This window comes from Shewanella sp. P1-14-1, assembly GCF_001401775.1.
Lineage (GTDB): Bacteria > Pseudomonadota > Gammaproteobacteria > Enterobacterales > Shewanellaceae > Shewanella > Shewanella japonica.
Window position 1 is genome coordinate 1 of record NZ_LKTL01000018.1, and the last position, 57,671, is coordinate 57,671.

General features: G+C 41.8%; 49 protein-coding genes (1 of these 49 running past the window's edge). 12 read left to right on the forward strand and 37 right to left on the reverse strand.

What is annotated here, in order from left to right; all coding sequences use genetic code 11:
• Positions 1 to 256: 256 nt before the first annotated feature.
• Together secA and AN944_RS13705 are read right to left on the reverse strand one after the other, a co-directional pair.
• Positions 257 to 2,977 carry a preprotein translocase subunit SecA gene (gene secA, locus AN944_RS13700; RefSeq protein ID WP_055025199.1) on the reverse strand — a complete coding sequence of 907 codons (2,721 nt, stop codon included), beginning with the start codon at positions 2,975 to 2,977 and terminating at the stop codon, positions 257 to 259.
• A gap of 58 nt (positions 2,978 to 3,035) precedes the next feature.
• Complete coding sequence (locus AN944_RS13705) at positions 3,036 to 3,935, reverse strand: M23 family metallopeptidase (RefSeq protein WP_055025200.1); 900 nt, start codon at positions 3,933 to 3,935, stop codon at positions 3,036 to 3,038.
• 27 nt (positions 3,936 to 3,962) lie between these two features.
• On the opposite strand from AN944_RS13705, the gene AN944_RS13710 reads away from it, so the two are divergent.
• A complete protein-coding gene (locus tag AN944_RS13710; protein ID WP_055025294.1) occupies positions 3,963 to 4,415 on the forward strand; it encodes a DUF721 domain-containing protein in 453 nt (150 codons plus the stop codon).
• A 4-nt stretch (positions 4,416 to 4,419) separates the two neighbouring features.
• On the opposite strand, the gene lpxC is transcribed toward AN944_RS13710, so the two are convergent.
• From lpxC to mraZ, 15 genes are all read right to left on the reverse strand, one after another.
• Entirely contained in the window at positions 4,420 to 5,340 is a 921-nt protein-coding gene (lpxC, locus tag AN944_RS13715) for a UDP-3-O-acyl-N-acetylglucosamine deacetylase (protein ID WP_055025201.1), read from the reverse strand.
• A gap of 206 nt (positions 5,341 to 5,546) precedes the next feature.
• Positions 5,547 to 6,728, reverse strand: coding sequence for a cell division protein FtsZ (gene ftsZ / locus AN944_RS13720; RefSeq protein ID WP_055025202.1), 1,182 nt, complete (start codon positions 6,726 to 6,728; stop codon positions 5,547 to 5,549).
• A gap of 26 nt (positions 6,729 to 6,754) precedes the next feature.
• Positions 6,755 to 7,990 carry a cell division protein FtsA gene (gene ftsA / locus AN944_RS13725; RefSeq protein ID WP_055025203.1) on the reverse strand — a complete coding sequence of 412 codons (1,236 nt, stop codon included), beginning with the start codon at positions 7,988 to 7,990 and terminating at the stop codon, positions 6,755 to 6,757.
• Positions 7,991 to 8,758, reverse strand: coding sequence for a cell division protein FtsQ/DivIB (locus AN944_RS13730; RefSeq protein WP_144430197.1), 768 nt, complete (start codon positions 8,756 to 8,758; stop codon positions 7,991 to 7,993).
• A 112-nt stretch (positions 8,759 to 8,870) separates the two neighbouring features.
• Positions 8,871 to 10,334 (reverse strand): UDP-N-acetylmuramate--L-alanine ligase, encoded by a 1,464-nt coding sequence (gene murC / locus AN944_RS13735; RefSeq protein WP_055025204.1) that lies wholly within the window; start codon positions 10,332 to 10,334, stop codon positions 8,871 to 8,873.
• Between the two features lies 1 nt (position 10,335).
• Positions 10,336 to 11,424: an undecaprenyldiphospho-muramoylpentapeptide beta-N-acetylglucosaminyltransferase gene (murG, locus tag AN944_RS13740; protein WP_055025296.1), complete on the reverse strand. Its 1,089-nt coding sequence runs from the start codon at positions 11,422 to 11,424 to the stop codon at positions 10,336 to 10,338.
• An 8-nt stretch (positions 11,425 to 11,432) separates the two neighbouring features.
• On the reverse strand, positions 11,433 to 12,647 hold the full coding sequence (ftsW, locus tag AN944_RS13745) for a cell division protein FtsW (RefSeq protein ID WP_055025205.1): 1,215 nt from the start codon (positions 12,645 to 12,647) through the stop codon (positions 11,433 to 11,435).
• Entirely contained in the window at positions 12,634 to 13,959 is a 1,326-nt protein-coding gene (gene murD / locus AN944_RS13750) for a UDP-N-acetylmuramoyl-L-alanine--D-glutamate ligase (protein WP_055025206.1), read from the reverse strand. The genes ftsW and murD overlap by 14 nt, the downstream gene beginning before the upstream one ends.
• Before the next feature lie 6 nt (positions 13,960 to 13,965).
• Positions 13,966 to 15,048, reverse strand: coding sequence for a phospho-N-acetylmuramoyl-pentapeptide-transferase (mraY, locus tag AN944_RS13755; RefSeq protein ID WP_055025207.1), 1,083 nt, complete (start codon positions 15,046 to 15,048; stop codon positions 13,966 to 13,968).
• Positions 15,049 to 16,425 (reverse strand): UDP-N-acetylmuramoyl-tripeptide--D-alanyl-D-alanine ligase, encoded by a 1,377-nt coding sequence (gene murF, locus AN944_RS13760; protein ID WP_055025208.1) that lies wholly within the window; start codon positions 16,423 to 16,425, stop codon positions 15,049 to 15,051. It abuts the gene before it with no gap.
• Positions 16,422 to 18,002: a UDP-N-acetylmuramoyl-L-alanyl-D-glutamate--2,6-diaminopimelate ligase gene (gene murE, locus AN944_RS13765; protein ID WP_055025209.1), complete on the reverse strand. Its 1,581-nt coding sequence runs from the start codon at positions 18,000 to 18,002 to the stop codon at positions 16,422 to 16,424. The genes murF and murE overlap by 4 nt, the downstream gene beginning before the upstream one ends.
• On the reverse strand, positions 17,999 to 19,735 hold the full coding sequence (locus AN944_RS13770) for a penicillin-binding protein 2 (protein WP_055025210.1): 1,737 nt from the start codon (positions 19,733 to 19,735) through the stop codon (positions 17,999 to 18,001). Before AN944_RS13770 ends, murE begins: the two co-directional genes overlap by 4 nt.
• A gap of 27 nt (positions 19,736 to 19,762) precedes the next feature.
• On the reverse strand, positions 19,763 to 20,077 hold the full coding sequence (ftsL, locus tag AN944_RS13775) for a cell division protein FtsL (RefSeq protein WP_055025211.1): 315 nt from the start codon (positions 20,075 to 20,077) through the stop codon (positions 19,763 to 19,765).
• Between the two features lie 34 nt (positions 20,078 to 20,111).
• On the reverse strand, positions 20,112 to 21,053 hold the full coding sequence (gene rsmH / locus AN944_RS13780) for a 16S rRNA (cytosine(1402)-N(4))-methyltransferase RsmH (protein ID WP_055025212.1): 942 nt from the start codon (positions 21,051 to 21,053) through the stop codon (positions 20,112 to 20,114).
• Positions 21,054 to 21,076: 23 nt separating this feature from the next.
• Complete coding sequence (gene mraZ, locus AN944_RS13785) at positions 21,077 to 21,535, reverse strand: division/cell wall cluster transcriptional repressor MraZ (protein ID WP_055025297.1); 459 nt, start codon at positions 21,533 to 21,535, stop codon at positions 21,077 to 21,079.
• Positions 21,536 to 22,118: 583 nt separating this feature from the next.
• Here mraZ and AN944_RS13790 point away from each other — a divergent pair.
• A complete protein-coding gene (locus AN944_RS13790) occupies positions 22,119 to 22,361 on the forward strand; it encodes a hypothetical protein (RefSeq protein ID WP_055025213.1) in 243 nt (80 codons plus the stop codon).
• A 9-nt stretch (positions 22,362 to 22,370) separates the two neighbouring features.
• On the opposite strand, the gene glpK is transcribed toward AN944_RS13790, so the two are convergent.
• The 7 genes from glpK to recQ form a co-directional block, all read right to left on the reverse strand.
• Complete coding sequence (glpK, locus tag AN944_RS13795; protein WP_055025214.1) at positions 22,371 to 23,849, reverse strand: glycerol kinase GlpK; 1,479 nt, start codon at positions 23,847 to 23,849, stop codon at positions 22,371 to 22,373.
• A gap of 219 nt (positions 23,850 to 24,068) precedes the next feature.
• Positions 24,069 to 25,427 (reverse strand): outer membrane protein transport protein, encoded by a 1,359-nt coding sequence (locus tag AN944_RS13800; protein WP_055025215.1) that lies wholly within the window; start codon positions 25,425 to 25,427, stop codon positions 24,069 to 24,071.
• Positions 25,428 to 25,997: 570 nt separating this feature from the next.
• Positions 25,998 to 26,603 carry a 3-isopropylmalate dehydratase small subunit gene (gene leuD, locus AN944_RS13805; RefSeq protein WP_055025216.1) on the reverse strand — a complete coding sequence of 202 codons (606 nt, stop codon included), beginning with the start codon at positions 26,601 to 26,603 and terminating at the stop codon, positions 25,998 to 26,000.
• Positions 26,604 to 26,630: 27 nt separating this feature from the next.
• Positions 26,631 to 28,049 (reverse strand): 3-isopropylmalate dehydratase large subunit, encoded by a 1,419-nt coding sequence (gene leuC, locus AN944_RS13810; protein ID WP_055025217.1) that lies wholly within the window; start codon positions 28,047 to 28,049, stop codon positions 26,631 to 26,633.
• Positions 28,049 to 29,143, reverse strand: coding sequence for a 3-isopropylmalate dehydrogenase (leuB, locus tag AN944_RS13815; RefSeq protein WP_055025218.1), 1,095 nt, complete (start codon positions 29,141 to 29,143; stop codon positions 28,049 to 28,051). The genes leuC and leuB overlap by 1 nt, the downstream gene beginning before the upstream one ends.
• On the reverse strand, positions 29,140 to 30,708 hold the full coding sequence (gene leuA / locus AN944_RS13820) for a 2-isopropylmalate synthase (protein ID WP_055025219.1): 1,569 nt from the start codon (positions 30,706 to 30,708) through the stop codon (positions 29,140 to 29,142). Before leuA ends, leuB begins: the two co-directional genes overlap by 4 nt.
• 900 nt (positions 30,709 to 31,608) lie before the next feature.
• Entirely contained in the window at positions 31,609 to 33,477 is a 1,869-nt protein-coding gene (recQ, locus tag AN944_RS13825; protein ID WP_082420022.1) for a DNA helicase RecQ, read from the reverse strand.
• A 190-nt stretch (positions 33,478 to 33,667) separates the two neighbouring features.
• Between recQ and AN944_RS13830 the strand changes: the two genes are divergently transcribed.
• Together AN944_RS13830 and rarD are read left to right on the forward strand one after the other, a co-directional pair.
• Positions 33,668 to 34,132: a thioesterase family protein gene (locus AN944_RS13830; RefSeq protein ID WP_055025220.1), complete on the forward strand. Its 465-nt coding sequence runs from the start codon at positions 33,668 to 33,670 to the stop codon at positions 34,130 to 34,132.
• 171 nt (positions 34,133 to 34,303) lie between these two features.
• Positions 34,304 to 35,200, forward strand: coding sequence for an EamA family transporter RarD (gene rarD, locus AN944_RS13835; protein ID WP_055025221.1), 897 nt, complete (start codon positions 34,304 to 34,306; stop codon positions 35,198 to 35,200).
• 12 nt (positions 35,201 to 35,212) lie between these two features.
• Here rarD and AN944_RS13840 read toward each other — a convergent pair whose 3' ends face one another.
• The 5 genes from AN944_RS13840 to radC form a co-directional block, all read right to left on the reverse strand.
• The gene (locus tag AN944_RS13840; protein WP_055025222.1) at positions 35,213 to 35,734 is read right to left on the reverse strand and encodes a PH domain-containing protein; all 522 of its coding nucleotides are present in this window, start codon (positions 35,732 to 35,734) and stop codon (positions 35,213 to 35,215) included.
• Between the two features lie 190 nt (positions 35,735 to 35,924).
• Positions 35,925 to 37,250: an amino-acid N-acetyltransferase gene (gene argA / locus AN944_RS13845; protein ID WP_055025223.1), complete on the reverse strand. Its 1,326-nt coding sequence runs from the start codon at positions 37,248 to 37,250 to the stop codon at positions 35,925 to 35,927.
• A gap of 454 nt (positions 37,251 to 37,704) precedes the next feature.
• Positions 37,705 to 37,878, reverse strand: coding sequence for a 50S ribosomal protein L33 (gene rpmG, locus AN944_RS13850; RefSeq protein WP_055025224.1), 174 nt, complete (start codon positions 37,876 to 37,878; stop codon positions 37,705 to 37,707).
• Between the two features lie 6 nt (positions 37,879 to 37,884).
• The gene (rpmB, locus tag AN944_RS13855; protein WP_055025225.1) at positions 37,885 to 38,121 is read right to left on the reverse strand and encodes a 50S ribosomal protein L28; all 237 of its coding nucleotides are present in this window, start codon (positions 38,119 to 38,121) and stop codon (positions 37,885 to 37,887) included.
• A 122-nt stretch (positions 38,122 to 38,243) separates the two neighbouring features.
• Positions 38,244 to 38,921 (reverse strand): DNA repair protein RadC, encoded by a 678-nt coding sequence (gene radC, locus AN944_RS13860; protein WP_055025226.1) that lies wholly within the window; start codon positions 38,919 to 38,921, stop codon positions 38,244 to 38,246.
• 174 nt (positions 38,922 to 39,095) lie between these two features.
• Here radC and coaBC point away from each other — a divergent pair, with 174 nt between their 5' ends.
• The 5 genes from coaBC (at position 39,096) to folE (ending at position 44,330) form a co-directional block, all read left to right on the forward strand.
• Positions 39,096 to 40,289 (forward strand): bifunctional phosphopantothenoylcysteine decarboxylase/phosphopantothenate--cysteine ligase CoaBC, encoded by a 1,194-nt coding sequence (gene coaBC / locus AN944_RS13865; protein WP_055025227.1) that lies wholly within the window; start codon positions 39,096 to 39,098, stop codon positions 40,287 to 40,289.
• A complete protein-coding gene (gene dut / locus AN944_RS13870; protein WP_055025228.1) occupies positions 40,286 to 40,744 on the forward strand; it encodes a dUTP diphosphatase in 459 nt (152 codons plus the stop codon). Before coaBC ends, dut begins: the two co-directional genes overlap by 4 nt.
• Positions 40,745 to 40,778: 34 nt before the next feature.
• Complete coding sequence (gene slmA, locus AN944_RS13875) at positions 40,779 to 41,372, forward strand: nucleoid occlusion factor SlmA (protein WP_055025229.1); 594 nt, start codon at positions 40,779 to 40,781, stop codon at positions 41,370 to 41,372.
• A 156-nt stretch (positions 41,373 to 41,528) separates the two neighbouring features.
• Complete coding sequence (locus tag AN944_RS13880; protein WP_055025230.1) at positions 41,529 to 43,493, forward strand: S9 family peptidase; 1,965 nt, start codon at positions 41,529 to 41,531, stop codon at positions 43,491 to 43,493.
• 183 nt (positions 43,494 to 43,676) lie between these two features.
• A complete protein-coding gene (folE, locus tag AN944_RS13885) occupies positions 43,677 to 44,330 on the forward strand; it encodes a GTP cyclohydrolase I FolE (RefSeq protein WP_055025231.1) in 654 nt (217 codons plus the stop codon).
• An 85-nt stretch (positions 44,331 to 44,415) separates the two neighbouring features.
• Here the strand turns inward: folE and pyrE are convergent, their stop codons facing one another.
• Together pyrE and rph are read right to left on the reverse strand one after the other, a co-directional pair.
• On the reverse strand, positions 44,416 to 45,057 hold the full coding sequence (gene pyrE / locus AN944_RS13890) for an orotate phosphoribosyltransferase (protein ID WP_055025232.1): 642 nt from the start codon (positions 45,055 to 45,057) through the stop codon (positions 44,416 to 44,418).
• A 106-nt stretch (positions 45,058 to 45,163) separates the two neighbouring features.
• Positions 45,164 to 45,877: a ribonuclease PH gene (gene rph, locus AN944_RS13895; RefSeq protein WP_055025233.1), complete on the reverse strand. Its 714-nt coding sequence runs from the start codon at positions 45,875 to 45,877 to the stop codon at positions 45,164 to 45,166.
• Between the two features lie 225 nt (positions 45,878 to 46,102).
• On the opposite strand from rph, the gene AN944_RS13900 reads away from it, so the two are divergent.
• Positions 46,103 to 47,131: a 2-dehydropantoate 2-reductase gene (locus AN944_RS13900; protein WP_055025234.1), complete on the forward strand. Its 1,029-nt coding sequence runs from the start codon at positions 46,103 to 46,105 to the stop codon at positions 47,129 to 47,131.
• An 82-nt stretch (positions 47,132 to 47,213) separates the two neighbouring features.
• Here the strand turns inward: AN944_RS13900 and lgt are convergent, their stop codons facing one another.
• Positions 47,214 to 47,996: a prolipoprotein diacylglyceryl transferase gene (gene lgt / locus AN944_RS13905; protein WP_055025235.1), complete on the reverse strand. Its 783-nt coding sequence runs from the start codon at positions 47,994 to 47,996 to the stop codon at positions 47,214 to 47,216.
• A 304-nt stretch (positions 47,997 to 48,300) separates the two neighbouring features.
• Between lgt and AN944_RS13910 the strand changes: the two genes are divergently transcribed.
• Positions 48,301 to 49,164 carry a YicC/YloC family endoribonuclease gene (locus AN944_RS13910; protein ID WP_055025236.1) on the forward strand — a complete coding sequence of 288 codons (864 nt, stop codon included), beginning with the start codon at positions 48,301 to 48,303 and terminating at the stop codon, positions 49,162 to 49,164.
• Positions 49,165 to 49,240: 76 nt separating this feature from the next.
• On the opposite strand, the gene AN944_RS13915 is transcribed toward AN944_RS13910, so the two are convergent.
• The 5 genes from AN944_RS13915 to AN944_RS13935 all read right to left on the reverse strand — a co-directional run bounded on the left by AN944_RS13915 (position 49,241) and on the right by AN944_RS13935 (position 56,901).
• Complete coding sequence (locus tag AN944_RS13915; RefSeq protein ID WP_055025237.1) at positions 49,241 to 51,571, reverse strand: DUF2357 domain-containing protein; 2,331 nt, start codon at positions 51,569 to 51,571, stop codon at positions 49,241 to 49,243.
• A gap of 26 nt (positions 51,572 to 51,597) precedes the next feature.
• Positions 51,598 to 53,907 (reverse strand): McrB family protein, encoded by a 2,310-nt coding sequence (locus tag AN944_RS21530; RefSeq protein ID WP_055025238.1) that lies wholly within the window; start codon positions 53,905 to 53,907, stop codon positions 51,598 to 51,600.
• Positions 53,894 to 55,156 (reverse strand): DNA cytosine methyltransferase, encoded by a 1,263-nt coding sequence (locus AN944_RS13925; protein ID WP_055025239.1) that lies wholly within the window; start codon positions 55,154 to 55,156, stop codon positions 53,894 to 53,896. The genes AN944_RS21530 and AN944_RS13925 overlap by 14 nt, the downstream gene beginning before the upstream one ends.
• 141 nt (positions 55,157 to 55,297) lie before the next feature.
• Positions 55,298 to 56,620, reverse strand: a complete 1,323-nt coding sequence (locus tag AN944_RS13930) for a type II toxin-antitoxin system HipA family toxin (RefSeq protein WP_055025240.1) — start codon at positions 56,618 to 56,620, stop codon at positions 55,298 to 55,300.
• The gene (locus tag AN944_RS13935; protein WP_055025241.1) at positions 56,620 to 56,901 is read right to left on the reverse strand and encodes a helix-turn-helix domain-containing protein; all 282 of its coding nucleotides are present in this window, start codon (positions 56,899 to 56,901) and stop codon (positions 56,620 to 56,622) included. The genes AN944_RS13930 and AN944_RS13935 overlap by 1 nt, the downstream gene beginning before the upstream one ends.
• A 236-nt stretch (positions 56,902 to 57,137) precedes the next feature.
• On the opposite strand from AN944_RS13935, the gene AN944_RS13940 reads away from it, so the two are divergent.
• Positions 57,138 to 57,671 carry the 5' portion of a chromophore lyase CpcT/CpeT gene (locus tag AN944_RS13940; RefSeq protein ID WP_055025242.1) on the forward strand. The gene runs 99 nt beyond the window's last position, so only the first 534 of its 633 coding nucleotides appear in the window; the start codon lies at positions 57,138 to 57,140; the stop codon falls past the right edge of the window.

Consider the following 57,671-nt stretch of genomic DNA (forward strand, 5'->3'; position numbering starts at 1 on the left):
GCGTGTACACCATGCTATTGCGTGGTTTGCCGTGTCAGTGGATGCGCATTATAGGGAGATTATGAAACCGTGCAAGGGCTTTTTGCAAAAAAATATGATTTTTTTGCATGTTTTTCATTAGCCACAAGCTACACACTATTTACCCCCATAGTTATCCACAAACACAACAAGAATGATGTTTTTTCAGCCTAAAATCAGGATATAAAAAAAGCAGCTATCAATAGCTGCTTTTTGGTTCTATATAAAGAAAGCGTTTTTAGCTTAATTTACCGTGACATTGTTTGTACTTCTTACCTGAACCACAAGGGCAAGGATCATTGCGACCAACTTTCTCACCATCACGGATTACCGTTCTTGGCATCGCCGCTTCTGCTTCACTGTTGTCAGTTAACGCTTCTGAAGCAGCGTGTTGATAATCACGTTGGATCTTAGCTTCTTCTTCACGGCGACGCTGTTCCATTTCATCAACATCAGACTGTGCTTGTACCTGAACTTTTGAAAGAACACTAATCACATCTTGTTTGAGTGACTCAAGCATTTGCTGGAACAATTCAAACGATTCACGTTTATATTCTTGCTTAGGGTTCTTTTGAGCATAACCACGTAAGTGGATACCTTGACGTAAATGATCCATTGCCGCTAAATGCTCTTTCCACAAACCATCAAGAGTTTGCAGCATTACCGCTTTTTCAAATTGACGTAGCACTTGTGAGCCAACCATCTCTTCTTTGGCTTTGTATGCATTACTCCAACTGTTGACGATACGCTCACGTAAAGTTTCTTCATGAAGATCATCTTCAGTATCTAACCAGTGTTGGATTGTCAGTTTTAAACCATATTCTTGTTCTAATCGTTGCTCTAAGCCTGGAACATCCCAAAGCTCTTCAACAGATTGTTGTGGAATATATTGATCAATCACACTGCTTACGACATCTTGTTCGATATTTGAAATCGTATCTTCGATACTTTCAGCATCCATTAACTCATTACGTTGTGAGTAAACGACTTGACGTTGGTCATTAGCAACATCGTCATACTCAAGTAATTGCTTACGAATATCGAAGTTACGTGCTTCTACTTTGCGTTGTGCATTTTCAATAGCACGTGATACCCAAGGATGTTCGATGGCTTCGCCTTCTTCCATACCTAGTTTTTTCATCATGCCCGTTACTTTATCTGATGCAAAGATACGCATTAAGCTATCTTCCATTGATAAGTAGAAGCGTGAAGAACCTGCATCACCTTGACGACCAGCACGACCACGTAATTGGTTATCAATACGACGAGATTCGTGACGTTCTGTACCTAAGATGTGTAAACCGCCAGCTGCGATTACTGCATCATGACGAACTTGCCATTCAGCTTTAATTTTAGCAATTTGATCATCTGTAGGGTTCTTTAATTCATCAACTTGAACCTTCCAGTTACCACCCAAGACGATATCGGTACCACGACCTGCCATATTAGTAGCAATAGTGACCGTGCCTGAACTACCCGCATCTGCAACAATCTGTGCTTCTTTTTCATGAAACTTCGCATTCAATACTGAGTGCGGGATCTTAGCTTGCTTTAATAGTGTTGCTAATAATTCAGATTGCTCAATTGATACTGTACCAACTAGCACTGGCTGACCACGCTCACGACAACCTTTAATGTCATCAATAATTGCGTTGTACTTTTCAGCAGCTGTTAAGTACACCAAGTCAGCCATATCATTACGAATCATTGGCTTGTTCGTCGGAACGACAACCGTATCTAGCCCGTAAATATGTTGGAATTCAAATGCTTCAGTATCAGCTGTACCTGTCATACCGGCTAACTTCTCGTATTGACGGAAGTAATTTTGGAATGTGATAGATGCTAATGTCTGGTTTTCATTCTGAATATTTACACCTTCTTTAGCTTCTACAGCTTGGTGTAAACCTTCAGACCAACGACGTCCTGGCATTGTACGACCAGTATGCTCATCAACAATAACAACTTCGCCGTCTTTAACAATGTAATCGACATCACGCTCGAACAAAGTGTGTGCACGAAGCGCTGCGTTAACATGATGCAGCAACGAGATGTTAGCTGCTGAATAAAGTGAATCACCTTCAGCCAATACACCCAGCTCGATAAGTAAAGTTTCTACTTTTTCTTGACCACGTTCTGTAAAGTGAACTTGCTTAGCCTTTTCATCAATACTGAAATCACCTTCACCAATTTCATCTTCAGTATCTTCTTTTTCTTGAACGATAAGATTAGGAATAAGTGTATTAACTTTTATGTACAACTCAGAGCTATTTTCAGCTGCGCCTGAAATAATCAATGGCGTACGTGCTTCATCAATTAAGATTGAGTCGACTTCATCAATTAGGGCGTAATGCAATGGACGCTGAACACGTTCTTGAGGCGAAAACGCCATGTTGTCACGGAGGTAATCAAAACCAAACTCGTTGTTAGTACCGTAAGTAATATCTGAGTTATACGCTTCTTTTTTCTCGACTTGACCTAAACCTGCCACGTTAATGCCAACAGTTAAGCCTAAGAATTCAAATAAAGGTCGGTTATTTTCTGCATCACGTGCTGCTAGGTAATCATTCACGGTAATAACGTGAACACCTTTACCTGTAATACCATTTAAATAAGCAGGCAAGGTAGCGGTTAATGTTTTACCTTCACCTGTTCTCATTTCAGCAATACGGTTACTATCTAGCACCATACCACCTAATAGCTGCACATCGAAGTGACGCATTTCGAATACACGTTTAGAGGCTTCACGCACTGTTGCGAATGCTTCAGCCATAATTGCGTCTAACGTTTCGCCATTTTCAATACGCTGACGGAACTCGTCCGTTTTTGCTTTTAATTCTTCATCAGTCAGCTTTTCATATTCAGCTTCTAATGCATTAATTTTAGTTACAACTTTACCAAGGCCTTTCAAGGTACGGTCGTTACGACTGCCGAATACTTTTGTCAGTAATTTGCCTAACATCTTAATCACTTATCTCTTGTAGGTTGAGCTCAATTGAGCGACTTAACCGAAAATGTTATTAACTAGCCTTGCGATAAACGAACTTTCTAGGATCGATTTGTTGTCCGTTTCGCAATACTTCGTAATGCACGTGGGGACCGGTTGAACGGCCTGTGCTACCCATACTGGCAATTTTATCGCCTTTGGCAACGACGTCACCTACGTTTACTGACATAGATTTATTGTGTCCATAGCGGGTTCGAAGACCATTTCCATGATCAATTTCGACAAGCCCACCATAACCAAGCATATTTCCTGACCATGTCACCACGCCTGCAGCAGTCGCGATAACATCGCCTCCTTCTTTACCCGCAAAATCAATGCCTTTATGCATTGTTCTACGACCATTAAAAGGGTCATTTCGTAAACCGTAGGGCGAAGATAACCAACCTTTGACAATTGGTCGCCCTGATATATAACGTTCTTTATCTATATGGAGATTAGTTGACACAGTTTCAAGTAGTGCTAACTGAACATTATTATTATCAATTCTGGATGCCAGCTGCGACATATCGTCTAGCAGTTGGTTTAATTCAACACCTGCACCGATTTCACTTAACCCACCAACACCAACGTCAGCAGTAAAATCAAATTGATCTTCAAGTAAATTATTTTCGGCGACTTGCTGGCCTAATGCCTCTAAACGAGTCACATTAGCTTGCATGCGTGCGACGTGGGCAACTAATGTACTTAGTTGAGTTTCAGTCGCTTTTTTGAGGTCTAGAACTTGTTGTTTTTGCTGTTCACGCAACTTTTGATTTTCATCAACTTTCGTCTGCTGTGCAGCAAAGCGATCAGCATTTTGCTGGTAAAGACCAGTTCCTGCTGCCACTAATAGGATAGGTAGAAGCAACCAACGTTTGCTAGGATGCCAACGTGTTACTCCATTTCGACCTTGAATAAAAACTGTTACACTCATAGCCTAACTCAGCCATCTTATTATCATATGAAAAAGCCCCCTCAAGATCTCAGTAGATTACTACATCAATCGGGAACATTACCGGAACTAGCTGAAAAAGCAGAGCTATTAAACCAGCTGAATACTTACGTAAAGCAGAGTTTAAATGGTCCTGTTAGTGAGCAGCTAAAAGTCGCTAATCTTCGTCAGGGTGTTCTTGTTATTGAAACTACTTCGGCTGCATGGGCTGCTAGAATAAATTTCCAAAAGACCAAACTACTGCAACAACTTCAGGAAGAGACGCTTCCAATGCTTACCGCAATAGAGGTTAAAGTCAACCCAGGGTTAGCAATAACACCAAGTAAAGCACCAACTAATTACGCAAAAATCAGCCCTGTCGCTGCAGAGCATCTGCAAACATTGGCTGATCACGTTGAAGGGTCTCTTGGTGAAAAACTAAAACGGCTGGCTGCATTAGCCAGCCGTAATAGGCAATCTTAACTCTTTACGCTAAAGATACAGCGCCCGGCACCATAAAGCTAAGTGGTACATCAACTTCATTTTCAAAGCTGACTAACTCCCAAGCTTCTTGTTGTGCCAGTAATGCTCTTACCAATTGGTTGTTTAGAGCATGACCAGTTTTATACGCACAGAACTCACCAACAATGGCATGTCCTGCTACATATAAGTCACCGAACGCATCAAGAATCTTATGCTTAACAAATTCGTCTTCATATCGCAGACCATCAGGGTTAAGAACACGATACTCATCAAGCACTACAGCATTTTCCATGCTGCCACCTAACGCTAAATTGTTAGCTCTTAGGTATTCAATATCTTGCATAAAGCCAAACGTTCTTGCTCGGCTAATATCTTTAACAAACGCAGATGTTGAAAAATCCATCACCATGTGTTGCTGACTACGCGAAATTTCTGGGTGATTGAAGTCAATTTTGAAATCAACTCTAAAACCTTTAAATGGTTTTAATTCAGCCCATTTATCTCCATCTTCAACACGAATGGTTTGATTGATCTTAATGTATTTTTTAGCGGCTGCTTGTTCTTTAATACCTGCACTTTGCAGTAAAAAAACAAACGGGCTTGCACTGCCATCCATAATCGGGATTTCAGGAGCATCAACTTCGATAACAGCGTTATCTATGCCAAGGCCTGCAAGCGCTGCGAATAAATGTTCAATAGTCGAAATGCGAACACCTTCGTCATTAACCAATGCCGTACACATTGTTGTTTCACGAACAAGATTTGCCTTAGCAGGAATTTCCACTGCAGGCGTTAAATCTGTACGTCTTAGTACGATACCAGTGTTAACAGGTGCGGGCATAATGCACAGAGTTACCTTGTTGCCGGAATGCAATCCGACACCAGTACTCTTCACCATTTTTTGAACAGTTCTTTGAAAAATCATTCAGTTACCCGTTTTAATCACTTATTAATAAACATTATTGCACTGCTTTTACTGAGTTTACCCAGTAAGCTGAGGCGATATACTACCATAAAATTGTCTTTTCACAAAAAAGACTCCTTTACTGTGTTTTTCTACGCCTCTACTTACACAAGTAACATTTTATCAACATCTTAGCGTTTTTAGATTTTCATTTTTACTTTCAACAATTAATCAGCTTGCTTACGTAAAAATGCTGGAATATCTAAGTAATCACCGTCAGCACGCGTTGCAGGTTGCGCCGCAGGTTGCTGTGCTGGAACCGCATTTCCAGTAGGCGCTACATAGCTAGCGGCTGGTACTGGCTCTTCTGCAGGTTCAACTTTAGGCTCAATAACCGGTGCAGGCTCTGGACGAGCAACAGGCTTAGTCACTAATTGAATATCAGGCTTTTTCTCAGCGCCGATTCCTGTAGCAACAACAGTTACACGTAACTCTTCGCTCATTTCTGGATCAATAACTGCACCAACAACCACTGTCGCATTATCAGAAGCGTATGCTTTTACGTGGTTACCCACAGTCTCAAGCTCTTCAATACTGATATCCATACCGGCTGTAATGTTGACCAATACGCCACGCGCGCCAGCTAGATCAATATCTTCTAGTAAAGGACTTGCAACTGCAGCTTCCGCAGCTTCTTCTGCACGATCATCACCAGTTGCAACACCTGTGCCCATCATGGCATTACCCATTTCTGACATCACGGTTTTCACATCGGCGAAATCCACGTTAATTAAACCAGGACGCGTAATTAGTTCAGCAATACCTTGCACTGCGCCTAATAAAACATTGTTTGCCGCAGCGAAAGCGTCTAGCAATGACGTTCCACGGCCCAAGACTTTCAACAATTTCTCATTCGGAATTGTGATCAATGAGTCAACATGTTTTGCTAGCTCCGCAATGCCTTGATCAGCAAACGTCATGCGCTTTTTGCCTTCAAACGGAAACGGCTTGGTAACTACCGCTACTGTTAAAATGCCTTCTTCGCGAGCGATTTCTGCAACGACTGGTGCAGCACCAGTACCCGTTCCGCCACCCATACCTGCAGCAATGAAGACCATGTCAGAGCCTTTAATCGCAGCGCGGATGTTTTCTTTATCTTCAACTGCAGCTTGGCGACCCACATCAGGGTTCGCTCCAGCACCTAACCCTTTAGTGACATCACGTCCTAATTGAATTGTTGAGCCAGCGCCTGATTTGCGTAATGCCTGAGCATCCGTATTCGTTACAATAAACTCAACACCTTCGATGCTGTGTTTAACCATATGTTCGACAGCGTTTCCGCCGCCACCACCGACGCCGATGACCTTAATCACCGCCTCGTCATTATGAGTGTCCATGATCTCAAACATTGTCTGATCTCCGTTTGCCTGCGTTATTAAAATTCACCCTTAAACCAGCTTTTGACCCGATTCAAAAGACTGGTAACCCCTTGACGCTCAGGACGTTCGAACTGACGTTCGATAACGCGTCTGGCGCCATAATGAAGCAAACCTATTCCTGTTGAGTAAATAGGTTGATCAACATATTCATTTAAGCCTTTCACTGGTAGCGGTGACGCTACCCTAACTGGCATGCCGAAAGTTGCTTCAGCAATATCAACAGCACCTGTAATAGAAGCTGTACCGCCCGTTAATACAATCCCTGCAGCAATTTGATCTTCTAAACCACTGTCAGTTAATTCTTTTAATACCAATTCAAATAATTCTTGGTATCTTGGTTCTACGACTTCTGCCAACGTATGACGAGACATACTGCGTGAAGGACGACCACCCACAGATGGAACTTCAATACTGTCTTCACGGCTCACCATTGAACTTCGTGCACTAGCAAATTGCACTTTAATTTGCTCGGCATGAGTTAATGGCGTTCTAAAAATCTTCGCAATATCGCTCGTTACTTGGTTACCGGCTACAGAAATCACTGCACAATGTCGTAATGCACCATTGGTATAAACCGCGATATCAGTCGTTCCGCCACCAATATCGACAATACATACACCCAAATCTTTTTCATCATTAGTTAAAACAGAATCAGCGGAAGCAATACCTGAAAAAACTAAGTCATCTACTGTTAAGCCACAACGCTCAACACTCTTGGTGATGTTCTTTGCCATATCGTTTGCACAAGTCACAATATGGGCTTTTGCTTCCATACGCATACCCGACATGCCAATTGGGCTCTTAATACCATCTTGAACATCGATAGAATATTCTTGCGGTAACACATGTAAGATCCTTCTCTCTGTTGGGATCTTAACTGAGCGAGCGGTGTGAATCACATTGTCCACATCTTCTTGCGTTACTTCTTCATCATTAATTGACACCATGCCATTTTCATTTTGGCAGGCGATGTGCTTACCTGAAATGCTTAAATAGACTGATGATACTTGGCAGTCAGCCATTAGTTCAGCTTGGTCAAGTGCACGTTGAACACTTTTTACAATAGAGTCCAAATCATTCACACCACCTTTATCCATGCCACGTGAAGGATGGTTACCTAAACCGACCACACTTATCTCACCATCGGGTAGCACTTCACCAATGATCACTGCGACTTTGGACGTGCCAATGTCTAAGCCTACGATAAGATTTCTTTCCTGATTCTTGGTCATTTAGTGTCGACTCTCTGTGTTAGTATCGTCCCAGCCAACGGCAACACCCGTGTCATAGCGTAAATCAATGGTTGCTATTGGCTTGTCATTTTTTGTTATTTCAGGATAAACATTTATAAATCTTTGTATTCTCGACATCTTATCTTCTCGACCTAATTCAAGAAGGATGCCGTTATCCAATGTCGCATGCCATGCATGCCGTGGGCTTAAACTTAAACTCGCAAGCTTAAAACCATTAATACTCAATAAATCAGCCAATTGCTGATAACTCGTTAACACTTCAGAAGACATATCTTCTGGGCCAGAAAGCATTGGTAATGCTGCGATACTTTCATGTGATTGAGCAATAAACACATCACCATGAACATTAAGCCAATCGTCACCATTCCAGTGTGCTACAGCCTGTTGTTCTTGTAATGTCACCTTCAATTTAGCCGGCCATTCACGTCTCACTGACGCATGATGTACCCAAGGTAATGCTTCTAGCGCTAACTGCACTTCAACCACATCTGCACTAAAAAAACTGCGCTGCATTAATGCTTGTAATGCAGCTTGAATCTCTGCATCTGTGGTATAAATTCGCTCACCTTTAATCGCTACAGCATCAATAGGCAATGCATCTGCATCGTTCAATAATACATTCAGCTTTAAGCCAGCCCACACGATAGTCAGCAGCACTGTCAGTAAAAACAGTAATCCGGTATATAAGTACCAATTGACTTGACTCAAATGGCCTTTTAATTGGCGAGCTTTATCACTCCACGCCACGGTTACTGTAACTCCCAACTGTATCTGGTCACTTTCATTTGGCAATTCACCATTATATCTAGCATGCTGACTGTATTAAAGCTTCTATTTACAAACAGTTATCGTTTAATAATCAATCAACACTTTCTTTGTTCGACTCATCAAAACCTAAATTAGATGATGCAAGCATTTTGGATAGTGCACCAATATTACCAGCGCCTTGAGTCAGCAATAAGTCGCCCTCTTGTAAAACGTCAGGCAACACATCAGCAAGTAACTCAGGCGATGCGACAAATATTGGATCAACTTGCCCACGCAATCTTATTGAGCGACATAATGCTCTGCCGTCTGCTCCAGGGATGGCACTTTCACCCGCTGCGTATACATCAAGTAACAGCAAGCCATCGACTTGAGATAATACTTCAACGAAATCTTCGTACAAATCACGGGTACGACTATATCTATGTGGCTGATATGCCATCACTAAGCGCTTATCAGGCCAACCAGCTCTAGCCGCCTTGATCGTTGCAAGTACCTCACTTGGGTGATGACCATAATCATCAACCAACATCACCTTACCGTTTGCTGTATCAAACTCACCTAAATGCTGAAAACGTCTTCCGATCCCTTCAAATTCTTCAAGTGCTGCAACAATAGCTTCGTCATCAATATCATCTTCAGTAGCGACTGCAATCGCTGCCAGTGCATTCAACACATTGTGCTCGCCAGGAAGGTTTAACACTATGGCTAAATCTTCACGCCCCGTCCGGCGTACGTTAAATTGCGACTGATGGCCAACTTGCTTGAAATCCAATGCTTGTACATCAGCAATATCACTAAAGCCATAAGTAACGACTTGTCTACCGACTCTTGGCATGATTTCTTGAATGACTTCATCATCAATACACATCACGGCAACACCATAAAATGGCAAGTTATGTAGAAAGTCGACAAAGGTCGTCTTTAGCTTCTCAAAATCACCACCATAAGTGTCCATATGATCAGCTTCAATGTTAGTAATAACACTGACCATAGGCTGTAAATGCAAAAAGCTTGCATCACTTTCATCGGCTTCTGCTATCAAATAACGACTTGTCCCTAAACGAGCATTGGTTCCGGCACTATTGAGCAATCCACCAATAACAAATGTTGGATCACGTTCAGCTTGACCGTAAACACTGGCAATCAAGCTTGTCGTCGTTGTTTTACCATGGGTGCCAGCAATCGCAACGCCATGACGGTAACGCATTAATTCAGCCAACATCTCAGCACGACGGACAATCGGAATACGGCGTTCTTTAGCCGCTATGATTTCAGGGTTTTGCTTATCAATTGCCGTTGAAACGACCACAACATCAACATCTGTAACGCTTGCAGCCTGATGGCCAATGATGATTTTTGCCCCTAAACTTTGTAGCCTTTCAGTCACACTATTAACAGCAATATCTGAGCCGCTGATCTGATAGCCTTCATTTACTAATACTTCAGCTATCCCACCCATGCCTGCACCACCTATTCCGACAAAGTGGATTTTCTTAATCCGTCTCATCTCAGGGATCATGCTACGTAATTGGGCGTACTTTTCTGTTTTTGTCATTTCAATCCTTTCGTGCTAATTCAGCACAAATACCTGCAACACGTTGGGTGGCATCTAAAACAGCAACGCTTCTTGCTTGCTGAGCCATCTCTAATACAACATGTCTTTTTTCAGCGAAAAGGGTTAACTTCTCAGCTAAATTATCTGCATTTACTATGGTTTGCGGCAATAAAATTGCCGCACCAGCCTCTACTAATACTGAAGCATTGATAGTTTGATGATCGTCTACAGCATGGGGATAAGGCACTAAAATACTTGCCCGTCCTACAGCGGCTAATTCAGATACTGTTAATGCACCTGAACGACAAACAACAACATCTGCCCAGCGATATGCGGCTTCCATGTCATCGATAAATTCTGCCACATTGACATTGGCTGCTTGGCCTTTGTCCTGATAGTGACTATTGACAGTAGGTTGGTTTCCTTTACCTACTTGATGCCACACGGTAATTGAATGCTGTTGACTTAATTGCCCAACCACATCCGGCATAACATCATTAAATATTTTTGCGCCTAAACTGCCACCAACAACTAACACCTTTAAGGCTTCGTCATCACATACTTTCTCTTTTTGACCGAGCTCTATTAACTCTTGTCTAATTGGATTACCAACGACTTCTGCATTGGTTGCCGGTAAAAAGGTATTCGGAAATGCACAAAGTACCTTGTTAGCAATGCGAGATAACAACTTATTAGTCATGCCCGGAATTGCATTTTGCTCATGTAATACTAAAGGCACGCCTGCCAATTTTGCCGCCACACCACCTGGGCCACTGGCAAAACCACCCATGCCTAAAATCACGTCTGGCTGATATTCATTAATGAACGCTTTAGCCTGTAATATTGAACGTATAATTTTAAATGGTGCAGCCAATTTTCTTACTATTCCATTTCCTCGCACACCTTTGATATCAATAAACTCAATATCGAATCCATGTTGAGGAACCAGCCTTGCTTCCATTCTGTCAGCCGTACCTAACCAGCGTACTTGCCAACCTTTTTTGGCTAATTCTTTTGCAACTGCTAACGCCGGGAATACATGTCCGCCCGTGCCGCCAGCCATCACCAATAATTTAGGTGCATCAGTCATATTAGGGCTCACTTTTTTACTCTCCCTTGCACCGCTTGCGTTAAACTTAACCGCCGTTCATGATCAATTCGTATCAGTAACATTACCGCTGCCGTCATGACCCATAAACTACTACCGCCATAACTAATAAAGGGCAGCGTCAGACCTTTAGTGGGCAACATACCAATACTGGCCCCCACATTGACTACTGTCTGAAAACAAATCCATATACCAATGCCATATGCTAAATAACTTTCGAATGGGCGCTGAATACTCAAACACAAATTACCCAATCGGATCGCTCTAAACGATACAAAAAACAGCACAGTTAATACGCAAACAATACCAACAAAACCAAGTTCTTCACCAATAACAGCAAAGATAAAATCTGTATGTGCCTCTGGTAAATACGACAGTTTTTGAATACTGTTACCCAAACCTTGCCCAAAAATATCACCACGACCATAAGCCATCAGTGACTGAGTTAGCTGGTAACCACTCCCAAAGGGATCTTCCCATGGGTCTAAAAATGACGTCACCCGTCGCATTCGATAAGGCTCAAACACCACTAAAAAAACAAACATGGCGATACCGAGAAATATCAGTACCAAAAAGTCCATGATTCGTGCTCCTGCCAAAAATAACAGGCTGACAGTACAGACGAAAAGTACGACGACAGTACCTAAATCTGGTTGAGCAAGAATCAAAAAAGCAAACAGTAAAAAGACAAAAATAGGTTTATAGAACCCCTTACTGTTTTCTCTTAACTCACCATGACGACGAACTAAGTACCCCGCCATGTAAATAATAAAAACAAACTTGGCTATCTCAGCGACCTGTATTCTCACAGGCCCAATCGCTAACCAGCGGGTAGCCCCATTGACTGTGGTTCCCACCACTAATACAGCTACCAGTAATAGCAACACCAACAACACTAAATATGCGCTGTAACGCTCCCAAAACTTCAGCTCAATATTGAGTACGGCATAAGCGATCACACCACATCCCATTAAATACGCTACGTGGCGATATATAAAATGAAACGGGTTCTCTGTCAGTTTCTGCGCTTCAGGCATAGACGCTGACATCACCATCACAAAGCCAAATGTAATTAACCCTGCAACAGCCAAAAATAAACTACGGTCATAAAGCTGATCACTGGGTGTGGTTTCAGACAGAATGTTTGCCCAAGGCCTTTTTAGGACTTGTTGGAATAAGCTAAGTTGTTGCTCACCCCTCGCCATCTTCAATCTGCTCCACTAATTGTTTAAAGTGATCACCTCTATCCATGAAGTTCTTGTACATATCAGTACTTGCACAAGCTGGCGAAAGTAGCACGATATCGCCAGAAAAAGTGATCTCAACAGCTTTCGCGACGGCCTCTTCCAAGTTATTCACTTCAATACTTTCAGCTTTTAACTGCGCAATTTTGCTTCCGTCTTTGCCAAAGGTAATCACTTGAGTAACATTGGTCAGTGATTTTTCAAGCTCTTTAAAATCTGCACCTTTGCCTTCACCGCCAGCAATTAAAATGAGGTCGCCCAAGTGATCGCTTAGTCCGTTTAAGGCTGCAACCGTAGCACCAACATTGGTGGCTTTTGAGTCATTAATGTACGTGACACCTTGTTTCAACCCGACTAATTCACAACGGTGCGCAAGCCCACTGAAATGTGAGGCAATCTCGATCATCACATTCTTATCAATACCGCAGGCATCAGCCAATGCCATCGCCGCCAGTAAGTTTGCCTGATTGTGGCTACCAATTAAGCTCACCTCATGCAAATTCATAATCTCACTTTCACCATGCAAGATTTTGCCGTCAGCTAAGCCCCATTCGTCACCTTCAGGTACACTTAAACCAAACGTATTTTGGTTTGTTGGCTCATCTGGATAAGTTAACGCATCATCACGATTAAACATCACGAAGCGGCTTTGCTGATATAAGCGCAGCTTAGCGGCGCGATACGAATGAATATCGTGATATCTGTCCATATGATCTTCACTGATATTCAAACAAGTCGCTGCAATGCATTGCAAGCTATGGGTTGTTTCTAGCTGAAAGCTTGATAGCTCTAGTACAAAGAATTCAGCATCTGTAGCCAGTAAGTCCAAAACAGGAATACCAATATTGCCACCAACTGCGACTTTTTTACCTGCAGTATTGAGCATGTCATACACTAAGGTAGTCACTGTTGTTTTACCGTTTGAACCAGTAATAGCGACAACACAAGGCGGTCTATCTGCTATTGCTTGAGCGAATAGCTCAACATCACCTATAACCTCAATTCCCATATCCATAGCAGCACGGATTTCAGGCGTGTCGATAGGAATACCCGGACTCACAATAATTTGCTTAGCTTGCACTAAGTATCGGCAAACAAAGCCACCGGTTAATAACTCAACATCAGGAAACTCCTGCGCTAACGTATCTTGACCTGGTGGTGTACGCCTACTATCCATCACCAATGGTGTTATTCCTTGAGACATCAAATAACGAACCACAGATAACCCTGTCGCCCCAAGTCCCAAAACAATATGTGAATAGCTTGATTGCATTGCTAACTACCTTAACTTAAGGGTTGCCAGTCCTAGCATGACTAGGAACAATGAAATAATCCAAAAGCGAACGATCACTCTTGGCTCTGGCCAACCTTTTAATTCGTAATGATGGTGAATTGGCGCCATTCTGAATATACGTTGTCCGCGCAATTTGTATGAACCAACTTGTAAAATCACCGACACAGTTTCCATCACGAAAACACCGCCCATGATCACCAATAACACTTCTTGTCGCACTAATACCGCAATAGCACCTAAGCCTGCGCCTAGCGCTAACGAGCCAACGTCGCCCATAAAAACTTGTGCAGGGTATGTGTTAAACCATAAAAAACCTAAACCAGCTCCAACAATTGCCGTACATACAATCACCAGCTCACCCGCATCGGGTAAATGTGGAATATGTAAATAATTAGCAAATTGCGCGTGGCCAGATAAGTAAGCAATCAGTGCAAAAGCGCCTGCTACCATCACTGTTGGCATGATCGCTAAACCATCAAGTCCATCTGTTAAGTTAACGGCATTACTCGCCCCAACAATCGTGAAGTAAACCAACACGATATAAAGCAGACCAAGTTGCGGCATTACATCTTTAAAAAACGGGACAACTAATTGCGTTTCACCAGGAATTGATGCCGAGCTATACAAATAAAACGCAACGACCAAGGCTGCGATAGATTGCGAAGCATATTTCCAACGTGCAATAAGACCTTTGGAATCCTTTTTAACCACTTTTAGATAGTCATCAAGAAAGCCAATACCGCCAAATGTTCCAAGTACAAATAACATGACAATGACGTATCGATTCGATAGGTCACCCCACAATAAAACACTGACAAAAATACCAGCAAGTATCAGTAAACCACCCATTGTAGGTGTTCCACGCTTACTAAAATGTGATTCAGGGCCATCATTTCTGACAACTTGACCAATTTGCATCAACTGCAATCGCTCAATCAGTTTCGGACCAAACCATAAACTAAAGATAAGACCTGTCATCAGGCCAAGAATGGCTCTAAAAGTCACATATGAAAAAACATTAAACCCACTGTAAAACTGGGTTAAATACTCAGCTAAATAAGCCAGCATCTAAACAAACTCCCCACGCCTATTGGCTTCTAACAACTCTTCGACTACAGTTTCCATCGCTGCACTTCGAGAACCTTTTACTAAAATGGTTACCTCACCAGGTAACTGATTTATTTTTTCAATTAACGCTTTTGCTAAGGATTTAGTATCCTCATAATGCTCGCTTCCAAACGCTTTACTTGTTGATTCAGTCAGTTGACCACAACAAAACAAGGCATCGATGTCAGCTTTTTTGGCCTGTTTACCAACTTCCGCATGCAAAAGGGCGCTATTGTCACCTAATTCACCTAAATCTCCCAGCACTAAACACTGAAAACCTCGAGTTTGTTTAAGCCAATTCATTGCGGCATCGACAGAAGTTGGGTTAGCGTTATAACTATCATCAACTAATAATACTCTGCCTAAGTTATGCGGCACCATTCTCCCTTTCACTGGTGACAACTGGCTGAGCCCTGTCACAATGTCAGAAACGGGGATGTTAAGCGCAATACAAATAGCGGTAGCAGCTAAAGCATTACTGACTTGGTGCAAGCCTGCTAATGGAAGATGTACAAGGTGTGATTTTCCAAGGTACTCTAAGCTAAATTGATAACATCCGCTGTTATCAGCGACGATATCTAACGCCTTAATATCAGCTTCATTCTCTGCTGATATCGAAAACTTAAGTTGCGTAAATTCGGCAGTTTTATCCATCATAAATGGTGAGAATTGATCGTCAGCATTTATGATTGCTACGCCATCTTTTTGTAAATGATTGAAGATTTCAGACTTGGCCTTAGCAACACCTTCAATCGAGCCAAAACCTTCAAGATGAGCACGGCCAACATTATTGACTAACGCCACCTGAGGCGTCACTAAAGATGAAGTATAATTAATTTCACCCAGATGATTTGCCCCTAACTCAAACACACCAAATTCATGTTGATGCTCTAACCTAAGTAAGGTTAACGGCACACCAATTTCATTATTAAAATTTCCCGCTGTGTAAAGCACGTTATGGTGCTGCGATAAAATCGTCGCAACCATTTCTTTCACAGTCGTTTTACCATTTGACCCAGTTAATGCTACCGCAATTGGCGACACTTGTTGACGAACATACGCACCGATAGCGCCCATTGCCTTTTGCGTGTTACTCACAATTAATTGAGGTACATTATTAACAGCAAGTTCATGCTCGACTAATAACGCTTGCGCACCATTTTCAATCGCGGTTGGCGCAAATTGATGCCCATCAAAACGCAGGCCTTTTAATGCAACAAATAAACTGCTTTCAGCCATCTTACGGCTGTCGCTTGTGACATCATTAATTTCTATGTCAGCGCCGACTAACGTGGCATTTAACTCACGTGCTAAGTCGGATAATTGAATAGGGATCATAGGCGCCCCTTTTGTTCGCTTACACTGGTGGTCATAGTGTCACAGCCCGTTAATTGCATAGCTAGCGCACGCTCATCATAATCAATTCTTTTACCCGACACTTCTTGATAGGTCTCATGCCCCTTACCTGCTAGCAAAACAATGTCACCTGCTTTCGCTAATGTAGCGACTTTCTTAATGGCTGTGATTCTGTCAATTTCTGTCAAAGCAAGCTCGGGCTTATTTAGACCAGCGACAACATCATTGATAATGGTCATAGGGTCTTCACTACGCGCATTATCACTTGTCACCATGACCTTATCTGCGTAATGCTCAGCCGCTTGAGCCATTAATGGTCGCTTACCTGTATCTCTATCACCACCGCAACCAAAAACACACCACAAAGTACCATGACAATGGATTCTTAATGCTTTTAACGCTTGCTCAATAGCATCTGGCGTATGGGCGTAATCAACGACCAAAGTGGGGCCATCTTGCTGATTAAAGCGCTCCATACGCCCCGCAACTGGGGTGAGCAATGGCACAAGCTCCAATAACTCATTCATTGAGTCACGATTAGGGCTAGATTGCTGTAAGAAAAGTGCGCTTATCGCTGCAACAAGATTTGATAAGTTAAAATCACCAAGCAGTGGCGATGTTAACTTAGCTTTAACTAATGCTGATTGCTGATCATTGACATTTGAAGGGTAATAAAAGTCGCAATTAACACCTGCATCATTAAACTGCATATTATCCGTATAAAACCGCGCTAATTGCTGCGTTTCAATATCTTGTGAAGTCACAGGTGCTTTTGTACTAAAGCCAAACATAGTGTGGGAATCGAATTCAGCATACCATTGCGAGCCAACGGCATCGTCTAAGTTGAGTAAGCCATGCTTAACACATGGAAAGGTGAATAAACGCTTTTTGGCTGCGCCGTACGCATCCATGTCACCATGATAATCTAAATGGTCACGGCTAAGATTAGTAAACACTGCCGTATCAAAAGGAACGGCCTCCACTCGGCCTTGTACCAGGCCATGACTAGATACTTCAATGGCACACGCTGACACATTTTGCTGCTGAAAAGCACTAATTTGCTCAATTATTGTTATCGCATCAGCCGTGGTATTACCGCTATCAACTAACTGTCCCCACACACCATTGCCTAGTGTACCCATCACCGCAGCTTTTTGCTGTTTGAGGGTAACGAGCTGTGCAATTAGCTGGCTAACTGATGTTTTACCATTTGTTCCAGTTACGCCAATAATTGACATTGCTTGCCCTTGAACCGGGTAAAGCTGTGCTGCGACTGCCGATAACTGACGACTTAACTGAAAAAAGTAGACTAATACTGCGCCAGTATCATGATGTTCAACTTTGCCATGTTCATCCGGATTATCGGTATGAATAAGCGCACCTATCGCACCAGAGTCTATGGATTTATCAATAAATTGACGGCCATCAACTTGATGGCCTGGTAATGCAACAAACAAACTGCCTGGTTTAATTTGACGACTATCTAATGTCATCGAGGCCACGACCTCACGACCGGCATAATGAAACCAAGGAGCAAGCAAATCACTAAGAAGCATTATTCAGCCCTCCTAGCAATGGCAGCTAATTCCACTTTTTCTTTCTCATTCAATGGCTCTACGTTGAGCATCTGTAATGCTCCAGACATGATTTTTGCAAATGCTGGGCCTGCAACATCACCACCATGGTAACGATCGCCTTTTGGCTCGTTAACCACGATAGATATCGCTAAGCGAGGGTTATGAACTGGCGCGACACCGGCAAATAGCGACACATAATCATCACCATAACCACCAGCAATTGATTTACGACTGGTTCCTGTTTTACCTGCAATTGGATAGCCATCAATATGCGCCTGGGTCGCAGTGCCACCCTTTTCAGTCACACCCAGCATCATTTCCATGACATCTTTGGCTGTTTGCTCAGAAATAACCTGCTCACCACGAGGGGCTTGCTTGAGTTTTAACACCGAAACAGGATAAAGCACACCGCCGCTTCCTAGGGTGGCATACATTCGTGCTAACTGTAGTGGCGTAGCGGTTAAGCCGTAACCGTATGAAAGAGTGGCTCTTTCAAAATCAGACCAGCGGCGACGATCATGAATCAATCCGGCACTTTCACCCGCGAGATTAATGCCAGAATAATTACCTAACCCCATTGACTGGTATGTACCCAATAACTCTTGCACTGGCATAGATAGCGATACCTTACTGATACCTACGTTACTGGATTTCACTAAGATTTTATCTAAAGTCATGTCGCCATAATTTATCGGGTCACGTACCTGACGACCACCCACTCGCATCCAGCCCGGTGAGGTTTTAATTAAATCATTACGTTCAATTGTGCCAGCCTCTAATGCTGCAGCAACCACAAACGGTTTTACTGTTGAACCAGGCTCAAACGTATCGGTTAATGCACGGTTACGCATTCGATATGATTGTAGGTTTTCTCGAGAATTAGGATTGTAAGATGGTGTATTCACCATCGCTAACACTTCACCAGTATGAACATCAAGCACCACCACTGAACCTGACGTTGCTTGGTTAATTTCTGTTGTGCGTTTTAATTCACGGTAAGCAAGTTGTTGAATTCGCTGGTCAATACTCAACACTAAATCATTTGAGCTTTCACCCTCTTCAACAATATCTAGACGTTGGACGACTTTACCATCTCGAGATTTACGTACTTTTTGCTTAGAAGGCGTGCCTGTAAGCCAGCTATCGTAAGCATTTTCAATACCTTCAATGCCAACATCATCAATATTCGTCAAACCAACTAATTGCGCTGCAGTTTCACCAGCAGGATAGTAACGACGAGATTCGGATTTTAAATAAATACCAGCAATTTTTAGCTGCTTAATATATTCAGCAACTGCAGGAGTCACTTGACGTTTTAAATAGATAAAGCGGCGTTTAGGATCTCGCTGCACTTTGCCTACAATGCTTTCAACAGGTAAATGCAATACATCTGCAAGGGCTTGCCAGCGGCGCATATCTTTAAATGCTTCTTTGTCGTGCGACACTTTAGGGTCTGCCCACACTGCACGCACAGGCACACTCACCGCAAGCATTTCGCCGTTACGGTCAGTGATTAAGCCACGTTGCACTTGGTTACTGCTGGTACGAAGGGTTCGCATATCACTTTCGTGACGCAATTTATCTGGTTCAATAATCTGAATGTAAGCCGCTCGAGCAATCAAGGCCGTAAATAAAAGCAAAACAAAGCCTACCACTACGAATAATCGCCATGGAATTAACTCTGGATTTAACTTACGTTTTGCTTGTCTGCTCATTTTACTGACTCAATCATTCCTTTTCTGTTATTGCAGCCTGATAACCACTTCTTCTTTAGGTAAGGGTCGAACCATTTTTAAATCTTTAGTAGCAATACGAGTAACACGGCTATGCTCAGACTTAGATTGCTCTTCGAGTAACAAATTGCGCCACTCGATATCTAAACGATCCCGCTCTTGTAAAAGCTGATCTAACTGCGAGGTCAACTTACGCGTGGCATGGCTGGTATAAACCACCCCTACCGCATTGGCTAACACCACCATCGACAATAATAAAATCCACTTATGTCGCCAGATATCGGCAATCACAATGCGTGATAATTTTATTGATGATTGTCCCAAATTAACCTCTTTATGATGTCGCTGTGCTCAATAATTAATAATCAAGACGTTGAGCAACGCGTAACACCGAGCTTCGTGCTCGTGGATTCTGCTCAATTTCAACATCCGACGGCTTCATTGCTTTGCCAATCGCTTTTAGCTTTCTCGATTTATTTATTTCCGCTTCTGTTATCGGTAGCCCGTGTGGCACGCTTTCACCTTGGCTATTTTTACGAATAAAACGTTTTACCATTCTGTCTTCTAAAGAATGGAAACTGATCACCGATAAGCGGCCTTCTGGCGCCAATACTGAAACTGCGCCTTCTAACGCTTGCTCAATTTGCTCAAGCTCACTGTTGATATAAATACGAATAGCTTGAAAAACACGTGTCGCTGGATGCTTATTACGCTCTTTATTTTTAGTAATTCGAGCAATTAGATCGGCTAAATCTTTTGTGCGTAAAAAAGGAGTTTCTTCACGGTCAGCAGCAATACATCGGGCAATATGACGCGCATTTTTCTCTTCGCCGTAGGTTTTAAAAACCCAAGCCATATCTTCAATTTCTGCTTTAGCGATCCACTCAGCAGCCGTTTGACCTTGGCTGTTATCCATTCGCATATCTAGTGGACCATCGCGTAGAAAACTAAAACCACGTTCAGCATCATCCAACTGAGGCGATGACACACCTAAGTCCAATAACACACCATCAATTTTGCCTTTAAGCCCGAGCTCAGTAACGTAGTCAGCCAATTGGCCAAAACCTCCGTGAACAATCTGAAAGCGAGGGTCATCAGCAAATTGCTTAGCCGCTTCAATAGCTTGGGGATCACGATCGATCGCAATTAGACGTCCATTGTCACCAAGTTGACTTAATACATGCCTAGAATGACCACCACGCCCAAAAGTGCCATCAATATAGATGCCATCTTCATGGATATTTAAACCATCAACGGTTTCTTTTAGTAGTACAGATAAATGGGCAAATTCTTGGCTCATTAGACTCTTCTTAATTGGGTTATTTATAATGAAAAATTAGCTAATCTTTCATGGTTTGCGAGATCTTCTGCTTGAATCAACTCATGGCTTTCATCCATCTGTTGTTGCCAAGCAGCTTCATCCCATAATTCAAATTTATTGAGTAGACCCACCAACATCGTTTTCTTTTGCAAGCTGGCGTATTGTCTTAATGCAGGTGGAACAAGCGCACGTCCATTGCCATCCAACTCACATTCGTGAGCGTGACCGAGTAATCTACGTTTCATAGAACGTTCGACTTTATCTGTGTCAGACAATTGTAATAACTTGGCTTCAATCAACTCCCATTCATGGATCGGATAGATCAGTAAGCAGTGTGATTGAATATCAACGGTGATAACCACAATGCCTTCGTGCTCGGCGCGCAAGGATTCTCGGTATCGCATTGGAATAGCGATCCGTCCTTTTGCATCCATATTTATTGCACTGGCACCCCGAAACACGGTCATCAAATCCTATAATTTGTTATTAAATTTCCCACAAATATCCACAATTCCCCACAACCCTTAAGTTTAGGGACACAACACAAGTATTGTCAAGGGATGACAACATTAATTAAATCCAGTTCTGAAGCGGGTTCGCAGCAAATTTTAATTAATGATAAGCGAGTGGATAAAAGTGGTTTTTAGATGGGTAAATGAACGAAACCATAGACATAACAGCGTTCATCTCAGTAAAGAATGTGGGGGATTTGATCCAAATTGTGACCATTTTCATATAAAAATAACAAATAGGGTCGATCTTACAGGCAAAATAAAAATAAAAATCCACCGAAAACATGATGTCGATAACTGACTGGCAATAATGATTGCCGTTAACCAGCACATTTTGTTCTATTGAATGATATATAAAACAGAGCAGCACATGTGAGTCAAAAATGACCATTGCGTATAAGCAAAAGGGAAAATACCAAGAAAGATGAAACAAAGTTATACTTAAATTGTCTAAATACTAACCAAAGATTGCCGATATAGTATATGAATCGACTTAGATCCATCATTTATCGACAACCATGAGGAGGCCATCATGAGCTTAGACACCATATATGCCATAACAGCAACACCACCAAAGCAAGTGGGTAGTTTTAAACGAGATGTCAAAAAGGTAAGCAACAGTAATGCCTTAGATGCTGATAGTCATGAAGCGCCGCAATCGCAATTGCCACCAAACACATCAACCCCAAATGCAGCTATATCACGTCCTAATACAAACCAAGCTCAACCCGCAGATACTAAATCACCTGCAAGACATATCGATATAGAAGTGTAAACTTCACCATTAAACTGTTTGTTGGACAGCTTTTTTCCAACCTGAATATAAACGATTGCGTACATCAGTTTCCATCGATGCAAAGAACGTTTTATCGGCCGCTGCGATATTATTAAGTTCAGCAGTTGATTGCCAAAAACCAACAGCAAGCCCAGCCAAAAATGCAGCCCCCATCGCCGTAGTTTCTGTAACCTGAGGTCGAATCACATCCACATCACTAATATCAGCTTGAAACTGCATTAAGAAATCGTTTGCAACTGCACCGCCATCGACGCGAACTTGAGTCAACGGGACTCCCGAATCTTGGCTCATCGCTGCAAGTAAATCTTGGCTTTGATAGGCTATCGCTTCTAATGCTGCACGGATGATATGACTGCGGTTAACGCCACGAGTCAGACCGACAATCGCGCCACGAGCATCAGGTTCCCAATAAGGTGCTCCTAAACCAACAAATGCAGGTACCAAATACACTCCATTGGTATCTTCCACTTTATTAGCAAAATATTCCGTGTCTTGTGCATCCTGAATCAAGCCCATTTCATCACGAAGCCATTGGATCACAGCACCGCCCATAAACACTGAGCCTTCTAATGCATAGTTTACCGATAAGTCTCCACCAATTGCTACAGTGGTTAATAAGCCATGAGTTGATGATACGGCTTTCTGGCCTGTATTCATTAATAAGAAACAACCTGTGCCATAAGTATTTTTTGCCATTCCTGGCTCAAAACAAAGCTGACCAAATAACGCAGATTGCTGATCTCCCGCCATACCAGCAACGGCAATCTCACCACCAGCAATCGTGGTTGTGCCATAAACAGCACAAGAAGGTTTCACTTCTGGCAGCATTGCCCTTGGAATATCAAACGCTTTTAACAGTTTTTCGTCCCATTGCTGCTGATGGATATTAAACAACATCGTCCGTGACGCATTAGTCGGCTCGGTTACATGCACTTTACCTTGAGTCAACTTCCACACTAGCCAAGTATCTATTGTGCCAAACAACAAATTTCCCGCTTGGGCTTCTTCACGCGCACCTTCAACATTATCCAAAATCCACTTAATTTTACTGGCAGAAAAATAAGGGTCGAGTACTAAACCTGTGGCAAACTTAATATCCTCCTCTAACCCATCCGCTTTAAACTGCTGACATATGGCTTGACTACGACGGCATTGCCAAACAATGGCATTGTATATTGGCTTACCAGTGCGTTTATCCCACACCACTGTTGTTTCACGTTGATTTGTGATGCCAATTGATGCCACTTCATCAGCGCTAATACTCGCCCTTGCTAAGACTTCGATTAATGACGAACTTTGCGACGACCAAATCTCCATCGGATCGTGTTCTACCCACCCAGCTTGAGGATATATCTGAGAAAACTCTCTTTGCGCCACAGCAACCATATTGGCATTGTGATCGAATACAATCGCCCTAGAACTTGTCGTACCTTGATCGAGCGCAATAACATATTTCTTAGAAGTCATTATCTACCTATAGATTGTCAGCAGTGTTATTTTAAAAAGTGTTCTGCACGCTTGCGCTATATAACACTGTAAAAATTATCTTTACTAAGTTAAGACGGATAATCACCGATCTCAAGTCCGTTACACTCACAATGAGAATAATTGTGCTGTAAGCTATATTTAGCCTACAAAAAAGCCCCGCGAGTGCGAGGCTTTTTCAATGTAATCTACAGTTTCAAATTACATTTTATAGCTTAATTGAATACCAGCTAACCAAACATCAGCTTCAACATCACCGCTATAATTAACTGATGCTAAACCCAGTAGGTCTTGAGTTTCGTCAATTGGCGCGTCCCCCACACCTTTGATGTAGGTCAAAGCAAAATCAACCGTTAAGTTTTTCGTTGCTTGATATCCTGCACCAGCACTGAACCATAAGCGATCTGAATCTGGAATTGTTGTTGAACGGTATTCGTCTTGCGCAGCACCTTGATCTAGTGCCATACCGCCACGAACTAACCACTTGTCGTTAAGTTGGTATGTTGTACCGACAGCAAAACGCCAGTTATCTTTGAAGTTCTCTTCTTTAACTAAATCAGACTCCAATGGTAAACCCGTTGTTGAGTCAATTGGTTTAGTTTCGCCAGGGAAGTATGCTACTAACTCATCAAAAACACTCCACTGAGTCCAGTTTACACTTGCATGCATTGCCCAGTTTTCAGTTAATTGGTGATGTGAAGCTAACTCAGCAAATGCAGGTAACTCAATCGGTAAGTAGCCTTCAATGTGCACATCTTGACCGCCATCGTACAATAAGCCAGATGCAAAGCCATCTAACTCAAGTTCAACGCCACTGTGATAAGCAAAGCCTAAACGATGCGCTTCATTGATCTGCCAGCTTGTGCCTAATTGCCAACCTAAGGTAATATCATCACCTTCCATATACTTAAGGCTCGCACCTGCATCAGGAAGTTGAGGGGCAAGAGCAGGAACGGCTTGTTTCACGCCATCAATCCAACCCGGCATAGATGCGCCAACATGGCCTTCACCATACACCACACGTAATCCGGCACCGACACTGAATGCTTCATTAACTTTATAAGCAATATTCGGGTTAAACTCGACAGTTGTAATCCCAGTTTCATTACCGAATAAAGACGCTGGATGGGTTGCATCAAGCTCTGTCGCTAAACCGTAATTTGAGTTAACCGCTAAACCCCAAGTCCAGTTGTCATTCAACTGATTAGAGTAATAAAAGTTAGGCACAACCGCACTATCAGCAAAATCAGTAGCATCCGCTGCAATAATGACAGGATCAGGACCTAATATTGGAGAAGAAATACTGACGTCACCTACAACATCAACATTTGGCATGATGTAAATCGCACCTGCTGAAAGTTGACGACCTTCAAGGTAAGTTAACATTGCAGGGTTTCTTGCTTGAGCCGAAGCATTATCTGCCATTGCCGCTTCACCAGCAAAAGCACGGCCTAAACCCGTTGATGAGTATTCCGCTAACTGAAAACCAGCTGCATTCACTTGAGTCGTTGCCCCGAAAAGCATGGCACTTACTGCCACAGTCAATAGTGTCTTTTTCATTATTAGTCTCTGTTTGTAGCAAATCTAATGTTTGCTTAATCTCTTACATCATTAGAGCAATTGCTCAATTTGAAATCGCGGCAAGTTTACTGATGCAGAATAAATTTACAAGCCAAAGCCTTAAAACAGAGTAAATAACTACAAAACCAGTAACAGAAAACATCTTTAGTGACACAGCTCACAACAAAAACGCCCTCTCAGAGACGTTTTTTAAAAAATACTCGCTAAGAGCCAATAGAAAAATATCAAATAGAATAATAAAAACTTAAATATCAATCAGATAACAAAAATATATTACTGGACGCAAGTGTTCCCAAAAAAGCAGTGAGTTTCACTACCTTTGTGTAAAACAATGAAAGATAAAAAGACAAAACCTTAAAAATCAGACTATTAAGCCAATATAATTTATATCAATCAATAAAAAAGCCCTTACTTATCATAGTAAGGGCTTTAACTAATATAAACTTGGTACAAGTGTAAGCCTAAATGTTAATTTTAAGCCCAATAGCAACAATTTGATTAAACCTGTTTAAAATTACGTCGCTAATCGCAGACATATTGTCATGGCGATTAACGACGCCAAGCAGGTATATTCGCCTCGTAGTCCGTAATTGCCTGTGCATATTCTAAGGTTAAGCCAATTGCATCCAAGCCGTTTAATAGCTTATGTCTCGCTGATTCAGCAATCGAAAAATCGAAAACACTCCCAGTTGGTGAGGTCACCGTTAACGACACTAAATCAACGGTAATATTCGCACCTTCACTGGCCTCAACCTCTGCCATCAATTGATTGACTTGCTCGTGAGTTAACTTAACTGGCAATAAACCATTATTGATCGAGTTGCCATAAAAAATGTCAGCAAAAGTGGGCGCAATGACCACACGCAAACCAAAATCGGCTAACGCCCATGGTGCGTGTTCACGACTAGAACCACAGCCAAAATTTTCTTGAGCTAATAAAATCGACGCACCTTTATAACGAGGTAAATTTAATGAAAAATCTGGATTATCTTGCTCACCCGCTTCATCTAAATAACGCCAATCATGGAATAAATGTACCCCAAAGCCATCCCTTGTCACTTTTGATAAGAATTGCTTAGGAATTATTTGGTCAGTGTCGATATTCGCACTATCAATCGCAACCGCTAGACCAGTATGTTGAGTAAAAGCTTGCATCTGTTTCTCTCTTCTAGTGGTAATGGATTAATAAGGCTTACGAATATCAACAAAATGACCAGCAATAGCTGCTGCAGCTGCCATTGCAGGGCTCACCAAATGTGTTCGACTGCCACGGCCTTGGCGGCCTTCAAAATTACGATTACTGGTCGATGCGCAGCGATCGCCAGCTTCTAATCGATCATCATTCATTGCTAAACACATAGAGCAACCCGGTAAGCGCCACTCAAAACCAGCATCAAGGAAGACTTTATCTAACCCTTCTGCTTCTGCCTGTAATTTAACTTGTCCAGAACCTGGAACCACAATCGCAGTGACGCCATCAGCGACTTTACGGTTTTTAGCATGGTGCGCAGCTGCACGTAAGTCTTCGATACGAGAGTTAGTACACGAACCAATAAAGACTTTATTAATCGGAATATCAACCATTTTGGTACCAGAAGTTAGGCCAATATATTCAAGGGCTTTTTCCATGCTACTACGCACTGTCGCATTTGGCTCGCTCGCTGGATTTGGCACTTCTGCATCAATCGGAACCACTTGACCTGGATTTGTTCCCCAAGTTAATTGTGGTGCAATATCGGCAGCGTCTAAAATCACTTCTGCATCAAAGCTTGCATCTGGATCGGTTTTTAACGCAGTCCAATCCGCAACGGCTTGCTGCCAGTCATCGCCTTTAGGAGAAAACTCACGCCCTTCAAGATAGCCGAATGTGGTTTGATCAGGCGCAACCATGCCTGCTTTAGCGCCCATTTCAATGGCCATGTTACATAATGTCATGCGGCCTTCCATTGATAGCGCTTCGATAGCGTCACCACAGAACTCAACGACATAACCAGTACCGCCATCCATGCCTAAACGACCAATGATGGCTAACACAATATCTTTTGCTGTAATGCCTTCAGCGACATGACCACGTACTTCCACTTTCATGGTTTTCGCTTTCAGCTGACGCATAGTTTGGGTTGCTAACACATGCTCAACTTCTGAGGTACCAATACCAAATGCCAACGCCCCAAATGCCCCATGTGTCGCCGTATGCGAGTCGCCACAAACAATGACAGTGCCAGGTAGTGTAATGCCTAATTCTGGTCCCATTACATGAACAATACCTTGGTTAGGATGGTGAATATCATAAAGCTTAACGCCAAATTCTTTACAGTTTTGCGCTAATGTCTCTACTTGAATACGTGCCATTGGACTCATCGCATCTAAGCTCGCGCTCAATGTTGAGATATTATGATCCATAGTTGCAAAGGTTTTTTCAGGTGCGCGGAGTTTACGCCCTGCGGTTTTTAAACCACTGAAGGCCTGCGGTGATGTCACCTCGTGAACCAAATGGCGATCCACATAGATAATCGGCGCCTCTGCTTCTGGCGATGCCAGTACATGGGCATCCCACACTTTTTCATACAGAGTCTGAGCACCACTTGCTTGAGTTGCCATTACACACCTTCCTTAACAGCATTAGCGATAAAATCGCCCATTTCTGACGTTGTTTTAGCATTTTGGCGTTCATCAGCACTTAATAACTCGCCCGTTAAATAACCTTCAGACAAGGCTTTACTTACCGCACGCTCTATCGCACTCGCGGCTTCTTCAAGCTTTAAACTATGACGCAGCAATAAGGCAGCTGATAAAATTTGTGCCACTGGATTGGCAATACCTTGGCCGGCAATATCTGGTGCACTGCCACCAGCAGGTTCATACATACCAAAACCACTGCTATTTAAACTCGCAGATGACAATAGCCCCATAGAGCCAGTCAACATGGCAATTTCGTCAGAAATAATATCGCCAAATAAGTTTGAACATAACATGACGTCAAATTCATTCGGACGACGTAACAATTGCATTGTCGCGTTATCAATATAGATATGCTCAAGCTCTACATCTGGGAAATCTTTAGCGACACCTTCAACAACTTCTCGCCATAATACTGAACAAGCCAGAACGTTAGCCTTATCGACTGATGTCACTTTTTTACTTCTGCCTTGAGCAGCTTCAAAAGCAATGCGAGCTATGCGCTCAATCTCGCGGCGGCTATAGCGCATCGTATCAAACGCTTCTTCATCAGCGCCTTCACCTTGGCGCCCTTTTGGCTTACCAAAGTAAATACCACCCGTTAACTCACGGACACATAACACATCAAAACCACGTGATGAGATATCACTGCGCAGCGGTGACATATGTTCAAGTCCTGTATGCAACTTGGCAGGACGTAAATTACAGAACAAATCAAAATGACCACGAAGCGGTAACAACGCGCCACGTTCAGGTTGATCATTAGGGGCTAGATGTTCCCATTTAGGGCCACCAACACTACCAAACAATACGGCATCTGCAGCTTCACAACCTTTCAAAGTTGATTCTGGTAACGGGCAACCATGGTTATCAATGGCAATACCACCAACATCGTACTCAGCATATTCAATATTTAGTGCAAATCTGGCTTCAACTTCTTTTAGCACTTTGCGTGCTTCAGCCATTACTTCAGGACCAATACCATCCCCTGCTAATACTGCTACTTGATAACTCATACTCCACCTAACTCCCTATCTTTATGAATCTGTTGTTTAAAATCAGCTACTTTATCTGCACGATAAATTAAGTTCATCACATGAACGAGCGCCTGTGCTGAGGATTCAACAACGTCTGTTGCTAACCCTAGACCATGGAAAGTTTGCTGATTGTATTCTGCGGTAATATCAACTTGGCCTAAGGCATTTTGACCTTCACCTTTCGCACCTAATTTGTAGTTGGTAATATTGATGGTGCGGTCTGTTGCTCTTGCAATGGCATTGTACGCAGCATCAACAGGACCATTACCGGTCGCCGCTTCTGTCATCTCTTTACCATCCACCGTAATACGCACTGTGGCAGTTGCTACGCCTTCTGTAGAATCTGAATGCACCATCAAGTGTTGTAATGCGTAATGATCATCATCTTGAGATTGAGCTTCCATAAACACTAAGGCTTCTAGGTCATAATCAAATACTTGACCTTTCTTATCCGCTAAATTCAAAAATTGCTCGTAAAGGCTATCCATATCGTAATCGGATGCTTGGTAACCCATTTCTTCCATACGGTGCTTAATGACATGGCGGCCTGAGCGTGATGTCATATTTAAATTATTACGATTCAAACCAATGCTTTCTGGCGTCATGATCTCGTAAGTGTTTTTCGCTTTTAACATGCCATCTTGGTGAATGCCTGATGAATGAGAAAACGCATTGGTGCCCACGACAGCTTTGTTCGCTTGAATAGGCATATTACATAGCTGGCTCACCAATGAAGAGGTGCGATGGATCTCTTTTGCATTAATATTGCTTTCAAGCCCTAATAAACCTTTACGCGTCGATAGGATCATGGCGATTTCTTCTAATGAACAATTACCCGCTCGTTCGCCAATACCGTTTACAGTACATTCAATTTGACGAGCACCATGCTCAACAGCAGTAATAGAGTTAGCCACAGACAAACCTAAATCGTCATGACAATGCACTGAGATCACCGCTTGATCGATATTAGGTACACGATTAAATAGCGTTTGAATGATGCCACCGAACTCACTTGGCACGGTATAGCCCACGGTATCAGGAATATTAATGGTGCGAGCACCCGCTTTAATGGCTTGTTCAACCATACGGCATAGGTTATCAATAGGTGTTCGACCCGCATCTTCACACGAAAACTCAACATCATCAGTAAAACGGCGAGCATATTTAACGGCCCCAACAGCCATATCAAGCACGTCATCAAATGAACGTTTTAATTTGCTTTCAACGTGAATAGTCGATGTAGAAATAAAAGTATGAATACGGAACTGTTCAGCAACAGATAACGCTTGAGCTGCTGCATCAATGTCTTTTTCAAGAGCACGAGATAATGCACAAACACGGCTGTTTTTAATTGTTCTAGCAATGGTCTGCACTGATTCAAAATCACCTGGCGATGACACAGGAAACCCCACTTCCATAACATCAACACCCAAGCGCTCAAGCGCCAGAGCAATTTGCAGCTTTTCTTTAACCGTTAAACTTGCTGCTAACGCCTGCTCACCATCTCTCAATGTGGTATCAAATATTATGACTCTATTGGACATCAGTTTTCTCCATCGAACTTTGTTGTTCAGGTAAAAGTTTGTTCGGTTATCTAACAAATAACTGCGACGCCATTAAAAGTGTTTAGCAAGTCATTCGTCTATTTGTTTGTTCTAAAAATCAATTGGGTACAGAAACAAAAAACCCCGCGGCTGTTAGCGCGGGGTTTGTGAATGCAAGTAAACTTATTTAGCAAGTAACACAAAGGACTCCGCGCAAATTTTGCGTAAGAGAAGAAAGAGACCTAGGAGAATGTTACCACTATAAATATTCATTAAAGTTAACTAATTATTCTTAAATTAAAATGTTCTATACTGACTTTTTAACGTGACAAGCCTGCTGTGTCAACCCTATTTTATTCATCTTTTGTTCAATTATCCCTTAAAGCTAAATCAGACTCGACAGTCAATCTTCCCTAAAACAGTGTAGCGATAATGAAAAACCCAACGTAAACCTTGATATACGCTGATTCTAGGATTTATTTTCAAAAATAATTTGCATCAAACAACTAAGTATCATCACCAATAAAAAAGTGCATAAATTTTTTGAAGTGATTAAGCCATTTTTGTTATATCAGCCATGCGAATCAATACGCAGCCAGCAAACATTGAATATGGGACTAGCATAGTAACTGAATGAAATAGATCGTTCGTGATTAAAAACACCTGTTAATCATGTTTGCGCGATAACCTAATCAAAGCGGTTGCACACAAAGGAAGGCCATAACGAGAATGATGAAATCAAGCTAGTGAAATATAAGAGAGCTAAAATTAACGACAAACGAGAATTGAAGAAGTGAAGAACTGAGGAGGTGAAGAACCATCACGCTTTCATTACCTAGCATTAAAACGGCTCGCTAACATCCTTGATGATAACGCAATAAGCCTTGTACCAAAGATTAACTAGCTTTCGATTAAGTATTGGCTAATTTCATCCAAAAAGGCATTACCAAATCGGCTTAACTTACGCTCACCAACACCATTCACCGCTAACATTTCTCCGGCGCTCGTGGGTACCATTGCCGCCATTTCTGCTAATGTTGCGTCATTGAATACTAAATATGGCGGAACGTCATGCTCTTCGGCCAGCTCTCTTCGTAGTAATTTCAGGCGTGCAAAGAGCTTTCTGTCGTATTGCTGCGGCGCACGAGAGGCGCTACTGCGACGTTTAGTGGTCACTAATTGAATACGAGGCTCTGCAAGTTGCAATGTCACCTCGCCTTTTAACACGGCTCTTGCTGATTCGTTGAGCTTAACAGATGAACCACGGGTAATATCTTGTGAAGCCAGTCCAAGGTGAATGAGTTGACGTGTAACCGACAACCAATACTCATGGCTTTGCTCCTTGCCAATTCCCCAAGTGGATAACTTATTATGGCCACGATCCATCACATTGGCCGCTTTTGAGCCACGTAACACGTCAATGACCTGATTCACCCCAAAATGCTGGTTTAGTCTAAAGATACAAGACAAAACTTTTTTAGCATCTTCACTGCCATCATACTTTTTAGGCGGGTCAATACAGACATCGCAGTTACCACAAGGCTTATCAGCACTTTCATCAAAGTAATGCAGTAATACCTGACGGCGGCATGTTTGCGCTTCAGCAAACGCCGCCATGGTATTCATTTTATGGAACTCCACATCTTGTTGCGGACCTGGCTCAGATTGCTCAATTAAATGCTTCACGCGCCCAATATCAGCAGGGTCAAATAACATGTAAGCTTCAGCATCTAAGCCATCTCGTCCTGCTCGGCCTGTTTCTTGGTAGTAAGACTCCACGCTTTTCGGAATATCGTAATGCACTACAAAGCGGACATTGGATTTATTAATCCCCATGCCAAAGGCAACAGTTGCCACTACAATATCGATTTTATCTTTTAAAAATTTATCTTGAATATCAACACGTTCCTCTTGTGTCATACCCGCATGGTACGCAGCAGCGCTGAAGCCCTGCAGCTTGAGGCGATCAGCAACTTCATCAACACGGCGTCGACTACTGCAGTAGATAATGCCATTACTGCCTTTTTGCAGTTGTAAAAACTGCTTTAGCTGGTTAGCAGCATTGAGCTTTTCGACCACAGTGTAACGGATATTAGGTCGGTCAAAGCTAGATAATAAGCAAAATGGCGTGATATGAAGCCGCTGGCAAATACTCTCACGAGTTGCTTGATCAGCTGTAGCTGTTAACGCCATCAGTGGAATGTATGGAAATATCTGTTTTAACTGACCAAGGGCGGCATATTCAGGTCTAAAATCATGGCCCCATTGACTAATGCAATGCGCTTCATCAATGGCAAACAGAGATACCTGTAATTCATGTAAACGCTCAATAAAGTCAGGACGAAGTAAGCGCTCTGGCGATACATATAGCAGCTTAATGTCACCCTGATGCAAACGGCGTAGTATTGCCACCGTTTCTTCACGAGGTAAGGATGAGTTCAAATAAGCTGCCGCAACTCCAGATTGAGTTAAGCTGTCCACTTGATCTTTCATCAAAGAAATCAAAGGTGACACCACTACTGTCAACCCTGGCAGTAATAAAGCTGGCAGCTGATAACACATACTTTTACCGCCACCTGTGGGCATGATAACTAATGTGTCTTGGCCGTTTAACGTTTGCTCAATAATCTCACGCTGACCTTCTCTAAAGTCACGATAGCCAAATATCTGTTGTAAATGGTAGCCGAGTGCGTCCTGCTCCAATGTTGGAGTGGGAACTGAAATCTGCTGCGGCGGTGCTTCTACTGAACCTGAGATATGATTGTCCATCTTTTGAGCTGAAGATAAGAAGCGCCATTTTAAAGCACTGCTGTGCATATGTCTCGAATCAATGCGCAATAGCTGACCTCAACTGCTCAAATATGCACCATTGATTTTATAAAGCTAATTAAGTTAGATTAAATACTCTATCTCATCACGTTCATGTATTTCAGCATGACTTGCTAACTAAAGGCCAACTATGACCACGGACGTTCAACGTAAAGTATTACAACAAGTGGCTGATATTTTTGATAAGCATGTCCCTTTTCATAATCTACTCGGATTAGAAATCAAGCGTTACGATATCGACGGTGTTGAAGTGGTGATTAAAATGAAACCCGAACTCATTGGCAATATTCATCAACACATATTACATGGTGGAGTGACAGCCACACTGCTCGATGTTGTCGGTGGGTTAACCTGTTTTGCAGGCTTAGTTTCAAGCCGAGAAGATTGGACCATTGAAGCGTTAGAACAACGGCTCACTACGCTCGGTACAATTGATATGCGAGTCGATTACCTTCGCCCTGGCCGAGGAGAAATATTTACAGCTACAGGATGTGTGATCCGTTCAGGTAATCGTGTTTCAGTGTGCCGAATGGAGCTGCATAATGAACAAGGTACTCATATCGCATTTGGCACGGGAACTTATATGGTTGGCTGATATGATGGGTTGAGTAGTCGGATGCGAATAATTCAATTGAACATCAATGTCTATTTGGCAACTGTAAAGTTTTTGCATATTCAATATACGTAAAATGATTTCGCGAATTACTTGAGAGATTACCGTAAGCCACCTACAATCGCCTTCTTTATCGCTTCATACTGGATTCCCATGCAAGATTTTGAACATCGTAAAGGCATAGCCCTTGCCATTTGTGCCTACTGTCTATGGGGAATTGCACCGCTTTATTTCAAGTTACTGAGTGACGTTTCTGCGCTGGAAACTTTAGCTCACCGTGTCGTGTGGTCATTTATTTTTATTATCATTTTAATGCAGTTTTTGGGCGGTTTCTCTCGCTTAACGACCTTGCTGAAAAAGCCCAAACAGTTACTGGTGTTAGCACTCACCTCGGTGCTCATTGCTGCTAATTGGTTGATATTTATTTGGGCCATTAATAACGATCAAATGCTTGATGCCAGCTTAGGCTACTTCATTAATCCATTATTTAATGTGCTATTGGGAATGGTCTTTTTATCTGAGCGATTACGCAAATTGCAGTGGGCTGCAGTGGCGCTAGCCAGTATTGGCGTTTTGATTCAGCTCATTTCATTCGGCTCAATACCTTTAGTATCTCTGGCATTAGCAGCTTCTTTTGGCTTTTATGGTTTACTGCGTAAAAAGGTCAATATCGACGCTAAAACAGGCTTATTAGTTGAAACCGCTATTTTGCTCCCTATCGCACTCGGCTATTTAGCGCTCACATTAGACACAGCCAGCGCGAATATGCTGACTAATGATATGACAATGAACCTCACACTGATTGCAGCAGGTATTGTCACTACAGTGCCATTATTGTGCTTTGCTGGTGCAGCCATGCGCATTCCACTATCGATGCTGGGATTCTTTCAGTATATCGGTCCCAGTATCATGTTTATTTTGGCAATATTTTTATACAAGGAACCATTCGATATTGAAAAGGGCATCACCTTTGGGTTTATTTGGAGTGCTTTAGTGGTCTTTACTACCGATATGGCACTACAACGACGCCGTCGTTTAAAGCAAAGCTAACAGCCAATTGACTTAATCCTGCCAAGCAGTCATTTTTGTCATTGCTGCTTGCGGGTTTTCTAACGATAACAACAACGAATACCCCTTTTCAGTGGGTAACAACAAGACATTCTCGTTTGTAGTCACTGATACTAACGCCTTATCGCCGTTTTGCAGCGTAAACCATCCTAATGAGTAACCTGACAAGCCAAGACCATTCGTTCGTCTTGTAGGCATATATTGCGGCGCCTCAATAAGATTAATCACTCTGGCTTGCTGCCAAACTAATTCATCTTGCTGAAATACTTGTCCGTAGAGTGGAATAGTCAGTGTCACCTGAAGATTTTCCTCGGCCGATAACTCCGCGTGTTGCGTTTGATACAAGGTAATAGAAAACAAACCAAACACCGCAATAATTATCCCTAAGCTTGCGTAAACGGCCATGCTTGGCATCTTTTTCAGTTTTAAAAGTAACGTGAGCAGCAATAAGCCCATCATAACGCCGATGAAATTAGCTAAACCATTCGCTGTTAGCCCTGCCAGTTCTATATTCATTGATTTTCTATACCTAAAATTCGCTTTTATTAAGCGCCCGACTTAATAGAGCATGTGATTGGAATAATGCAATATTTTGCGAGCATAACAAAAATGCCACCCCATGGCTTAACATGTTGTGGCATTTCAGTAAGTATCAAACAATCACGTATTCAACATTAATGTTCAAATCTAGTGTTATAAATAAACCTTATAAATCTAGGGCCAATATTTTTGATTTACGTTGAAAATTATATAGCTGCTTTTTGACATTCGGCAGCGCATCAACCTCAACAATATTAAAGCCATGCTCTAAAAACCAATGAATACTGCGAGTCGTTAAGGCAAATAGCCGTGAATAACCTCTGACTCTGGCTTGACCAATAATGTTATTCAATAGCACGCTACCTCTGTCGGCATCACGGTAATCGGGATGCACGACTAAACAAGCAAACTCACCGGCATTATCTTCTTCAAATGGATACAGTGCTGCACAACCAATCACCAAACTGTCACGCTCAATCAGCATAAACTGTTCGATTTCCATTTCCAGTTGCTCACGAGAGCGTCTAACTAGTATCCCTTGCTCTTCTAGTGGTCTAATTAAATCTAAGATACCACCGATATCGCCAATGTTTGCCCGACGTAATCGTTCGGCACTTTCGGTCACAATCTGGGTACCAATACCTTCACGAGAGAATAACTCTTGCAACAAGGTGCCATCTTCAAGGTAACTCACTAAATGACAACGTGGCACGCCATTACGACACGCATCAATACTGGCTTTTAAGAAGGCCATAGTACCAACACAGGCTTCGCCAGCTTGATTCATGTCATCCCAAATAGCTTGTGCGCCATTAGGCATTAACTCGGCAATCACCTCGCCTGAGTCATCTAAAATGCCGTGAGTATTACTAAAGCCAATGATCTTATCTGCCTTTAACTTTATCGCCACTTGGGTGGCAACCTCTTCAGCCGTTAAATTAAAACACTCACCAGTCACTGAGACCGCCATAGGACCCATTAACACAATACAGTTATTATTTAATTGACGCTCTAACCCTTGGGTATCTATACGGCGCACTTTGCCAGTCAGGCAAAAATCGACGCCATCATCAATACCTAATGGCTGTGCAATAACAAAATTGCCGCTCACTAAGTTGATTTGCGCATTTTGCATCGGTGTATTACCCAAGCTCATCGATAAGCGAGCGGTAATATCAAATTGCACAGCACCGGCAACTTGCTTAATGACTTTAAGCGAGTCTTCGTCGGTTATACGCACACCATTGTGATACGTAGGCTCGATGTTCGCATCATGTAATGCCGCGTCAATTTGAGGGCGGGCACCATAAACTAGCACGACTTTAATCCCTAAAGAGTGCAACAAGGCGACATCATTGAGAATGCCTCTAAATTGATTATGTAATAGTGCTTCGCCACCAAGCATCACAACGAAGGTTTTGCCGCGATGCACATTGACATATGGCGCTGAGTGACGGAATCCATCAACAAGTTCTGTGGTTCTTAAAGGCACATTAACCCCTAACAAATAAACTTAACGGTATTCAGTGTCTATTCTAAATACGACACCAATATAATTAATCAATATTATTGCATTTAAATTCACTTTGAAAGACTTTTATTGGGATATTTAGCGCTTTTTAGTATTTAACTATTCAAAAAAGTCTCAAAAGCGGTGTCACGTTAGTATTCGATAAAATATCAGCTAGCCAATCACTTAATTAAAGCGACCCTTTTGCCATGGTTTGTAAAATAGTTGGCCAATATACAGGTAAGCACTCACTCATACGCAGCCTAATCAGCCAAGATGACAAGTTTAATACTCACACTAAATAATCAGCACAAAGCACTGTAAAGATATATTGCTACTTAAAAATGGATAAGACAGTTGGTATGACATAGGTGGGGCTGAAAAAAGGCCAAAAAAAAGCCCCTAAAAAGGGGCTTTTAAAAGGAGGAAAAATCAATTACTTGATTTTAGCTTCTTTGTAGATAACGTGCTGACGAATAACTGGATCAAATTTTTTGATTTCCATTTTTTCAGGCATGTTACGCTTATTTTTTTCAGTAGTGTAGAAGTGACCAGTTTTAGCACTAGATACTAATTTGATCTTCTCACGATTACCTTTAGATTTAGCCATTTTCTATTATACCTTCTCGCCGCGGGCACGAAGTTCTTTAACTACAACTTCAATACCTTTTTTATCGATGATACGGATACCTTTAGTAGATACACGTAGTTGCACGAAGCGTTTTTCTTCTTCTAACCAAAAACGGTGGTTTTGTAGGTTAGGTAAAAAACGACGACGAGTCGAATTTTTAGCGTGCGAACGGTTGTTACCAACCATCGGCTTCTTGCCAGTTACTTGGCATACTCTTGACATGTCAATCTTCTCCAAAAACAATTTTAAAACGCTCGAGCATTTATGTGCCTCGTGTGGCCGTCGCCCGAGGCACAAAGAGGGCGCATTTTATACACGATAACAAAACTAAGATCAAGTGTTGTTTAAAATATCCACCCACGTTCAGCAAAGGATATTATCTGCTGATCACCTACAACCATATGATCTAATAGAGAAACATCGATAGTAGAGAGGGCTTTTTTTAATCTGTCAGTAATTTGCCGATCTGCCTGACTTGGCTCTGCAATGCCAGACGGGTGATTATGACACACTATGACTGCCGCAGCCTTTTTCTCCAGCACCAACGCCACCACTTCACGTGGATATACTGATGCCGAATTAATCGTTCCGCGGAATAATTCTACAAACTGAATCACTCTATGTTGGCTATCCAACAATAATAATGCGAACACTTCATAGGATCGGTCTGCTAATTGTCTCATTAAATAGTCCCGAGTTAAATCAGGATTTATTAAAATTTGTCCTCGATGCATATTTTCTTGAAAAATTCGCTTCGAAATCTCCGATGCAGCCTGCATTTGAGCAAATTTTACCGGCCCAACACCCGCTAATTGACACACTTGAGACTGTGATGCTGAAAATAAAGCCCGTAATCCGCCAAATTCTGTGATCATTCCTCGAGCCAAATCCACCGCATTATGGCCTGCTAACCCATTTCGCAATAATACAGCCAATAATTCTGCATCTGATAAGTGCCCAGCCCCATGATGAAGTAACTTATCTCGTGGACCTTCTCCTTCTGGCCAATCTTTTATTGCCATAAACACTCCCTTGTTTATTGCTTAAATCAAATTCAGTCAATATTCCTGTTAGCTAACGCATCACTGCCAACATAACCATAGAGTATGGACGAAAATTTTAATTTCGGATCGTCACCATTTAGGTTGATTGTGATATTGTAGCGCCAATGAACTGGATAGCAGGATTGAGTAAACATGCTGACAAATAAAAAAGTCCTTTTGGGTATCGGTGGTGGCATAGCCGCGTATAAAAGTGCTGACTTAATTCGTCGCCTCAAAGAACGTGGCGCAGATGTTCGTGTGGTCATGAGCCAAAGCGCCATGGAATTTATCACCCCGTTAACCATTCAAGCTTTATCAGGTCACCCTGTTGCTTCTGACTTACTGGATCCCGCAGCTGAAGCTGCAATGGGGCACATTGAATTAGCTCGTTGGGCTGATGTAGTCATCGTAGCGCCAGCAACAGCAAACCTTATTGCCCGCATTAATGCTGGCATGGCAGATGAATTGCTAACTACCACTTGTTTAGCCACAGAAGCGCCAGTGATAGTGTGTCCAGCCATGAACCAGCAAATGTATCGTAATCAAGCCACTCAAGAAAACCTTGCCAATATTGCTCGCAAAGGCATCACAGTTTGGGGGCCAGCGAGTGGCGACCAAGCCTGTGGCGAAGTGGGTCCCGGTCGGATGATGGAGCCGTTAGCCATTGCTGAGCAGCTCATCAATTTCTTTGGCCCTAAACCATTAGCCGGAGTCAAACTACTCCTCACAGCAGGCCCAACTCGAGAAGCGATTGACCCAGTGCGTTATATTTCTAACCATAGTTCAGGCAAAATGGGCTTCGCATTGGCCACAGCAGCGACACAAATGGGCGCTGAAGTCACCTTAGTATCAGGGCCAGTCAATTTAGCGACCCCAAGTCATGTCAACCGTATTGATGTTGAATCAGCCCAAAACATGCTTGATGCTGTTATGGAGCATGTTGATGGTCAGGATATCTTTATAGGCTGTGCTGCTGTCGCAGATTACCGCATTGCTGAAGTAGCAGAATCAAAAATCAAAAAATCAGCTGAGAATATGCAGCTTGAGATGATCCGTAATCCAGACATTCTTGCCAATGTAGCCGCATTAAAAAATCGTCCTTTCACTGTAGGTTTTGCTGCTGAGACCGATAACGTAGAAGAATACGCCCGTGGCAAGCTTGAGCGAAAAAAGTTGGACTTAATTGCCGCAAACGACGTATCAATCGCTGGGCTTGGTTTTAATGCTGACGCCAATGCATTACATGTTTTTTGGCAGGACGGTAGTCAACAGCTGCCAGCAACCGATAAACTGACCCTAGCAAAACAATTACTTACTTTAATAGCAACAAAAATAAAAACATCATGAAGACACCTGTAGAATTAAAGTTACTCGACTCCCGCATAGGCAGCGAGTTTCCACTACCAAACTATGCCACACCAGGCAGTGCTGGTATGGACTTGCGCGCCATGATCGATACCACCATGGTCATTGAGCCAGGTAAAACAGTGTTAATCCCCACAGGGATTGCAGTACACGTTGCCGATCCAAGTCTTGCGGCAGTGATTTTGCCTCGCTCAGGTTTGGGGCATAAACACGGCATTGTGTTAGGTAACTTAGTCGGCTTAATTGACTCTGATTACCAAGGACCATTAATGGTGTCTTGCTGGAATCGTAGCGATGAGCCTTTTACATTAGAAATAGGTGATCGTTTAGCGCAACTGGTGTTTGTTCCTGTTGTTCAAGCACAATTTACCTTAGTCGATGAGTTTGATACCTCAGATCGTGGTGAAGGCGGATTTGGTCACTCAGGTACCAAATAACCTTTACAAGTAGTCACAAGCCTAGGAATAACAAATGGCGGCTAGCCCAAAAATAAATCGTCGTGAGCACATTTTACAGTGTCTCGCGCACATGCTGGAAACCAGCCCTGGCCAACGTATTACCACTGCTAAATTGGCAGCTGAAGTTGGTGTTTCTGAAGCGGCGCTTTATCGCCACTTCCCAAGTAAAGCAAGAATGTTTGAAGGCTTAATTGAGTTTATTGAAGACGCGATTTTGTCTCGTTTAAACCTGATTATGGATGAAGAGAAAGACACCATGAAACGCTGTGAATTAGTCTTACAGCTATTACTGGTCTTCTCTGAGCGTAACCCAGGTATTTCACGGGTACTCAATGGCGACGCACTACTGGGCGAGAACGAGCGTCTACGCAGCCGCATCAGTGGTTTATTTGCCAAAATTGAAACCCAAATTAAGCAAATACTGCGTGAAAAAACCTTACGTGAAGGCCATGGTTTTAATTTAGATGAAGCCATTTTAGCTAACTTATTATTAGCTATCGCCGAAGGCAGAATCGCCCAATTTGTTCGTAGTGAATTTAAACAAAAACCTACCGAGCACTTTGACGAGCAATGGCAATTTGTTCAGCAGCAGTTGTTACGCAGCTAAATCAGCCTTCAAAGTACAATAATGTAAACGCACTTCGGTGCGTTTTTTTATGTAAACAATTGTATTAATGACTTAAAAGTCGTACTTTAAGATGACAAAAATAGAATTAATCGATAGAAGTCGATAGGTTTTTCCGATAAAAATACAAGGATGTTTATGAAATACACTGCTATTATTGCAAGTTTTCTGCTCGCTGTTTTTCCCTCAATATTAAGTGCAACTTCTTTATCTCAGGCAGCTTTATATAGTAAAGGCGCTGAGTATAGCCATGTAAAAATATCACCAAATGGTGATTTTCTCAGCGCATTGACCACCCATGATGGTAAAAAAACCTTAATTATTTTAGAAACTGAAACTAAAAAAATGATTAGTGCGATAAATTTTCCAGGGAATGCTGAAGTCGGAAATTATGAGTGGGTCAACCAAGATAGAATCGTATTGCAAAAAGTCTATCTTAAAGGCTGGACAGATGTTCCCCAGTATTATGGTGAACTTATGGCTGTTAATGCTGACGGCTCGAAAGGAAAATATTTATTTGGCTACAATAGCAGCGAGCAGCAAACTGGTTCAAATATTAAGAGAAATACATCAATTAGAGCCACTGCATATATTTTAGACCCATTACCTGAAAATGATAAGTATATGCTAGTTAATGCAATTCCTTGGGGAAGCGTCACTTCATTGGGCAACGATAGCTTACAACATGTTTACAGAGTCAATGTTAAAACTGGTGTTAGGAGAAAAGTAGCCACATCCCCCATCGGTAACCCAAGCTTTTTAACTGACAATGAAGGCGAAGTTAAATTCGTCTCTGGGGTTAATAAAAACAACGAATTACACACGTTTTATCGACAAGATGGTGATTGGATAAATGCCAATGATCTCAATGTAGGGTTAACTGATTTTCACCCTATTTCATTTGCAGGAAAAGCAAGCACCATTTATGCAGCGGCTAGAGAAAATAATCAAACTGTAAGTATTTATAAAATTGACTTAGTCAGTGGCCAAAAAGAAAAGATCATTAATGATGAAAATGTTGATCCAAGTAACTTTTGGATCAACAAACAGTCTAAACAGCTCTATGCAGTTGAATATGAAGATGGCTATCCAACATATGCTTTCGTTGATCAAAAAGATGATCATACAAAATTACTGAAGCAACTCATTGCATCACTCCCCGGTCATCAAGTGCAAATTATCAGTGAAACAACAGATGCAAAACTATTCGTGATTAAAGCTTTTAACGATAAAAATCCCGGTGACTACTACCTATTTGATACAGAAAAAGTCACATTAGACTATCTCGCATCTGAAAAAAGCTGGTTAGATCCTGATGCAATGGCAGAAGTAAAGCCGATAAGCTTCACGAGTCGTGATGGAAAAATTATTTCTGGTTATTTAACTTTACCTGAAGGCAAAGAGGCCAAGAACTTACCGCTAATTGTTAATCCACATGGTGGTCCACATTACGTGCGAGACTGGTGGTCTTTTGATCCCCAAAGTCAATTGCTTGCCAGCCAAGGAATGGCCGTTTTACAAGTTAACTTTCGAGGTTCTGGTGGTTATGGTAAACAGTTCCAACAAGACGGTTATCAAAAATGGGGAGCTGATATTCAATACGACATCATCGATGGTACCAAGTATGTAATTGATCAAGGCTTCGTAGATAAAGACAGAATTTGTATCGTAGGTGCTAGTTTTGGTGGCTACAGTGCACTTCAAAGCGCAATCATTGAACCTGAATTATTCAAATGTGCAATTGGATTTGCTGGTGTCTACGATTTAAAAATGATGTTTGAGGAAGGTGATATACAACAAACAAGTAGCGGCAATAGCTATTTAAAACAAGTCCTTGGAGAAAACATCCAGCAGCTAGAAAACATGTCACCTGCTTTTAATACTGATAAACTGAAAGCAAACATACTACTAGTGCATGGTGGCAATGATGAACGAGCACCGATTGAGCAATTAGAGTCATTAGAAAAAGGGCTGAACCAAAACAAACATCCCTATGAAAAACTCATTATGGATGATGAAGGCCATGGTTTTTATAACGATGACCATAGGGCAAAATATTACGATAAAATGCTGAGTTTTTTAAAAAGTAACCTCAAACTCTAATTCGTCACCTCACCACTAAAGCCGATACTTGACTAAAAAGGTCGGCTTTTTTTATGTCAGTAATATTAATTTGCTTCAAATCACGTTATTATCCCCCTCCCTCGTGATACGGCATTTGCAGCAGTATCACGGTTCATAACATACACTCAGTAGTACGCATTACCCCTGTGGTTGGAGGATAAGATGGCATTAAGTGAAGCTGCAATAAAGGTCAAAACAGCACTGACTGAGCAAGGGTTAGAAACCCCGATGCTGCCGCAAACTCATACTCCAGAAGCGCGTAAAGAAAAAATTGAGCATCACATGAAAGAAGTGTTAACGCTAATGGCGTTAGACTTATCAGATGACAGCTTAATGGATACGCCTCGCCGCATTGCTAAAATGTATGTTGATGAGATTTTCTCAGGGCTTGATTATGAGAACTTCCCTAAAATAACTGTCATCGACAATAAGATGGGCGTTGATGAAATGGTGCGTGTGCAAGACATAAGCCTAACCAGCACCTGTGAGCATCACTTAGTCACCATTGATGGCTATGCGACTGTAGCCTATTTGCCTCGCACTAAAATTATCGGTTTATCAAAAATAAACCGCATCGTGCGCTTTTTTGCCCAGCGCCCACAAGTACAAGAAAGGCTGACCCAGCAAGTCTTAGTTGCACTGCAAACCTTGCTTGAAACTAAAGATGTTGCCGTTAAAATGGATGCGGTGCATTACTGCGTTAAATCTCGCGGCGTGATGGACTCCACCAGCTCAACCACCACCACGGCATTAGGCGGGATTTTTAAATCAAACCCAGCCACCCGTGCTGAGTTTTTACACCAGTCTAAGTGTTAGTTAGCAATCATTAACCCTGTTCACTGCAAAACAAACACAAAAAAGCCAGACATTAAGTCTGGCTTTTGTTTTTAACGAAGATGGATTAAATACCGTATTGCTCACGGTAAGCGCTCACTGACGCTAGCTCTTTTTCCATTCCTGATTTTTCAGATAAGTAATTGATTAAATCACCTAGCTTAATAATAGATACGATAGCGCAGCCAAAGTCACGTTCAACTTCTTGAATCGCTGATAACTCGCCCTTGCCTTTTTCTTGTCTATCAAGTGCGATTAACACACCTGCTAAGCTTGCATCGTGGGCTGCGATGATTTCCATCGACTCACGAATAGCAGTACCGGCGGTGATCACATCATCCACTAGCATCACTTTACCTGCAAGCTCGCTACCCACTAACGAGCCACCTTCACCATGATCTTTTTTCTCTTTACGGTTAAAGCAATAAGGCACATCTTTATCATGGTGATCGCAAAGCGCTACAACCGTCGTTGTCGCAATAGGGATACCTTTGTAAGCCGGACCAAACACTAAATCGTAGTCAATACCAGAATCAACCAATGCAGCAGCATAAAAACGACCTAAACGTGCTAAATCACGACCCGTATTAAATAAACCCGCATTAAAAAAGTAAGGGCTAGTACGGCCTGATTTTAAGGTGAACTCACCAAAGCGTAATACCTGACGCTCAAGAGCGAATTCAATAAACTCACGTTGATATGCTTTCACATTATCTCCTTAACACTGTTATCTGTTTTTATTTAATGACGACTAAGCCTAAATAAAGCTTAAAAAAAGGGGCTCTTATTAACAGAGCCCCTTAATCAAATACGTTTTAGCTTAATGCTGCTTTTTGCGTATCCACGATTTCGCGAATACCATGCTTAGCAAGTTCAAGTAAGCTTAATAACTCTTCGTGGCTGAACGGCTCACCTTCGGCAGTGCCTTGGATTTCAATCATCTTGCCAGTTTCAGTCATAACTACGTTCATGTCGGTTTCAGCCGCGCTGTCTTCGATGTATTCTAAATCGCAGATTGGCTCACCTTTATAAATACCAACGCTCACTGCTGCAATTAAGAACTTAAGTGGGTTAGTTTTTAAAATGCCTTTACCGCGCGCCCAGTTTAATGCATCTACTAATGCAACACATGCACCAGTAATTGCAGCAGTACGAGTACCACCGTCAGCTTGAATCACGTCACAATCGATAACGATCGTGTTCTCGCCTAGTGCTTTCATATCCACAGCTGCACGTAATGAACGGCCGATTAAGCGTTGGATTTCTTGAGTACGACCAGATTGTTTGCCACGGGCAGCTTCACGTTGCATGCGGCTATGAGTTGAACGCGGTAACATACCGTATTCAGCAGTTACCCAGCCTTGGCCTTGACCTTTAAGAAAGCGTGGTACACCTTCTTCAAAACTTGCGGTACACAAAACTTTAGTGTCACCAAATTCAACCAACACCGAACCTTCAGCGTGAGCTGTAAATTGACGAGTAATCGTAACTGGACGAGATTGTGCAGGTGTTCTGTCGCTTGGACGCATATGAATTTCCTATTGTGTGGAATCGATGACAAATTCTGTATCTAATTGCTACCTAGAAAAAGCAAAATCGATTTCTAGGCAGTGTGCATCTATTTTCATGCACACTTGGCTGCACATTATAGTGACTTGTTTACGCGGATGCCACGCTAAACAAAACCCTTATTGGATTTTTATTAACAAAAAGGCACACTGGGTTAGGATTCGGTGCAAAGGTTAAGGAAAATAATGAACATTGCCATATTTGGAGCAGGCTCTACCGGCTGCTACCTCGCAGGCGAACTACTGATGGCAAAACTGAATGTGAGCCTCATCTGCCGCGAGCGAATTAAGCGCAGCATTATTGAAAACCAAGGTATCACTCTCACAAGTTACCAAGGTTTACATCAAACAGTGATGCCCACGGCGTTAATTACCGAACTAGCAACAAATCAAAATATTGACTCTAACAGCGATTTACAAAACGAAGTAAACCCAGCTCCACTATTTGACGTTATCTTTGTCACCGTAAAATGCCACCAGCTAGCAGCCATTACTGAGCAATTACTGCAAATAACGCACTCACAAAGCAGCATTATTTTTATGCAAAATGGCTTAGGCAGCTTAGATGAAATATTACCGCTTTTAACACATCGTCATGTCAGCCAAGGGATTACCCCATTTAACGTGCTGCAACAGCCTAATGCGACGTTTCATAAAGGCACAGAAGGCCAATTTACCTTTGCCAGCACTCAACACACTAAAGCCATACAACAGGCAATGCGTAAAGCCCAACAAAGCGAATGCATCCTTGTTGATGATATGGCGCCTGTGATCCACGGGAAATTGCTACTTAACCTTAATAATGCACTAAACGCCATTACTGATGTGCCCATTAAAGAACAGCTCAGTCAGCGCCGCACCCGCAAACTACTTAGCCTTGCAATGAAAGAGTGGCTAAGCGTGTGCAAGCAAGCCAAGCTGCCACTAACGCAATTTACCAAAGTAAAACCCACATGGTTGCCATTAATACTCTCAATGCCAGATTGGCTGTTTAACCTCATAGCTAAGCAAATGCTGGACATTGACCCTAAAGCCCGCTCATCGATGTGGGAAGATATTCAAGCCAAACGCCAAACTGAAATCGACTATCTCAATGGCGCTGTGGTCAATCTAGGTCGACAAGTCAATGTCAGTACCTCTGTCAACGCCGCTATTACCGCAGGCATCAAACAACTTGAACAAGGCCAAACTGTCGATATTGACACATTATTTTAAGCAGTCTTAATTAGAACAAAAAAAGGCCGCGACTTTATCAAGTCACGGCCTGTTATCGATTCATATTAAACCAATCTCGCGTTTACTTTTGCTTTCTCACAAACGGTAATATCAGTAAGGCTACGCCTACCACTAAAAATGGAATACTCAATAACTGTCCTGCACTCATGGTCCATTCTGTAGCGTATGCAGCTTGCTTAACCTTGACCATTTCGATGGCCCAGCGAGCACTGAACACACTGCACAAGAACAAGCCAAAAATCACGCCGTGCTTTTCTTTTAGGTTAGTAAACTTGTACACAGCATAAAGCGAAATAAAGATAATTAAATAGCTTATCGCTTCGTACAACTGCGCAGGATGGCGCGGCAATAAATCCACACGCTCAAAAATAATGCCCCAAGGCTTAGTGGTCGGCAGACCTAAAATTTCTGAATTGGCGAAGTTGGCCATACGCACAAAAAAGCCAAATATCGCGGTCGCAATGGCTAATCTGTCGAGCAAAAACAAAAACGGCATATCGGTTTTACGCTTGTAATAATACAGCGCTAATATCGCCCCTAACCCGCCGCCATGGCTGGCTAAACCGCCTTCCCAAATAGCTAAAATTTTCATCGGGTTGGCAAAATAGTAACTTGGATCGTAAAAAAAGCAGTGTGCTATACGTGCGCCAACAATAATCCCTATCACACAGTACATCAGTAGATTATCGAGCGATTCAACATCCAAGCCTTCTTTTTTATACATGCGCTTCATTACCTGAAACCCACTCGCAATGGCCAAGGCAAACAAGGCACCATACCAATGTACTTTAAGACCCATGAACGAAATTAACACAGGGTCGAGATTCCACACAAAATGGTCCAATTGACTACTCCAAAATAATAAAACAGCTAAACCTATCAGGCACAAGCAGCAGATGTAGGCTTACTATAAACAATTCAATCGTGTAATTCGATGCTCATCGCTAACTACACGCTAAATACCAATAACAAGCAGCCATGAAAATTCATTCGATCGCACATATGTAGCCAATATGACCTAAAAAGACAGCGTAAGTTGCATATTAATGTAAAACCCACCCCATAAGCTTTTGTAAACTTTGACCTTCACTGTTAGCAGACTATAATCGACACCATACAATTGCCGCTAACTTAATCAGGGTTCAAACATGATCCAAAGTATGACCGCCTACGCTCGCATTGAGCATAAAGCCGAATGGGGCACTGCCTCTTGGGAAATCCGCTCAGTCAATCAACGCTACTTGGAAACCTACCTGCGTTTACCAGAGCAAATGCGTAGCCTTGAGCCTGTATTACGTGATCGCCTGCGTAAGCGCTTAAACCGCGGCAAAGTAGAAGTAAACTTACGTTACGAATTATCAGAGTCTGGCAGCAGTGAAATGCGCCTAAACCAAGACTTAGCCAAACAACTGCTGAACGCTGCTGATTGGTTAAAGAAAGAATCTAGCCACGGTGAACTTAACTTAGCAGACATACTACGCTGGCCTGGTGTGATGGCGGGTGCAGAACAAGACATGGGTGAAATCAATAAAGATTTACTTAGTGCATTTGACGGCGCCGTTGCACAATTTATCGAAGCCCGTGGTCGTGAAGGTGAAGCCATCAACACTATGTTACAAACTCGCCTAGACCAAATTGTTGAGCAAGTGGCAATTGTACGTGAACACATGCCAGCCGTGATGCAATGGCAACGTGACAAGCTCACCAACCGTTTAGCCGAAATCACTGGCGAACTTGATCCTGCCCGTATGGAACAAGAAATGGTACTACTTGCACAAAAGATGGATGTCGCAGAAGAGATGGATCGCCTTGACGCACACGTTGCTGAAACGCGCTTAATCCTCAAAAAAGGTGGCGCACAAGGCCGCCGTCTAGACTTCATGATGCAAGAGTTCAACCGCGAATCTAACACCCTAGCGTCTAAATCAATCAGCGCAGAAGTCACCGCCGCAGCAGTAGAACTTAAAGTATTGATTGAGCAAATGCGTGAGCAAATTCAAAACGTAGAGTAATTCGTTTTGTTTTGTTTTGTTTTGTTCAAATATATAAAGCCCAGCAAATGCTGGGCTTTATAATTTTGAAAGATAATTACCACGTTTCGTCAAGCTCAGCATATAACTGAAGTTCACCTTTAATATCATCCCAGTGGTTAATGTCTTTAATGTATTCAGCTTTAGTTAGCTTAAACGTAAAGTGCTCTTCATATGGGAGTTCAATTTCATTCTCTAGTTTTATTGGCTCGCCAGCAAATTCGAATAACCAATAAAGGCGTTCGTCAGTGCTCACTTTACCCGTTAGCTCTTCAGGAATATTATGCCGAGACATGAGCTTTACATTCGCAACACGATAAAGGTATTTACCTAGCTGCATTGTATCTGAGTTCCCATCACGCACAGTTGCAATAAAATAGCGTACTTCCCGAATAATATTACGATGAATATTCTGTCGATTAGTCGCGAGTAACTGTGTGTGATAACCCTTTAACAGACCAACTCTCGCTTGCTGTATATATTCTCCGTTCCGGTTTAACTCATTAACAGGTGCAACCATAGTCAAGCCTTTGTGTCGTACCGGAGTATGTCCATAAGGCGATATTCGAGAAGCATCCTCAACAAAATAATAATCATGGCTTCGATTCAGCTCGTTAACTTCATCTCCACCTAATTTCTGCCTTAGGTAATTATGCAGCCACAACCTATGACTTTGAGAACCATCACTGCTGGGTAGCAATGCAAAAGCACCAATACCAATTTGATTTATGGCCTCTTGGTAAGGATTATCATCTTTTTCTTGGTCACAAAAACCAGGATACAAGGCAAACGCGCCCATGACAGGACGGCTCTTTATTGGCTTCTCATTATCATTCTGCTGCTGGTGAATAATAGCATCACGATAACGATGCATTTGATTAATAGCATCTTCAGGTACGGCATCCTTCGCATCAATTTGGTAATTATCGATGCGGTATTTAGCATCAAACAATATAAAAAATGACTCTTCATTTGAAAGTATCACCTGTAGCACAATGTCCGGTCGCTGATTAGCAATCCAAGTACGATTTTCTAATCCTTTAGGTGAAAATGAGGGTTCATGAGCAAGTTTAATCACCATTGAGTCACTATCACGTTTAAACTCAAATGCAGCAGCCATTCCATCTTTACTAAACTGCTTTTCAAACTGAACTTGTTTTAACTTAGCTAAAGACCGGTTTTGCTCTGCAAACCCGATGCTTTTAATAACTTCCATCACCTCTACAAAACACCAAATTTCATAAAGCTCAGCTACGGATTTTATTGATATATCAGCTCGACCATCAACTTCATTTAAATAGTATTTTAATTGCTGCCATACTTTGTAAACTTTTGCGTAGCCAGTACCTTGCTGCAGCACTTTAGAGTCACTTTTTAATCCACTAAAACTGCCGACTTCGCGCCAGAGCTGTTGCTTTGTCATTTTACTGAATATTTTTTGGTGCTTTTGTAACTCAGTAATAAATGAATTAGAAACCTTAGATTTATCATTAACGCCAAGCGAAGCTATCAAGCCTTTCAAATTGTCAGCAATACGATGAATAACCATTTTGATAAAGCGATTTTCAGGGGTATCAATATGGAGCTTTTTATAATTGATAGTCATTCGCGGGTTTGAGATACCACTCAGTAAGAGTTGCTGCGCTTTTTCAATTTGTCTTGGTTTTTGTGGTTTACTAATACGATCTAATTTTTGTTGCTTAGTGAATACTTGTAAGCGGTTATGGGGAGAGTTAATTATCTGTTTTATGCCAAGCGTTAACTCAATCACTAACCTTTCAAATTGCGCTAACCAAAACAATTCAAATTTTTCAGAGCTTCGATTTGACTTAGCGACCTGCTGACTAGTTTTACTCACTAGGCTATAGCGCCACAGCGGATACACATTATCAATAGCATGATTGATTAATGTAAGATCTTGCTCCATCACCATCTTAGTCGCAAAAATATTGAAACTAATACTGGCAGCACAACGCTTGCCGTCAATACTATATTCTACCGAAAAGCCACAACGGCCAATATCATTACCAAAATTAACGTTTGCTACAAGCGCATCGCCTTTACGATTTAAATGAAAAGCCCCTTCGATTAAGCGATGCTTATGGTTCACTACCGCAGAGTTTGTTGCCACGTGCTTTTTGAACTCAATCTCAAACCAATATTGACGATTCTCAAAAAAGAACGGCTGATTTAAAGGTAAACCATCATAAAATGTAGCCTGAATGCTATCAGCAAATAATGCAATATCATTACCTGATGGAATCGCCACAGTGCGCTGACTATAGGTATGCGTCAGTTTTTTAAGCGGGCTCACAATATCATCGCAACTTACATAAAGGGTAAAGTCTTGATGCTCAAGTTTGAGCGTGGCGCGTTTATCGGTTGTCATCGCTTTAGACTATTCCTACTGCACCGTTATGGCCAAAATGAAGTAAAACCACTATCTAACTTGCTTTGCATATACTCAAGCTTCAACTTTGAGCGGCATCGCACTTTAATCACCTTGTCATCTGAACCTTTGCTTTCACGCAATAAATCAATACGCTCACTATCCCAAATAGTCTTAAGGGCTTCACTTAATGTCTCGGTTAATTGTTGCAGCAAAGCACCACCCTTTCGGGTCGTCAGTTTATCTTCATCCCCTTCGATACGTGGTAACACCTTACACATCAAAAAGTCATCAAATACAGCGTCTAACTCATCTGAATTTTTAGGCGCAAAACTAATTACCGATAAGCACAATTCATTAAAGGCACGAAACGCAAGTTCAAACGGTGTACCTAGTAACACTTCATTAATGGCCTTAAAAAACGCCTTGGTTTTAGCAGCATCAGGGTCGGCAGCAATCGATTGGAACTGTTTAAGTTTAGCGTGGCTATTTAGAGGAAAACTCAATTTTTTAGGCTCAGACTTCGCGTCAAAAAACTCATCAATGTTATTGGGGAAGAACTCACCAAAATCAAAACTTAACGCACGGTCAATCACTTTACGAGAGAAACCATGAGTGGTTTCATCCATATTCACCGTACCCGCAACAATAAGGTTAAATGGGATGCTAATGCCATGAGCTAAAAAGTAATCCCAAATATCTTTGTCTAGCGGCTTGGTAAGATCAAAACCTAAATCTTTTGCTAACTGTGTTGAAGGCTTGTCACTATCATTGTTCGCCTCACCAGAAATATCAGCATCCAATGAGGTAAATACCTCGCCTTTTATCAGTGGTTCACACTCATAAACATACTTTAAATCAGAATCTTGTAATTTATCAGGTTCGTTCCAGCAGCGTGTTTCCAATACTGATAAATAGTCAGCAAAATACTGCTCTACAGGAGCCAGGTTCATCTCATCCAAACACAACCAAAAAGGACGAATATCATCTAACTCTCGACCACGCCAATCAAGTGCATGCCCGTTATCATCTTTCTCGATTTTTTTAATAATTTCGCGCCAAGCTTTTACGATAAAACGCAATACATTTGTAGCAACATACTGAGGCTTATTACCTAATCTAGAAACATAACCCAGTAGGTCACTTGGTTCATGCCAATCAGGGCGCACTGAGGTCAGACAGTACGTACCATCTATCGAGCCAGTAGACTTCGCTTGTTCACGCACAAAACGTGTTTTACCTGTGCCTGAAATGCCTGCAAGAAGTAGGAAAGGTTTTGAAACCTGTAGCGTAACGTGATGGTCCAACTTTTTAAGAATATAGGTTTCATTCTCAATAACTATTTCATAGTTTTCGTATAAAGTATTAAATATGGGAATTAATGATTGAATATCTAATCGAGATAAAGTTCCATCAGTCCATTGATTTGATAAGTAATACATTTTCGAATTTAAAGTGAATGGCTTTTCAAAAAAACGTATCTTATCTCCCCTCTTCAATTGCTCCTCCTCAAGAGGAGCATTAGAAACCTTAAAAAAAGTTGTTAACCTATATCCATTAAACTCAAGATTATAGTTACCAAGGTTGATATCTCTTTCTATTAAACACTCGAATATAGACTTTTGTATTTTTTCTTTTATTAAAAACTCAATTAAATTATAGACAAACTTTCCGCGTGAGCTTTCTGAGATTATGTGAGGTAGTACCTTCACTTTTAAAGGATTAGAAACTGGTACAAATGTAGGTAAAAAAGAATGTCTAAGTACTGGATTCTCCGCAAATTGCTTAGCAATTTCTGCAACCGCACTTTGAGTTTCAGCTAAAAGTTTACCAGCCTGTAAAAGAGGCGAAACATAGTAGTCATTTCTATCAATAGTTTTCCCCCCGCCCCAAGCACCATAATCAGAAACAAATTTTATAAAAAATTCAAAACTTTGAAGAGAGTACCCACTTTTTGTAAAAAAATTCTGTATTAATGATGTTTGTTCGTCAGTTAATCCTCCCCTTAAAGATGTAGCTATTTCTTGAAGATTTTCACCATCAAAAATTTGTTTAAAAACTTGCTTATGTGCATTTAAGCCTTCTAAGTAAACAGCTAATTTAGATGCAATAAAGAACCAATAGTTAGTTAAAAATATAGATTTCCCTGTTGAAGTTATAATTCTCGTGGAAAAATCAGTCCATTTTACTTCGGAGTAACCATTAGCTGCATTACTGGAAATATATCTCTCATACTCAATTTTAAAATCATCTGATAATTGAACATCTCTAAATTCTATTTCATTAACAGAGGATTTTATCTCATTAAATGTTAATTCGAGGTCAATCAATTCCATTTAAACGTCCTTTTACTACTTTTGCTAAAGCCTCAATAACCGGCACAGAAACACTATTTCCAAACTGTTTATATGCTTGGGTATTTGACTTGCTTGGTACAAATGCTTCAGGAAAGCCTTGTAACCTAGCGGCCTCTCTCGTACTTATTTTTCGAGGGTTTTTCCCTTCTTGAGCCAATAAAATTTCACTTCCATCTTTATAATAACGAGCAGAAATTGTATTGGTATACTCACTTTCAGGAGTCACCAAACCGTAACCAAAGCCTTTACCTTTAGCTTTGTTTTCAATTTTTCTACGCTGATGCCCTGCCCATAATCGATCTGATATAGTTAATTTTTCACAAGGATCATCTTCTAAGATATCTGCAACTTTCGTAGTTACGCCTGTTGGTTTTGGGTATTCAAACTGTTCAATCAAACCATTTTTCCAGAGCATGATATAAATACGCTGTCTATTTTGTGGAACACCGAAGTCAACAGATTTCATGACCATTTTTTTAGCTTCGGTTTGAATTTGTTTAGCTGTGCCATTTTCAATTAATTCTTTAGGAATGTTACAGCTATAGCCAATATCAGTCAGTGTCTTAAGAATAACCTTTAATGTATAACCTTTATCGTGACTTACTAGCCCTTTTACATTTTCTAACAGTGCAAATTTAGGCTGCTTCTCTTCAATAATCCGTGCGATATTATGAAACAACGTGCCTCGAGTATCATCAATACCCAGTTTAAGTCCCGCATGAGAAAACGGCTGACAAGGAAAACCAGCAAGCAACACATCGTGTTCTGGAATGTTTATGGGATTTATAGAAGTAATATCTCCAAATGGAAATTCACCATGATTATTTTGATAGGTTGCCTGCGCATGCTTATCAAACTCAGATGAGAATACACAAGCTCCACCATTATTTTGGAAACCCAAACGGACACCACCAATACCAGCAAAAAGATCGATAAATTTAAAACTGCTACCTCTGATTGGTTTCAAGGTAAGATGTTCAAAAACCAACTCATAAAAGCTCTCAATATTAATGAATAACTCATTCGCTTTTAGTAGAGCAATGACTTCTGCTTTTAATTCATTAGCAGAACTTATATCGTTATCACAAAAAAACTGACTATCGGTCGCAATCGCATGCACCCACTGATCAACTACAGCCTCTACTTCAGTCCCATCTGGAGCATGGCATGTTGCAATAGGTTTAATCAGGTTTTCAACTTGCTGAAGTTTGTTTGCTTTACTATTCATTATTCACTACTAAAAATTGGGGATGGGTGCTCAAAACAAAGCATCTTATCAGCTGTTGTTCATTGAGCAAAACGAGTATCGATGGTAATGGATAGAGCTGCAATATCCACCATTGATAAACAGATCTTACTTAAGACTCCCTTACATTGACAGCCTTTTAACCCTTTCAGTTAACCCATTCAAAATTGACTCCCTGATATGGGCAGGAAAGTCATCTGGTAACTGGTTAGTAACTCGTTTAACCACCTCATCCACGGCGTCGGCTACTTCACGTAATATGTCTGTCATGACTACGGGGTCAAACCCCACCGCTTTGGCTGTCTGAATAAAGTGTCTTGGAAATATTTTATCGACTGCGTACTTTTTACCTTTGCTCGCATTAAGCCCCATTGCCAATTTAGCATCACGGATATTTATCCCTCGGCCACCTATTGCTGGATACATGGACAAAATATCGTAAAAAGGCGTTAGCCGATACCCGCCTCCGGCATCGATGAATAGTGAAAAGTTTTTCGCATGACCATCTGTTGCTGCGAGAAGCCAAAACAGTACTTGGGATTTCATAAAATCATGTCTATCTTTCTCGGCGTTAGTAGAGCCCAATAGATAAGTCATAATTTGCTTAATCCCAGGGCCGCCATGGCTTTCATATTTTTTGGCCGATGGCACATTCAAGGTTTGGCAAAAGTCTTCTTGAGGTAAACGCATAATCCATTGACTGTCTGATGATAATTTTCGGTCAAACCGCTCAACAGCTAATGCTTTAATATCACCAACTTTGATAATTGAACATTGGGGCACTGCTAAGCCAAACTCCCTGACGATCATCATGCTTAACAGTTCATTTTCAACGCTGTCTGTCATATCAATGGTGTGCGAATGGCTTTGTATCTTACCGATAGGTAATTTAATAATATGGGTTGTGGGTGTCGCTTTAATGGGTAAGCGCCAACCATTTTTATGAATCGCGTCTAAATTCAGTAGTGCTGTTTTCTCTTGTGCACCAGCAATGGATATCCGAAAATCATCTTCACCAGCTAGCATACCTAACGGTATATTTGACTGGTATCCTTTTAAGATGTTTTCTAAATCGTGATTAGTTAAAGGTTTAGACTCAATTGCTTTAACATCCAGCGCTTGTTGACCATGAGGTACAAACTGCAACGCGCCGACACTGTCTTGCCCCACTTTGGCCAGTAAATCGAATGCTTGGGTAGATTGGGCATTGTGTCTTGCAACGATTCGACTTCTCACCTCAACATTATCTGGCAAAAGGTTGTCAAAGAAGTTATAGACCTCATCGCCTATATAGCTTTGCGCACGTAGCGGCATCGACAAAGATATTGGGCGGCTCCCCTGCGTATCTAACCACTGACTAGCATACTGAAAAACATGCGAGCCCGTTGGCGACTTAGTAAATTCGCCAACGAGATAACCATTCATATAAACATCCAGCGTGGCCATCACCATTCCTCTTTCCAGTGTGGCTCAGCAACCTTGCTATCATAATTGACTCGCTGGCATTCTGGCTCAGCGCTTCTCACTTTAATGTCTAGCTCTAAGTTAAGAGCAGATAAGATTTTAAATAAGGTTTCAACTTTGGTTGAATCGGGGTTTTGCTCAAAGCTTGAAACAGTATCTTGGCGAATACCCACTTTACTTGCCACTTTGCTTTGAGTCAGCTTCATATTCAGTCGTGCATCTTTAAGGTATGCACTAAGTTGCTTTGAGTTTGTTACCTTCATATTCTGTACCCATAACGCTTATATATCACTCACCTTACACGCTACAGCAGGTAAATCAAGTTTTACACGCTATAACCGTTAAAAACGCCTTACACGCTTTAGCAGGTATAAACTCGAAATCCAGTATTTTACTCTTTCAAATCGATGGGTTAACTTACCAGATAATTAGCTTAAGCGGCTCATTACATCTACTAACTAAAAACAATAAACACCCCATTTAACGGAAAGGATTTCCTGTGAATACATCATTAACTCATATTGCTCTAACCACCGTACTCTCTACCTTAGCTCTAATGCCAATCACCTCCCACGCGACTGAACAAGACAAACAGGCTTTATTACTTGATTGGATGCAGGGACATTTCGATAGTCAGCAGCAATCAATCGACGATAAAGATTTTTATAATATTCACCTTAATATGGTGCAGATTTGGCCTAAAGAAAATTCGACGTGGCTTTATGTTGAGCAAGCTGCAGCAACGCATTTAGATAAGCCATATCGTCAACGCGTGTATGAAGTGACGGCATTGTCTGACACTAAATTTGCCAGCAAGGTTTACACCTTTGACAATGACAAAAGCTTTGCGGGGGCTTACAAAAATGCGGCGCCGCTTAACGAGCTCACACCAAGTGACTTAATTGAAAAATCAGGTTGTACGGTCTTTTTAACTTGGTCTGAGGCAGAGCAGCACTTTGCAGGCTCCACCGATGAGAAAACCTGTTTAAGTCAGCTGCGCGGGGCAACCTATGCCACATCTGAAGTGACCGTA

Excerpts from the sequence above, each read along its gene's own strand:
- dut (WP_055025228.1), top strand. The coding sequence starts at position 40,286 with ATGAAGACACCTGTAGAATTAAAGTTACTCGACTCCCGCATAGGCAGC.
- rpmG (WP_055025224.1), bottom strand. The coding sequence starts at position 37,878 with ATGGCTAAATCTAAAGGTAATCGTGAGAAGATCAAATTAGTATCTAGT.
- leuD (WP_055025216.1), bottom strand. The coding sequence starts at position 26,603 with ATGCAAGCTTTTACTCAACATACTGGTCTAGCGGTTGCGATTGATAGT.
- coaBC (WP_055025227.1), top strand. The coding sequence starts at position 39,096 with ATGCTGACAAATAAAAAAGTCCTTTTGGGTATCGGTGGTGGCATAGCC.
- ftsA (WP_055025203.1), bottom strand. The coding sequence starts at position 7,990 with ATGACCAAGAATCAGGAAAGAAATCTTATCGTAGGCTTAGACATTGGC.
- AN944_RS13790 (WP_055025213.1), top strand. The coding sequence starts at position 22,119 with ATGAGCTTAGACACCATATATGCCATAACAGCAACACCACCAAAGCAA.
- AN944_RS13705 (WP_055025200.1), bottom strand. The coding sequence starts at position 3,935 with ATGAGTGTAACAGTTTTTATTCAAGGTCGAAATGGAGTAACACGTTGG.
- rsmH (WP_055025212.1), bottom strand. The coding sequence starts at position 21,053 with ATGAGCCAAGAATTTGCCCATTTATCTGTACTACTAAAAGAAACCGTT.
- slmA (WP_055025229.1), top strand. The coding sequence starts at position 40,779 with ATGGCGGCTAGCCCAAAAATAAATCGTCGTGAGCACATTTTACAGTGT.
- lpxC (WP_055025201.1), bottom strand. The coding sequence starts at position 5,340 with ATGATTTTTCAAAGAACTGTTCAAAAAATGGTGAAGAGTACTGGTGTC.
- radC (WP_055025226.1), bottom strand. The coding sequence starts at position 38,921 with ATGGCAATAAAAGATTGGCCAGAAGGAGAAGGTCCACGAGATAAGTTA.
- ftsZ (WP_055025202.1), bottom strand. The coding sequence starts at position 6,728 with ATGTTTGAGATCATGGACACTCATAATGACGAGGCGGTGATTAAGGTC.
- rph (WP_055025233.1), bottom strand. The coding sequence starts at position 45,877 with ATGCGTCCAAGCGACAGAACACCTGCACAATCTCGTCCAGTTACGATT.
- AN944_RS13910 (WP_055025236.1), top strand. The coding sequence starts at position 48,301 with ATGATCCAAAGTATGACCGCCTACGCTCGCATTGAGCATAAAGCCGAA.
- murC (WP_055025204.1), bottom strand. The coding sequence starts at position 10,334 with ATGACAAAAACAGAAAAGTACGCCCAATTACGTAGCATGATCCCTGAG.
- ftsW (WP_055025205.1), bottom strand. The coding sequence starts at position 12,647 with ATGGCGAGGGGTGAGCAACAACTTAGCTTATTCCAACAAGTCCTAAAA.
- leuA (WP_055025219.1), bottom strand. The coding sequence starts at position 30,708 with ATGTCCAATAGAGTCATAATATTTGATACCACATTGAGAGATGGTGAG.
- rarD (WP_055025221.1), top strand. The coding sequence starts at position 34,304 with ATGCAAGATTTTGAACATCGTAAAGGCATAGCCCTTGCCATTTGTGCC.
- AN944_RS13880 (WP_055025230.1), top strand. The coding sequence starts at position 41,529 with ATGAAATACACTGCTATTATTGCAAGTTTTCTGCTCGCTGTTTTTCCC.
- murD (WP_055025206.1), bottom strand. The coding sequence starts at position 13,959 with ATGCAATCAAGCTATTCACATATTGTTTTGGGACTTGGGGCGACAGGG.
- AN944_RS13900 (WP_055025234.1), top strand. The coding sequence starts at position 46,103 with ATGAACATTGCCATATTTGGAGCAGGCTCTACCGGCTGCTACCTCGCA.
- AN944_RS13925 (WP_055025239.1), bottom strand. The coding sequence starts at position 55,156 with ATGAATAGTAAAGCAAACAAACTTCAGCAAGTTGAAAACCTGATTAAA.
- AN944_RS13710 (WP_055025294.1), top strand. The coding sequence starts at position 3,963 with ATGAAAAAGCCCCCTCAAGATCTCAGTAGATTACTACATCAATCGGGA.
- glpK (WP_055025214.1), bottom strand. The coding sequence starts at position 23,849 with ATGACTTCTAAGAAATATGTTATTGCGCTCGATCAAGGTACGACAAGT.
- murG (WP_055025296.1), bottom strand. The coding sequence starts at position 11,424 with ATGACTGATGCACCTAAATTATTGGTGATGGCTGGCGGCACGGGCGGA.
- AN944_RS13770 (WP_055025210.1), bottom strand. The coding sequence starts at position 19,735 with ATGAGCAGACAAGCAAAACGTAAGTTAAATCCAGAGTTAATTCCATGG.
- recQ (WP_082420022.1), bottom strand. The coding sequence starts at position 33,477 with ATGGACAATCATATCTCAGGTTCAGTAGAAGCACCGCCGCAGCAGATT.
- AN944_RS13830 (WP_055025220.1), top strand. The coding sequence starts at position 33,668 with ATGACCACGGACGTTCAACGTAAAGTATTACAACAAGTGGCTGATATT.
- AN944_RS21530 (WP_055025238.1), bottom strand. The coding sequence starts at position 53,907 with ATGGAATTGATTGACCTCGAATTAACATTTAATGAGATAAAATCCTCT.
- AN944_RS13840 (WP_055025222.1), bottom strand. The coding sequence starts at position 35,734 with ATGAATATAGAACTGGCAGGGCTAACAGCGAATGGTTTAGCTAATTTC.
- rpmB (WP_055025225.1), bottom strand. The coding sequence starts at position 38,121 with ATGTCAAGAGTATGCCAAGTAACTGGCAAGAAGCCGATGGTTGGTAAC.
- mraY (WP_055025207.1), bottom strand. The coding sequence starts at position 15,048 with ATGCTGGCTTATTTAGCTGAGTATTTAACCCAGTTTTACAGTGGGTTT.
- folE (WP_055025231.1), top strand. The coding sequence starts at position 43,677 with ATGGCATTAAGTGAAGCTGCAATAAAGGTCAAAACAGCACTGACTGAG.
- AN944_RS13930 (WP_055025240.1), bottom strand. The coding sequence starts at position 56,620 with ATGGCCACGCTGGATGTTTATATGAATGGTTATCTCGTTGGCGAATTT.
- leuB (WP_055025218.1), bottom strand. The coding sequence starts at position 29,143 with ATGAGTTATCAAGTAGCAGTATTAGCAGGGGATGGTATTGGTCCTGAA.
- AN944_RS13915 (WP_055025237.1), bottom strand. The coding sequence starts at position 51,571 with ATGACAACCGATAAACGCGCCACGCTCAAACTTGAGCATCAAGACTTT.
- murF (WP_055025208.1), bottom strand. The coding sequence starts at position 16,425 with ATGATCCCTATTCAATTATCCGACTTAGCACGTGAGTTAAATGCCACG.
- AN944_RS13935 (WP_055025241.1), bottom strand. The coding sequence starts at position 56,901 with ATGAAGGTAACAAACTCAAAGCAACTTAGTGCATACCTTAAAGATGCA.
- secA (WP_055025199.1), bottom strand. The coding sequence starts at position 2,977 with ATGTTAGGCAAATTACTGACAAAAGTATTCGGCAGTCGTAACGACCGT.
- AN944_RS13800 (WP_055025215.1), bottom strand. The coding sequence starts at position 25,427 with ATGAAAAAGACACTATTGACTGTGGCAGTAAGTGCCATGCTTTTCGGG.
- leuC (WP_055025217.1), bottom strand. The coding sequence starts at position 28,049 with ATGGCAACTCAAGCAAGTGGTGCTCAGACTCTGTATGAAAAAGTGTGG.